The 57,671-nt window shown below is 34.7% G+C and carries 51 protein-coding genes and 2 pseudogenes (2 of these 53 only partly in view); 35 read left to right on the top strand and 18 right to left on the bottom strand.

The window, feature by feature from the left end:
* From EGX96_RS10440 to EGX96_RS10295, 30 genes are all read left to right on the top strand, one after another.
* Window positions 1-655, top strand: partial view of an iron chelate uptake ABC transporter family permease subunit gene (locus EGX96_RS10440; protein WP_000588576.1) — the 3' portion only. Its footprint begins 320 nt before the window's first position; only the last 655 of its 975 coding nucleotides appear in the window; its start codon lies beyond the left edge, outside the window; the stop codon is at window positions 653-655.
* A complete protein-coding gene (locus EGX96_RS10435; RefSeq protein WP_000614752.1) occupies window positions 652-1,413 on the top strand; it encodes an iron ABC transporter ATP-binding protein in 762 nt (253 codons plus the stop codon). The genes EGX96_RS10440 and EGX96_RS10435 overlap by 4 nt, the downstream gene beginning before the upstream one ends.
* 61 nt (window positions 1,414-1,474) lie before the next feature.
* A complete protein-coding gene (locus EGX96_RS10430; protein ID WP_000162772.1) occupies window positions 1,475-2,503 on the top strand; it encodes a siderophore ABC transporter substrate-binding protein in 1,029 nt (342 codons plus the stop codon).
* 137 nt (window positions 2,504-2,640) lie between these two features.
* Window positions 2,641-3,483: a DNA-processing protein DprA gene (gene dprA / locus EGX96_RS10425; RefSeq protein WP_001015250.1), complete on the top strand. Its 843-nt coding sequence runs from the start codon at window positions 2,641-2,643 to the stop codon at window positions 3,481-3,483.
* A 94-nt stretch (window positions 3,484-3,577) separates the two neighbouring features.
* A complete protein-coding gene (gene topA / locus EGX96_RS10420) occupies window positions 3,578-5,698 on the top strand; it encodes a type I DNA topoisomerase (protein WP_000246604.1) in 2,121 nt (706 codons plus the stop codon).
* Between the two features lie 136 nt (window positions 5,699-5,834).
* The gene (locus tag EGX96_RS10415; RefSeq protein WP_000120355.1) at window positions 5,835-6,536 is read left to right on the top strand and encodes an ABC transporter ATP-binding protein; all 702 of its coding nucleotides are present in this window, start codon (window positions 5,835-5,837) and stop codon (window positions 6,534-6,536) included.
* An 11-nt stretch (window positions 6,537-6,547) separates the two neighbouring features.
* Window positions 6,548-9,178 (top strand): ABC transporter permease, encoded by a 2,631-nt coding sequence (locus tag EGX96_RS10410; protein ID WP_000520616.1) that lies wholly within the window; start codon window positions 6,548-6,550, stop codon window positions 9,176-9,178.
* 105 nt (window positions 9,179-9,283) lie between these two features.
* The gene (locus EGX96_RS10405; RefSeq protein WP_001209260.1) at window positions 9,284-10,162 is read left to right on the top strand and encodes a CPBP family intramembrane glutamic endopeptidase; all 879 of its coding nucleotides are present in this window, start codon (window positions 9,284-9,286) and stop codon (window positions 10,160-10,162) included.
* Between the two features lie 106 nt (window positions 10,163-10,268).
* On the top strand, window positions 10,269-10,859 hold the full coding sequence (locus tag EGX96_RS10400; protein ID WP_001135934.1) for a restriction endonuclease subunit S: 591 nt from the start codon (window positions 10,269-10,271) through the stop codon (window positions 10,857-10,859).
* 33 nt (window positions 10,860-10,892) lie between these two features.
* Window positions 10,893-12,164, top strand: a complete 1,272-nt coding sequence (locus EGX96_RS10395) for a DUF2130 domain-containing protein (protein WP_001002583.1) — start codon at window positions 10,893-10,895, stop codon at window positions 12,162-12,164.
* Window positions 12,165-12,176: 12 nt separating this feature from the next.
* Window positions 12,177-12,608, top strand: a complete 432-nt coding sequence (locus EGX96_RS10390) for a GNAT family N-acetyltransferase (protein ID WP_000702703.1) — start codon at window positions 12,177-12,179, stop codon at window positions 12,606-12,608.
* Window positions 12,609-12,699: 91 nt separating this feature from the next.
* Complete coding sequence (truB, locus tag EGX96_RS10385; RefSeq protein ID WP_001873502.1) at window positions 12,700-13,584, top strand: tRNA pseudouridine(55) synthase TruB; 885 nt, start codon at window positions 12,700-12,702, stop codon at window positions 13,582-13,584.
* A gap of 12 nt (window positions 13,585-13,596) precedes the next feature.
* Complete coding sequence (locus EGX96_RS10380) at window positions 13,597-14,529, top strand: bifunctional riboflavin kinase/FAD synthetase (protein ID WP_000690921.1); 933 nt, start codon at window positions 13,597-13,599, stop codon at window positions 14,527-14,529.
* Window positions 14,530-14,571: 42 nt separating this feature from the next.
* Window positions 14,572-14,985, top strand: coding sequence for a Spx/MgsR family RNA polymerase-binding regulatory protein (locus EGX96_RS10375; protein ID WP_000631264.1), 414 nt, complete (start codon window positions 14,572-14,574; stop codon window positions 14,983-14,985).
* Window positions 14,978-15,259 carry a UPF0223 family protein gene (locus EGX96_RS10370; RefSeq protein WP_000625903.1) on the top strand — a complete coding sequence of 94 codons (282 nt, stop codon included), beginning with the start codon at window positions 14,978-14,980 and terminating at the stop codon, window positions 15,257-15,259. The genes EGX96_RS10375 and EGX96_RS10370 overlap by 8 nt, the downstream gene beginning before the upstream one ends.
* Complete coding sequence (locus tag EGX96_RS10365) at window positions 15,249-16,013, top strand: inositol monophosphatase family protein (RefSeq protein WP_000338948.1); 765 nt, start codon at window positions 15,249-15,251, stop codon at window positions 16,011-16,013. The genes EGX96_RS10370 and EGX96_RS10365 overlap by 11 nt, the downstream gene beginning before the upstream one ends.
* 67 nt (window positions 16,014-16,080) lie before the next feature.
* The gene (locus EGX96_RS10360; protein ID WP_000775401.1) at window positions 16,081-17,391 is read left to right on the top strand and encodes an RsmF rRNA methyltransferase first C-terminal domain-containing protein; all 1,311 of its coding nucleotides are present in this window, start codon (window positions 16,081-16,083) and stop codon (window positions 17,389-17,391) included.
* Between the two features lie 178 nt (window positions 17,392-17,569).
* Window positions 17,570-18,436 (top strand): phosphate ABC transporter substrate-binding protein PstS family protein, encoded by an 867-nt coding sequence (locus tag EGX96_RS10355; RefSeq protein WP_001873504.1) that lies wholly within the window; start codon window positions 17,570-17,572, stop codon window positions 18,434-18,436.
* Between the two features lie 45 nt (window positions 18,437-18,481).
* Window positions 18,482-19,399 (top strand): phosphate ABC transporter permease subunit PstC, encoded by a 918-nt coding sequence (pstC, locus tag EGX96_RS10350; protein ID WP_000795716.1) that lies wholly within the window; start codon window positions 18,482-18,484, stop codon window positions 19,397-19,399.
* Entirely contained in the window at window positions 19,389-20,276 is an 888-nt protein-coding gene (gene pstA / locus EGX96_RS10345; protein WP_000992189.1) for a phosphate ABC transporter permease PstA, read from the top strand. The genes pstC and pstA overlap by 11 nt, the downstream gene beginning before the upstream one ends.
* Window positions 20,277-20,287: 11 nt before the next feature.
* On the top strand, window positions 20,288-21,091 hold the full coding sequence (gene pstB / locus EGX96_RS10340; RefSeq protein WP_000852851.1) for a phosphate ABC transporter ATP-binding protein PstB: 804 nt from the start codon (window positions 20,288-20,290) through the stop codon (window positions 21,089-21,091).
* Between the two features lie 11 nt (window positions 21,092-21,102).
* Window positions 21,103-21,861: a phosphate ABC transporter ATP-binding protein PstB gene (gene pstB / locus EGX96_RS10335; RefSeq protein ID WP_000193363.1), complete on the top strand. Its 759-nt coding sequence runs from the start codon at window positions 21,103-21,105 to the stop codon at window positions 21,859-21,861.
* 33 nt (window positions 21,862-21,894) lie between these two features.
* Window positions 21,895-22,548: a phosphate signaling complex protein PhoU gene (phoU, locus tag EGX96_RS10330; protein WP_000946330.1), complete on the top strand. Its 654-nt coding sequence runs from the start codon at window positions 21,895-21,897 to the stop codon at window positions 22,546-22,548.
* A 145-nt stretch (window positions 22,549-22,693) separates the two neighbouring features.
* Window positions 22,694-25,243: a M1 family metallopeptidase gene (locus EGX96_RS10325; RefSeq protein WP_000859380.1), complete on the top strand. Its 2,550-nt coding sequence runs from the start codon at window positions 22,694-22,696 to the stop codon at window positions 25,241-25,243.
* Window positions 25,244-25,404: 161 nt separating this feature from the next.
* Window positions 25,405-26,085: a response regulator transcription factor gene (locus EGX96_RS10320; protein ID WP_000590620.1), complete on the top strand. Its 681-nt coding sequence runs from the start codon at window positions 25,405-25,407 to the stop codon at window positions 26,083-26,085.
* The gene (locus EGX96_RS10315) at window positions 26,069-27,382 is read left to right on the top strand and encodes a sensor histidine kinase (RefSeq protein WP_000042580.1); all 1,314 of its coding nucleotides are present in this window, start codon (window positions 26,069-26,071) and stop codon (window positions 27,380-27,382) included. Before EGX96_RS10320 ends, EGX96_RS10315 begins: the two co-directional genes overlap by 17 nt.
* Before the next feature lie 88 nt (window positions 27,383-27,470).
* Entirely contained in the window at window positions 27,471-27,803 is a 333-nt protein-coding gene (locus tag EGX96_RS10310; RefSeq protein ID WP_000402075.1) for a putative DNA-binding protein, read from the top strand.
* A 17-nt stretch (window positions 27,804-27,820) separates the two neighbouring features.
* On the top strand, window positions 27,821-29,386 hold the full coding sequence (ffh, locus tag EGX96_RS10305; protein WP_000863589.1) for a signal recognition particle protein: 1,566 nt from the start codon (window positions 27,821-27,823) through the stop codon (window positions 29,384-29,386).
* 66 nt (window positions 29,387-29,452) lie between these two features.
* Window positions 29,453-30,139 (top strand): SatD family protein, encoded by a 687-nt coding sequence (locus EGX96_RS10300; RefSeq protein ID WP_000280308.1) that lies wholly within the window; start codon window positions 29,453-29,455, stop codon window positions 30,137-30,139.
* The gene (locus tag EGX96_RS10295) at window positions 30,129-30,902 is read left to right on the top strand and encodes a DUF3307 domain-containing protein (protein ID WP_000622398.1); all 774 of its coding nucleotides are present in this window, start codon (window positions 30,129-30,131) and stop codon (window positions 30,900-30,902) included. The genes EGX96_RS10300 and EGX96_RS10295 overlap by 11 nt, the downstream gene beginning before the upstream one ends.
* A gap of 32 nt (window positions 30,903-30,934) precedes the next feature.
* Here EGX96_RS10295 and EGX96_RS10290 read toward each other — a convergent pair.
* A pseudogene (locus tag EGX96_RS10290) lies at window positions 30,935-32,598 on the bottom strand (peptide ABC transporter substrate-binding protein).
* A 452-nt stretch (window positions 32,599-33,050) separates the two neighbouring features.
* On the opposite strand from EGX96_RS10290, the gene xerS reads away from it, so the two are divergent.
* Window positions 33,051-34,121 carry a tyrosine recombinase XerS gene (gene xerS, locus EGX96_RS10285; protein WP_000817932.1) on the top strand — a complete coding sequence of 357 codons (1,071 nt, stop codon included), beginning with the start codon at window positions 33,051-33,053 and terminating at the stop codon, window positions 34,119-34,121.
* 42 nt (window positions 34,122-34,163) lie between these two features.
* Here the strand turns inward: xerS and EGX96_RS10280 are convergent, their stop codons facing one another.
* From EGX96_RS10280 to EGX96_RS10260, 5 genes are all read right to left on the bottom strand, one after another.
* Entirely contained in the window at window positions 34,164-35,102 is a 939-nt protein-coding gene (locus tag EGX96_RS10280) for a sensor histidine kinase (RefSeq protein WP_000620981.1), read from the bottom strand.
* Complete coding sequence (locus EGX96_RS10275; protein WP_000076874.1) at window positions 35,099-35,767, bottom strand: response regulator transcription factor; 669 nt, start codon at window positions 35,765-35,767, stop codon at window positions 35,099-35,101. The genes EGX96_RS10280 and EGX96_RS10275 overlap by 4 nt, the downstream gene beginning before the upstream one ends.
* A 109-nt stretch (window positions 35,768-35,876) precedes the next feature.
* Window positions 35,877-37,832 (bottom strand): FtsX-like permease family protein, encoded by a 1,956-nt coding sequence (locus EGX96_RS10270; RefSeq protein ID WP_000499553.1) that lies wholly within the window; start codon window positions 37,830-37,832, stop codon window positions 35,877-35,879.
* A gap of 1 nt (window position 37,833) precedes the next feature.
* On the bottom strand, window positions 37,834-38,586 hold the full coding sequence (locus EGX96_RS10265; protein ID WP_000923535.1) for an ABC transporter ATP-binding protein: 753 nt from the start codon (window positions 38,584-38,586) through the stop codon (window positions 37,834-37,836).
* A 25-nt stretch (window positions 38,587-38,611) separates the two neighbouring features.
* Complete coding sequence (locus EGX96_RS10260; RefSeq protein WP_001253127.1) at window positions 38,612-39,574, bottom strand: S41 family peptidase; 963 nt, start codon at window positions 39,572-39,574, stop codon at window positions 38,612-38,614.
* 165 nt (window positions 39,575-39,739) lie between these two features.
* Between EGX96_RS10260 and EGX96_RS10255 the strand changes: the two genes are divergently transcribed.
* On the top strand, window positions 39,740-40,228 hold the full coding sequence (locus EGX96_RS10255; RefSeq protein ID WP_001140791.1) for a PASTA domain-containing protein: 489 nt from the start codon (window positions 39,740-39,742) through the stop codon (window positions 40,226-40,228).
* Between the two features lie 31 nt (window positions 40,229-40,259).
* Here the strand turns inward: EGX96_RS10255 and EGX96_RS10250 are convergent, their stop codons facing one another.
* The 4 genes from EGX96_RS10250 to EGX96_RS10235 form a co-directional block, all read right to left on the bottom strand.
* Window positions 40,260-41,108 (bottom strand): MetQ/NlpA family ABC transporter substrate-binding protein, encoded by an 849-nt coding sequence (locus tag EGX96_RS10250; RefSeq protein WP_000694283.1) that lies wholly within the window; start codon window positions 41,106-41,108, stop codon window positions 40,260-40,262.
* A 132-nt stretch (window positions 41,109-41,240) separates the two neighbouring features.
* A complete protein-coding gene (locus EGX96_RS10245; RefSeq protein WP_123957845.1) occupies window positions 41,241-41,984 on the bottom strand; it encodes a GNAT family N-acetyltransferase in 744 nt (247 codons plus the stop codon).
* A gap of 77 nt (window positions 41,985-42,061) precedes the next feature.
* Complete coding sequence (gene trmFO, locus EGX96_RS10240; protein ID WP_000083750.1) at window positions 42,062-43,396, bottom strand: methylenetetrahydrofolate--tRNA-(uracil(54)-C(5))-methyltransferase (FADH(2)-oxidizing) TrmFO; 1,335 nt, start codon at window positions 43,394-43,396, stop codon at window positions 42,062-42,064.
* Window positions 43,397-43,509: 113 nt separating this feature from the next.
* Entirely contained in the window at window positions 43,510-44,208 is a 699-nt protein-coding gene (locus tag EGX96_RS10235) for a GntR family transcriptional regulator (protein WP_000936162.1), read from the bottom strand.
* 212 nt (window positions 44,209-44,420) lie between these two features.
* Between EGX96_RS10235 and guaA the strand changes: the two genes are divergently transcribed.
* Window positions 44,421-45,983 (top strand): glutamine-hydrolyzing GMP synthase, encoded by a 1,563-nt coding sequence (gene guaA / locus EGX96_RS10230; RefSeq protein WP_000129872.1) that lies wholly within the window; start codon window positions 44,421-44,423, stop codon window positions 45,981-45,983.
* Between the two features lie 65 nt (window positions 45,984-46,048).
* On the opposite strand, the pseudogene EGX96_RS10225 reads toward guaA, so the two are convergent.
* Window positions 46,049-46,850 (bottom strand): annotated as a pseudogene (locus EGX96_RS10225) (IS5 family transposase).
* Window positions 46,851-47,109: 259 nt separating this feature from the next.
* On the opposite strand from EGX96_RS10225, the gene EGX96_RS10220 reads away from it, so the two are divergent.
* Complete coding sequence (locus EGX96_RS10220) at window positions 47,110-48,237, top strand: cation:proton antiporter (protein ID WP_000547446.1); 1,128 nt, start codon at window positions 47,110-47,112, stop codon at window positions 48,235-48,237.
* A 62-nt stretch (window positions 48,238-48,299) separates the two neighbouring features.
* Here the strand turns inward: EGX96_RS10220 and EGX96_RS10215 are convergent, their stop codons facing one another.
* The 4 genes from EGX96_RS10215 to gyrA form a co-directional block, all read right to left on the bottom strand.
* Window positions 48,300-49,262, bottom strand: coding sequence for a DUF1002 domain-containing protein (locus tag EGX96_RS10215; RefSeq protein ID WP_000023418.1), 963 nt, complete (start codon window positions 49,260-49,262; stop codon window positions 48,300-48,302).
* A gap of 152 nt (window positions 49,263-49,414) precedes the next feature.
* On the bottom strand, window positions 49,415-49,828 hold the full coding sequence (gene gloA2 / locus EGX96_RS10210; RefSeq protein WP_000767937.1) for an SMU1112c/YaeR family gloxylase I-like metalloprotein: 414 nt from the start codon (window positions 49,826-49,828) through the stop codon (window positions 49,415-49,417).
* Window positions 49,829-49,843: 15 nt separating this feature from the next.
* Window positions 49,844-50,587: a class A sortase gene (locus EGX96_RS10205; protein ID WP_001244681.1), complete on the bottom strand. Its 744-nt coding sequence runs from the start codon at window positions 50,585-50,587 to the stop codon at window positions 49,844-49,846.
* Between the two features lie 6 nt (window positions 50,588-50,593).
* Complete coding sequence (gene gyrA / locus EGX96_RS10200; protein WP_001152975.1) at window positions 50,594-53,053, bottom strand: DNA gyrase subunit A; 2,460 nt, start codon at window positions 53,051-53,053, stop codon at window positions 50,594-50,596.
* Window positions 53,054-53,291: 238 nt separating this feature from the next.
* On the opposite strand from gyrA, the gene EGX96_RS10195 reads away from it, so the two are divergent.
* Window positions 53,292-54,281 carry an L-lactate dehydrogenase gene (locus EGX96_RS10195; protein WP_000127487.1) on the top strand — a complete coding sequence of 330 codons (990 nt, stop codon included), beginning with the start codon at window positions 53,292-53,294 and terminating at the stop codon, window positions 54,279-54,281.
* A 120-nt stretch (window positions 54,282-54,401) separates the two neighbouring features.
* On the opposite strand, the gene nox is transcribed toward EGX96_RS10195, so the two are convergent.
* The 3 genes from nox to EGX96_RS10180 all read right to left on the bottom strand — a co-directional run.
* Entirely contained in the window at window positions 54,402-55,772 is a 1,371-nt protein-coding gene (nox, locus tag EGX96_RS10190) for a H2O-forming NADH oxidase (protein ID WP_000036813.1), read from the bottom strand.
* A gap of 204 nt (window positions 55,773-55,976) precedes the next feature.
* Window positions 55,977-56,933, bottom strand: coding sequence for an ABC transporter permease (locus tag EGX96_RS10185; RefSeq protein WP_123957844.1), 957 nt, complete (start codon window positions 56,931-56,933; stop codon window positions 55,977-55,979).
* A gap of 1 nt (window position 56,934) precedes the next feature.
* Window positions 56,935-57,671, bottom strand: partial view of an ABC transporter permease gene (locus EGX96_RS10180; protein WP_000036988.1) — the 3' portion only. The gene runs 325 nt beyond the window's last position; 737 of the gene's 1,062 nt are visible here — the last part of the coding sequence; the start codon falls outside the window, past its right edge; the stop codon is at window positions 56,935-56,937.

Raw genomic sequence — 57,671 nt, 5'->3', positions numbered from 1 at the left:
TTTTAGTAGCTTCCTCCTTTCATTATTATTAATGGTTGGATTTGCTTACTTATTATTTACGATACTTTTTCGAAATAAAAAACAGTCTTTGTATTTTGTTCTATTAGCTGGACTCATATTTAATACATTATTTTCTTCTATCTCATCCTTTATTCAAGCCATTATGGACCCCAACGATTTTATGATTTTACAAAATCAGCTCTTTGCTAGTTTCAATGCTATTAACACCAAGATCCTTTGGATTTCTTTCATTATCATTGTCGTTAGCTTTGTCATTAATTGGCCTTTTATAAAGGAATTGGATGTCTTACTATTGGGTAAAGAAAATGCGATATCACTCGGCATCTCATATCAAAAGCTTACTACTAGATTTTTTTTATGGTTAGCATTGATGGTAGCTATAGCAACAGCATTAGTTGGGCCGATTACTTTTTTAGGCTTACTTGTAGCACATATTACCTATCACAGTTTTCATACCTTTAGACATCAAATATTAGTTCCTATAGCCATTGTTATCTGTATCTTTACACTTGTCTTAGGGCAGCATCTCGTTCAAAATCTATTACACCTCACTGTTCAACTAAGTGTTCTCCTCAACCTTATCGGGGGAAGTTATTTTATATTCACCTTAATCAAAGGAAGGAAAAACTTATGATTCAAATAAACAATTTACATAAGTTCTATGGCCAAAAGGAAATATTAAAAGACATTAATATTTCGATTCCTAAAGGAAAAGTAACAGCTATTTTAGGTCCAAATGGATCTGGAAAGAGTACATTGCTGAGTTGTATCAGTCGACTTGAACCTTATGATAATGGTGAAATTTTCCTTGATAAAGTACCATTAGCCCACTACAGTTCAAATGACTTAGCCAAAACATTAGCCATATTAAGACAATCTAATCACTTAACACTCAAGATAAAGGTGAGAGACTTGATAGGATTCGGTAGATTTCCTTATAGTAAAGGACGGTTAAGTCAAAAAGATAAAGCTGTCATAGAATCAGTTATATCTTATATGGATTTAAACGATATAGCTGACGAGTTCATTAATAACCTCAGCGGAGGTCAAATTCAAAGAGCTTTTATCGCAATGACAATGGCACAAGATACTCAATATATTTGCTTAGATGAGCCACTCAACAATTTAGATATGAAATATGCTGTTCAAATGATGGATCTTATCAAACGATATGCGTATGAGTTTAATAAAACTATAGTGATTATTATTCACGACATCAATTTTGCAACTCACTACGCTGACAATGTTGTCGCTTTAAAAGAAGGACAAGTGGTGACTTGTGGGACTGTCGAAGATGTTATGCAAGAAAAAATCCTTTCTCATTTATTTGATATGCCTATCCGTATCGAAACTGTTGATGGTAAACCAATTATCCTTTTTTGTACAACGTAAATAAAGAGATTTATGTAGGATAACATTTTTAGTTTTTATCTATTTTAGGAGATTTTATTTAATGACAAAAAAACTTATTATTGCTATATTAGCACTATGCACTATCTTAACCACTTCTCAAGCTGTTTTAGCTAAAGAAAAATCACAAACTGTTACCATAAAAAACAACTATTCGGTCTATATTAAAAAGGAAAAAAGAGACAAGCCGGATAATAAAAAGCAAATCAGCGAGACACTTAAAGTTCCTTTAAAACCCAAAAAAGTAGTTGTTTTTGATATGGGAGCTTTGGATACTATCACAGCTTTAGGAGCTGAAAAATCTGTTATTGGTATCCCGAAGGCTAAAAATGCTCTAAGTTTATTGCCCAATAACGTCAAATCTGTTTATAAAGCTAAGAGATACCAAGACGTAGGAAGTCTCTTCGAACCAAACTTTGAAGCTATTGCTCGTATGCAACCTGATGTGGTTTTCCTAGGAGCACGTATGGCTTCTGTTGATAATATTGAAAAATTAAAGGAGGCTGCACCTAAAGCAGCATTAGTATATGCTGGAGTCGACTCAAAAAAAGTATTTGACAAAGGAGTTGCTGAGCGTGTCACAATGTTAGGGAAAATCTTCGACCAAAATAAAAAGGCAAAAACCTTTAATAAAGATATCGCACAAGCTGTTCTTAAATTGCAGAAAACTATTGAGAAAAAAGGTAAACCTACAGCTCTATTTGTAATGGCAAACAGCGGTGAACTTTTAACTCAATCACCTTCTGGTCGTTTTGGTTGGATTTTCTCTGTAGGTGGATTTAAAGCAGTCAATGAAAATGAAAAACTAAGTTCACATGGTACTCCCGTATCTTATGAATACATCACTGAAAAAAATCCTAACTATCTCTTTGTTTTAGATCGTGGAGCGACTATTGGACAAGGAGCTTCATCAAAAGAACTTTTTAATAACGATGTTATTAAAGCAACTGATGCTGTCAAAAACAAACGTGTTCATGAGGTAGATGGAAAAGATTGGTATATCAATTCAGGCGGAAGCCGAGTAACACTCCGTATGATTAAAGATGTACAGAACTTTGTTGATAATCGTTAATTTTTTGTCAAAGGCTAGGAAAAATCCTAGTCTTATTTTTTTGAAAAAATAGCTATTATCAATGCTTCAGAGTATAGATTGATCTTATCACTTTATTTTGTCTATTATTTTCGAATATAGTCAATGGAGGTAACCTTATGAATCATTTTGAACTATTTAAGCTTAAAAAAGCTGGATTAACAAATCTTAATATCAACAATATTATCAACTATCTCAAAAAGAATAGTTTAACTTCTCTATCTGTTCGCAATATGGCCGTAGTATCAAAATGTAAAAATCCTACTTTCTTTATAGAAAATTATAAACAGCTAGACCTTAAAAAACTTCGACAAGAATTCAAAAAATTTCCAGTTCTATCGATTTTGGATTCTAACTATCCTTTAGAGTTAAAAGAAATATATAATCCACCAGTTCTACTTTTTTATCAGGGTAATATTGAACTTCTATCTAAACCTAAATTAGCTGTAGTGGGGGCAAGACAGGCATCTCAGATAGGTTGTCAGTCTGTTAAAAAGATTATCAAGGAGACTAACAATCAATTTGTTATCGTAAGTGGTTTAGCGCGTGGCATTGATACAGCAGCACATGTTAGTGCTTTAAAAAATGGCGGCAGTAGTATAGCTGTTATCGGGAGTGGTTTAGATGTTTATTATCCAACGGAGAATAAGAAACTTCAAGAATATATGTCATATAATCATCTCGTATTATCAGAATATTTTACCGGAGAACAACCCTTGAAATTTCATTTCCCCGAACGTAACCGTATTATTGCAGGGCTGTGTCAAGGTATTGTGGTTGCCGAAGCTAAGATGAGATCTGGAAGTTTAATTACCTGTGAAAGAGCATTAGAAGAGGGACGAGAAGTTTTTGCCATTCCCGGAAATATTATCGATGGCAAATCAGATGGATGCCACCATCTTATCCAAGAAGGAGCTAAATGCATTATTTCAGGAAAAGATATCCTTTCTGAATATCAGTAGTGTTTTGCTTTCTACTATAGGAGAAGTTTTCTATTGACAGTTTAAGAAAAGTGAGTTATTATGCTATAAGTTTACGATATAGAAAGTGATACCTATGGCAACTACGACAAAAACGTCGACCAAAAAAACAAGTAAAAAAAAATCAGCTACTGCTAAAAAAAATCTAGTTATTGTGGAGTCTCCTGCAAAAGCAAAGACTATCGAAAAATACTTAGGACGTAACTATAAAGTTGTAGCCTCAGTAGGTCATATCCGTGATTTAAAAAAGTCAAGTATGTCCATTGATTTTGAGAATAATTACGAACCACAATATATTAATATTCGTGGTAAAGGACCTCTCATTAATGATTTAAAAAAAGAAGCTAAAAAGGCTAAAAAAGTTTACCTCGCGAGTGACCCGGACCGTGAAGGAGAAGCTATTTCCTGGCATTTAGCGCATATTTTAGATTTAGACAAAGAAGACAGAAACCGTGTTGTTTTCAATGAAATCACAAAAGATGCTGTTAAAAATGCTTTTGTGGAACCTCGTCAGATTAACATAGATCTCGTTGATGCTCAGCAAGCACGACGTGTTTTAGATCGCATTGTTGGTTATTCTATCTCACCTATTTTATGGAAAAAAGTAAAAAAAGGGCTATCAGCTGGACGTGTACAATCAGTTGCTCTTAAACTAATCATTGATCGTGAAAATGAGATTAAGGCTTTCCAACCGGAGGAGTATTGGACTATTGACGGTTCCTTTAAAAAAGGAACACGTAAATTCAATGCCACTTTCTACGGTTTAGACGGAAAGAAATTCAAATTATCGAATAATGAAGACGTCAAAACAGTTCTAAAACGTATTAAAACTGATGAATTCTTAGTTGAAAAAGTTGAAAAAAAAGAGCGTCGTCGTAATGCACCATTACCGTATACAACTTCTTCATTGCAACAAGATGCAGCTAATAAAATCAATTTTCGAACTCGTAAAACCATGATGATTGCGCAACAGCTGTACGAAGGACTTAGCTTAGGCACAGCAGGTCATCAAGGTCTGATTACCTATATGCGTACTGATTCTACACGTATTAGTCCGTTAGCACAAAATGAAGCAACAGAATTTATTACTAACCGTTTTGGTGCAAATTATTCTAAACATGGGAATAAAGTTAAAAATGCTTCTGGAGCACAAGACGCTCACGAAGCTATTCGCCCATCTAGTGTTAATCATACACCCGAAAGTATTGCTAAGTATTTAGACAAAGATCAACTAAAACTTTACACTCTTATCTGGAACCGTTTTATTGCAAGCCAAATGACAGCAGCAGTCTTTGACACAATGAAAGTTAATTTAACGCAAAATGGTGTTACTTTTATTGCTAATGGTAGCCAAGTCAAGTTTGATGGTTACATGGCTGTTTATAACGATACTGACAAAAATAAAATGTTACCAGATATGGAGGAAGGAGAAAGTGTTAAAAAGGTTAATACGAATCCTGAACAACACTTCACTCAACCTCCTGCAAGGTTTTCAGAAGCAAGTCTCATTAAAACACTTGAAGAAAACGGTGTAGGTCGTCCTTCAACTTATGCCCCAACGCTTGAGACTATTCAAAAACGTTATTATGTTAAGCTTGCAGCTAAACGCTTCGAACCAACTGAACTTGGTGAAATTGTTAATAGCCTTATTGTAGAATTTTTCCCAGATATTGTTGATGTTACCTTCACTGCCGAAATGGAAGGGAAACTAGACGAAGTTGAGATTGGTAAAGAGCAGTGGCAAAAGATTATCGATGAATTTTATAAACCATTTGAAAAAGAACTTGCAAAAGCAGAAACTGAAATGGAGAAAATTCAAATAAAGGATGAACCTGCTGGATTTGATTGCGAGCTATGTGGATCACCAATGGTAATAAAACTAGGACGTTATGGAAAGTTTTATGCGTGTAGCAATTTCCCTGAATGTCATAACACAAAAGCTATCACTAAGGAAATAGGTGTTATTTGTCCTATCTGTCAAAAAGGACAAGTTATTGAGCGAAAAACAAAACGCAATCGTATCTTTTATGGCTGTGACCGCTACCCAGAATGTGAGTTTACATCTTGGGACAAACCTATTGGACGAACTTGCCCCAAATCAAATGATTTCTTAGTGGAGAAAAAAGTACGCGGTGGTGGTAAACAAGTTGTTTGCTCAAATGAAAAATGCGACTACCAAGAAGAGAAAATTAAATAAAGTGGAATCTGAGTGTTTAGCTCAGATTTTTAAAAAAATTATTATTTTACATAACTTAATTTATGTATTTATTTTTATGGGAGAATTAATAAAAAAGTGCTATAATATAGGTGTATTCATAGTGTGAGGTGCCGTTATGTCCTATATTGAAATGAAGCATTCCTATAAGCGTTATCAAACAGGTGAAACCGAAATTGTTGCTAACAATGATATTAGTTTCAGTATTGAAAGAGGTGAGTTGGTGGTTATTCTTGGTGCATCCGGCGCTGGCAAATCTACTGTTCTCAATATACTAGGAGGGATGGATAGTAATAGTGAAGGTGAAGTTTTAATTGATGGTAAGAATATTGCTAATTATACCATCAGGGAATTGACTCGTTACCGTAGATATGATGTCGGGTTTGTTTTTCAATTCTATAACTTAGTCCCTAATCTAACAGCACTAGAGAATGTAGAATTGGCTTCAGAAATTGTTCCAAAGGCATTAGATGCCCAACAGGCATTAGAAAACGTAGGTTTGGGACACCGTATCAATCATTTTCCAGCACAGCTTTCCGGTGGCGAACAGCAACGCGTTGCAATAGCACGAGCTATTGCCAAAAAACCTAAACTGTTACTTTGTGATGAACCTACTGGTGCTTTAGATTACCAAACTGGAAAACAAGTACTAGCCATCCTGCAAAAGATGGCGCAATCAAAAGAAACAACTGTGATCATTGTTACTCATAATACTGCCTTAGCGCCAATTGCAAATCGCGTGATCCATATGCATGATTCAAAAATCAGTGATATTGTAATAAACGAGAATCCAAGTGATATTCAGAACATAGAATATTAGAGGTTATACAGATGGGAAAGACATTTTGGAAAGATATCTATCGATCAATTACGACTTCAAAAGGTAGATTTTCATCAATCCTCTTACTTATGATGTTAGGCTCATTTGCTTTTATAGGACTGAAGGTCTCAGCACCTAATATGCAAAGAACAGCACAAAATTACCTTGCTCATCATCATGTTATGGATATTACCGTTTTCAATTCTTGGGGACTTGACAAACATGATCAAACTGTTTTAGAAAGCTTAAAAGGATCACAAGTTGAATTTTCTTACTTTGTAGATACAACCCCTCAACAGAATAGTAAATCTTATCGATTGTATTCCAATACCAAAACGATATCAACCTTTGATCTTGTTAAGGGACGTCTCCCTTTAAATAAATCAGAAATTGCTCTCTCATTTCAGGAACGAAAAAAATATGCAATAGGTGATAAAATTAATTTTAAACAAGATAAAAACAAACTGTTTTCAAATACAGGTCCTCTAACTATTGTAGGTTTTGTTAATTCTACCGAGATTTGGTCTAAGACAAACCTTGGTAGTTCTCAAACAGGGGACGGCGACTTAGATAGTTATGGCGTATTAGATAAGACAGCATTTCACTCTCCAGTATATACAATGGCAAGGGTAACTTTTAAAGATCTTAGGTTGATTAACCCTTTCTCAATAAGTTACAAAGAAAAAGTAGCGAAATACCAAGAAAAGGTATCGCGAAAATTAAATATTCACAATAAAATAAGATATACCAAAACAAAAAAAGAGAGCCTACGTAAAATCGATGAGGAGGAAAAAAGCCTACTAAAAGCTCAAAAACAAATCAATCGGTTAGATAATGATAGCCTAGCGATGCCACTATCTCAAAGACAAGCTATTCAAATGAAAATTAAACAAGACCGACTATCTCTTTTGAAACGAACAAAAGAGCTTCTAAAATTGAGACATAACACCCAAATAATGGAATCGCCTCAAATTATTGTCTACAACCGTACTACCTTTCCTGGAGGACAAGGATATAACACTTTTGACTCCAGTACAAATAGCACTTCTAAAATCAGTAATCTTTTCCCCATTATTTTATATTTAGTCGCAGCATTAGTAACCTTAACAACAATGACTAGGTTCGTCGAGGAAGAAAGAACCAACGCAGGCATATTAAAAGCACTAGGCTATAGTGACCGCCAAGTTATCTTTAAATTTATTATTTATGGTTTTATAGCAGGAACATTAGGGACTACTTTGGGTATCATTGGAGGGCATTATCTTTTACCTCGTATTATTTCTGATATCATTTCCAAAGACCTGACTATTCCAAACACACAGTATCATCTTTTCTTAAATTACAGTTTACTAGCCTTTGTTTTTTCATTATTAAGCATTGTTCTTCCAGTTTTTGTTATCACTCGACGTGAGTTGAAAGAAAAAGCAGCATTTTTATTATTACCAAAACCACCAGCTAAAGGATCTAAAATAGCTTTAGAGTATATCAATTGGATTTGGAAAAAACTGTCCTTCACACAAAAAGTAACTGCTAGAAATATTTTTCGTTACAAACAAAGGATGATTATGACCATATTTGGAGTTGCTGGATCAGTAGCGCTCTTATTTTCAGGTCTAGGAATACAATCCTCCTTAAAGCAAACCGTCAATGAACATTTCGGTCGTATTATGCCCTATGATATATTGCTAACATATAACACAAATGCTTCTCCCCCAAAAATACTTGAACTACTTTCAAAAGATTCAAAAATAGACAAATACCAACCAATACACCTTGAAAATCTTGACGAATCCATTCCTGGACAAATTAATAAACAGTCAATTTCCCTATTCATAACAGACAAAAAACAATTACTACCTTTTATTTATTTACAAGAAGCAACAACTAATAAGTCATTGCACTTGAATAATAAAGGGATTATTATTTCTAAAAAATTAGCTCAATTTTATCATGTTAATACCGGTGATTTTATCCATTTATCTCATTCACAAACACTTCCTTCTAGAAAATTAAAAATAACAGGAGTTGTCAATGCGAATGTTGGTCACTATATTTTTATGACAAAACAATACTATCGAACTATTTTTAAGAAAGAAGCTAAAGATAACGCTTTTTTGGTTAAGTTAACCAAACATAAAATCGCAAATAACTTAGCAGAAAAACTTTTAGAAATTAATGGAGTTGAGTCTCTTACGCAAAATGCTCTTCAGCTGGCTAGTGTAGAAGCCGTTGTGCGTTCTTTAGATGGCTCTATGACTATTTTAGTTGTCGTATCTTTATTGTTAGCCATTGTAATTCTCTATAATCTCACTAATATTAATTTAGCAGAACGTAAGCGGGAGCTATCAACTATAAAGGTATTAGGTTTTTATAATGAAGAAGTAACTTTATACATTTACCGCGAAACCATTATTTTATCAACCATCGGTGTGATTCTAGGCACCATTAGCGGTACTTATTTACACCGTCAAATGATGTTGCTAATTGGTTCAGATCAAATACTTTTTGGTGAAAAAGTATCACCAACTACATTTATAATACCAATAAGCGTAGTAGTCATCATTCTAATAAGTCTAGGTTTTATAGTTAACCATCAATTAAAAAAACTCAATATGTTAGATGCCTTGAAATCAGTAGATTAGTTTATAATAAAGATTATCTTTTCTAATCTTTTCGATAACGATTGACAGCAAGTAATCTTAATTGTATAATATAACAGTATAAAGTTAGATAAAAGTGAGATATTTATGAGAGAGTCTATTTTTGAGGAAACTGCAAAAGGTAAAGTATCAAGGCATGTCCTTTTAACTATATTATTGGCTTTGATATTACTATTTACAGCAGATTTCCTTACCTATATTATTATTGAATTGATTATCTCGCTTGATTTTTGGAAACTAGAGTGGGATAGCGATATCGTCCAGTTAATCATTTTACTAGCAACTTCAATTAGTACGGTAATGTTATTTATGTGGGTGAAATTTAAAGAGAAGCGTCCAATTAGTTCTCTAGGGCTATTTAAAGAAGGAGCCCTAACAGAATTATCTAGAGGATGGTTAGTCGGGAGCGTTCTCTTTGGAGCCTGCTTAATATTAACAATAATTTCAGGCTCTGGAGTTATCGAAACTGTTCGTTTTACAGCTGATAAATTGATTTGGTTTCTTATTTTTGCTGTTGGATGGCAGGTACAAAGCGCATCTGTTGAAATATTGTGTCGTGGATGGTTACTTCCGGTGAGTGCCACAAAGTATAGTAAGATAGTTTCTGTCAGTATCAGTTCAATCTTTTTCGGTCTTCTGCATAGCGCTAATAATCATGTAAGCCTTATCTCAATTTTCAATCTGTGTCTCTTTGGACTATTTCTATCGCTCTATGTTATTTTAAAAGGTAACATCTGGGGGGCGTGTGGTATTCATGGCGCCTGGAACTGTGTACAAGGGAGTGTCTTTGGAATCGAAGTTAGTGGAGAGCCAATGTTGTCTAACTCCCTAGTCCATGTTAAAACCTATGGTGCTGACTGGATTAGCGGTGGAAAATTTGGTGTGGAAGGAAGCATGATTACCAGTATTGTTCTTATCGTAGCATGTTATTGGCTTTATCAAAAATCGAATTTTCCTTACGACTAATAGATTTAATCTAAATAAGCTTCTCTTACTGAAAGCTTATTTTTTATTTTAGTATTAAAAAACTATGTTTTGTGATATAATATTTTAAAGACGAAAGGAGTCTATTGTGCCACAAAATCCAACAAGTAACCCAGAGAAAAAAACTTATTTATTATCTGAATTGGTAGACTGCTTTAAAGGTAAAGCTGTGCCTTCAAAAGCAGAAGCAGGTGATATCCGTATTATTAATTTGAGTGATATGTCTCCTTTAGGAATTGACTACCATAACTTAAGAACATTCCAAGATGAACAACGATCGCTTTTAAAATATCTACTTCAGGAAGGCGATGTTTTAATCGCTTCAAAAGGAACTGTCAAGAAAGTTGCTATTTTTGAAGAGCAAGATTACCCTGTCGTTGCCTCTGCTAATATTACAATACTAAGGCCTACACAACACATTAGAGGGTACTACTTAAAGCTTTTTTTTGATTCAGAAGAAGGTCAACAGGCACTTGAGAATGCTAACAAAGGAAAAGCTGTGATGAATATTAGCACAAAGGAACTGTTAAATATTGCAATACCAAGTATCCCGCTTTTTAGACAGGATTATCTTATCCAACGTTATAAACAGGGGCTCAACGATTACAAACGTAAGATAGCACGTGCAGAGCAGGAGTGGGAACGTATCCAAAATGACATCAGACAACAACTTAGCTAGAACCAAATACAAAACATCATAGGAAGAGTTATCATGAACGAAATCAAATGCCCTCATTGTGGAACAGCTTTTGCCATCAACGAGTCTGAATACCATCAATTACTAGAACAAATTCGCGGAGATGCTTTTGACAAAGAAGTAAGTGAACGGTTGGAAAAAGAACGTCTAATATTAGGGGAGCAAGCAAAAAATCAATTACAGGAAGTTGTTGTAGAAAAAGACAAGGAGATAGCTAAACTTCAGTACAAAGTCAAACAATTTCTTATAGAAAAAGACAATCTTCTCAAAGACAATGAGTACCAACTCGCTGAGCAATTAAATCAAAAAGACATGATGCTTCGCGACCTTGAAAACCAAATCGATAGACTACGTTTAGAGCATGAAAATAGCTTGCAAGAGGCGCTAACAAAAGTCGAACGAGAAAGAGATGCAATACAAAATCAGTTGCACATTCAAGAAAAAGAAAAAGATTTAGCTTTAGCTTCAGTAAAAAGTGATTATGAAGTACAACTAAAGGCAGCCAATGAACAAGTAGAATTCTATAAAAACTTCAAAGCTCAACAGTCTACTAAAGCAGTAGGAGAAAGTTTAGAACATTATGCTGAAACAGAATTTAATAAAGTGCGACATTTGGCCTTTCCTAATGCTTATTTTGAGAAGGACAATACATTATCAAGTCGTGGCTCAAAGGGGGACTTTATCTATCGAGAAAAGGATGAAAATGACCTTGAGTTTTTAAGTATCATGTTTGAAATGAAAAATGAGTCTGATGATACTATCAAGAAGCATAAAAATGAAGATTTTTTCAAAGAATTAGATAAAGATCGTCGTGAAAAATCTTGCGAATACGCAGTTTTAGTAACTATGCTTGAAGCAGACAATGACTATTATAATACTGGAATTGTTGATGTTAGTCACAAATACCCTAAAATGTACGTTATACGTCCACAATTTTTTATCCAATTAATTGGTATTCTAAGAAATGCAGCACTCAATACCTTAAAATATAAACAAGAGCTTGCTTTGATGAAAGAACAAAATATTGACATCACACATTTTGAAGAAGATTTAGATATTTTCAAAAATGCATTTGCTAAAAATTATAATTCTGCAAGCAAAAATTTCCAGAAAGCAATCGATGAAATAGATAAATCTATTAAACGTATGGAAGCTGTTAAGGCTGCTTTAACAACGTCTGAAAATCAACTACGTCTTGCAAATAATAAATTAGACGATGTTTCTGTCAAGAAATTAACAAGAAAAAATCCAACAATGAAAGCAAAATTCGATGCTCTAAAAGACTAAGAGGTTATGATTATGAAGATTAGAACTGCTACACTAGACGATAGTGAAAAATTAGTCCCTTTGTATCAAGAATTAGGATACGCAATATCATTATCAGAGATTCAATCTATTTTAAAGGTTATTCTTACTCATTCAGATTATGGCTTTTTGATAGCTGAGGATAATGGCAAACTCCTCGCCTTCGTTGGATATCATAAACTTTACTTTTTTGAAAAAAGTGGGACTTACTATCGTATTTTAGCACTAGTAGTTAATGAAAAGCACCGTCGTAAAGGCATCGCTAGTCAACTTATTAATCACGTTAAACAGCTAGCTAAAACAGATGGAAGTGAAGTACTGGCTTTAAATAGCAGTTTAAAAGAATATCGTCAGGAAGCTTATCATTTTTATGAAAACCTAGGGTTCAAGAAGGTTAGTACAGGCTTTTCATACTATTTAGATTAGGTATAAATCCTTATAGCACTATACCAAAAGAGCGTAAGTTTTTACGCTCCTTTCTTTGTGTTACCGCTTATTTACTGATATAATATAAAACATGATTACAGGAATAATTAATTTAAAGAAAGAAGCTGGAATGACATCACACGATGCTGTATTCAAGCTTCGAAAGATATTACATACAAAAAAAATAGGACACGGCGGAACTCTTGATCCAGATGTTGTTGGGGTTTTACCAATTGCGGTTGGAAAAGCCACTCGTGTTATTGAATATATGACAGAAAGTGGCAAAATTTATGAAGGAGAAATCACTTTAGGATATGCCACAAGTACAGAAGATTCTAGTGGAGAGGTCATTTCAAGAACTCCACTAACTCAATCCGATCTTAGCGAGGATGTTGTGGATCATGCGATGAAAAGTTTTACCGGTCCAATTACACAAGTTCCTCCTATGTATTCAGCAGTTAAAGTAAATGGTAAAAAACTCTATGAATATGCTCGTTCAGGAGAAGAAGTAGAGCGACCTAAACGACAAATAACAATTTCTGAATTTAGACGCACAAGCCCATTGTACTTCGAAAAAGGCATCTGCCGTTTTAGTTTCTATGTCTCATGCAGTAAAGGTACCTATGTTAGGACGTTAGCTGTTGATCTAGGAATAAAACTAGGATATGCTAGCCATATGTCTTTCCTAAAAAGAACCTCATCTGCAGGATTATCTATTACACAATCATTAACGCTTGAAGAAATTAATGAAAAATATAAGCAAGAAGATTTTTCATTTTTACTTCCAATTGAATATGGTGTTTTAGATCTCCCAAAAGTTAACCTAACTGAGGAAGATAAAGTTGAAATCTCATACGGACGTCGTATCTTATTAGAAAATGAAGCAGATACCTTAGCAGCTTTTTATGAAAATAGAGTTATCGCTATACTAGAAAAACGTGGCAATGAATTTAAACCACACAAAGTATTGTTATAAAGAAAGTCAATCATGAAAATCCATTACATTAATGATTATAAAGATATTCAAGCTAAAGAAGATTGCGTCTTAGTTTTGGGCTATTTTGATGGCTTACATCTGGGACATAAAGCCCTCTTTGATAAAGCTAAAAAAATCGCGACCGAAAAAAATTTGAAAATTGTCGTCTTAACGTTTAATGAGACACCTCGTCTAACCTTCGCTCGCTTCCAACCTGAATTATTGCTACATCTTACCTCTCCAGAAAAACGTTCTGAAAAATTTCAAGAGTATGGCGTCGATGAGTTATATTTAATGAATTTTACCAGTCATTTTTCAAAAGTATCTTCTGACCTTTTTATTAAGAAATATATTTATGGTCTCAGAGCAAAAGCTGCTGTTGTCGGTTTTGATTATAAGTTCGGTCATAATCGTACCAGTGGTGATTATCTAGCGCGTAATTTCAAGGGACCAGTCTATATTATTGATGAAATTTCTGAAGGTGGTGAAAAAATCTCTTCTACACGTATTCGTCAATTGATTACAGAGGGTAATGTTGAGAAAGCTAACCAACTTTTGGGTTATGAGTTTTCAACCTGTGGCATGGTAGTACATGGAGATGCTAGAGGACGAACTATAGGGTTCCCAACTGCTAATCTAGCTCCTATTAATCGCACTTACTTACCTGCAGACGGTGTTTATATTTCCAATGTTCTGATTAATGGAAAATATTATAGAGCAATGACGAGCATTGGAAAAAATATCACTTTTGGTGGTACAGAACTTCGTTTAGAAGCTAATATCTTTGATTTTGATGGCGACATTTATGGAGAAACTATTGAAATTTTCTGGTTAAAAAGAATCAGAGAAATGGTAAAGTTTAATGGTATTGACGATCTTGTAAAACAACTTAAAAAAGATAAAGAAATTGCTTTAAATTGGAAAAAAGATAGTCAAACTCTTTAATTTTTTGTATAATAGTCTCTAGTAAATACAAGAGGCGGTTATATGATTACCTTATTTTTATCACCCAGCTGTACTAGTTGTCGAAAAGCGCGTGCTTGGCTAAGTAAGCATGAGGTTGCTTTTGAAGAGCATAACATTATTACAAGTCCACTCAATAAAGAAGAACTATTACAAATTCTATCGTTTACAGAAAATGGTACAGAAGACATTATTTCCACACGTTCAAAAGTCTTTCAAAAACTTGCTATTGATGTAGACGAATTATCAACGTCTTCATTAATGGAATTAATTTCAGAAAATCCAAGTCTTTTACGACGCCCAATTATTTTAGACAAAAAACGTATGCAGATTGGTTTTAATGAGGATGAAATTCGTGCCTTCTTACCGCGTGACTATCGTAAACAAGAACTGAAACAGGCCACTATTCGTGCTGAAATTGAGGGAAAACATGATTAGTAGTAATTATAGTTATCCTCTTGATCCTTCATGGAATACGGAAGATATTACTAAGGTACTTCGCTTTTTAAATCAAGTTGAACACGCCTATGAAAATAGTATTAAAGTTGATGATTTGCTAGATAGCTATAAAGAATTTAAAAAAGTTGTTAAATCCAAGGCGCAGGAAAAACAAATTGACCGTGAATTCCAGAGAACTAGCGGTTATTCCACTTATCAAGCTGTTAAAGCAGCACAACAACAAGCGAAAGGATTTATTTCACTTGGACGCTAAATTTGATTTCGCTAAACAATTAGTGTATAAAGCTGGTCAATTCATTAAATCTGAGATGCAAAATACTTTTGATGTTGAGGAAAAGTCTCGATTTGATGATTTAGTGACAAGTCTTGATAAAAAAACACAAAAATTATTAATTCAAGAAATTATTCAACATTACCCAGATGATAATATACTTGCCGAAGAAGATGATGTGCGCTCACCCATTGCACAAGGTAATGTTTGGGTTTTAGACCCTATTGATGGAACTGTTAATTTTATTGTTCAAAAAGATAACTTTGCTGTTATGTTAGCTTATTACGAAGAAGGCGTTGGACAATTTGGTATCATCTACGACGTTATGGCTGATATTCTTTACAGCGGGGGAGGACATTTTGATGTCTATGCTAACGATAAAAAAATTGTTCCTTTTCAAGAGTGTCCTTTAGAACGTTGCTTACTTGGAGTAAATTCTGCTATGTATGCAGAAAATGATTGCGGTATTGCCCATTTAGCTTCTGAAACCTTAGGTGTTCGTATCTATGGTGGTGCTGGAATTAGCATGGCAAAAGTCATGCAGGGCAAATTATTAGCTTATTTTTCGTATATTCAACCTTGGGATTATGCTGCAGCAAAAATCATGGGGGAGACATTAGGATTTACCTTATTAACGCTTGACGGGGAAGAACCCAACTATTCAACAAGACAAAAAGTAATGTTCCTACCAAAGTCGAAATTAAATCTTATCCAATCCTACCTTACCAAAAAATAAACTTAAAACCTTCTAATTAAATAGAAGGTTTTTTTGCACGCCCGTGATTATGTAGTATAATAGAAACATGAAATTACCGAATGAATTTATTGAAAAATATCAGACTATACTTAAAGATGAAGCAGAAGCTTTTTTTGACAGTTTTGAACAAAAACCCATATCGGCATATCGCACCAATCCTCTCAAAGAAAAGCAACTTGATTTTCCAAATGCCATCCCAAGTACCCCTTGGGGGCATTATGGGAAAATATCAGGAAAATCAATAGAACACACAACTGGCCTTGTTTATTCTCAAGAACCTGCTGCTCAGATAGTGGCTCAGATTGCTGAACCACAAGAAGGAATGAAAGTGCTAGATTTAGCAGCTGCACCTGGTGGAAAAACAACACACCTTCTATCATATTTAAACAATACTGGTCTATTAGTTAGTAATGAAATTTCAAATAAACGTAGTAAAATTTTAGTCGAAAATGTCGAACGTTTTGGTGCTAGAAATGTTATCGTGACTAATGAAAGCTCCCAACGACTAGCCAAATGTTTTAATTCTTTTTTTGATCTTATTGTTTTTGACGGTCCGTGTTCTGGTGAGGGAATGTTCCGCAAAGATCCTCAAGCAATACAATATTGGCACAAAGATTACCCCACTGAATGTGCACAGTTACAAAGAGATATTTTAAAAGAAGCAATCAAAATGCTAGCTCATGGTGGTATACTTGTATACTCTACTTGTACATGGTCACCAGAAGAGAACGAAGAAGTGGTTAATTGGCTCCTTCAAGAGTATGATTACTTAGAACTTGTTGATATTCCTAAACTAAATGGGATGGTTGAAGGGATTAATGTACCACAAGTTGCAAGGATGTACCCTCATCATTTTCAAGGTGAAGGACAATTCGTTGCAAAACTGAGAGATACTAGATCTAAGGAAGCACAGAAAATTAAGCCAAAAGCACAGAAAATAAATAAAATGCAGTTACAATTGTGGCAACAATTTGCACAAGACCATTTAAAGATAGACTTGAACGGTGTTTTAGATGTTTTCGGCGACCAACTCTATCTTCTACCTAATGGTCTCCCCGATTTGTCTAAATTAAAAATAGCACGCAATGGTCTCCATCTAGGCACTTTCAAGAAGAATCGTTTTGAGCCATCGTTTGCTTTAGGAATGGCACTTAGCGAACATGACCTAGTACAGTCTATTGAAATTGATATAGAACAGTTTGAGGTGTACGTATCTGGAAATGTAGTCAAACTAGACAAGACTGTTCCAAACGGTTGGTATCAAATTCTTGTAAAAGGCAATGGATTAGGTTTTGCAAAAGTGACAAATAATACTCTTAAAAATTATTACCCTAAAGGACTACGATTTCAGACATAACTGTTATTGAATACTTTTAATAAAAAAGGAAAAAGAAATACTTTTCAAACCCTAGAAACTTATGGTACTATGGGACAGTGATGTGTGTTTTTACTATTTGTAAATCATTAAACACTCAATGATTTTAGTAATATATATCAACTACTAAATATCAAAATTTATTCAAAAGAATAGGAAAATGAAAATGAAAAAAAACATTTTTTTGTTAACCTTGCTAGCCACCGTCTTATTGACGCTGTCTGGTTGTGCTAATTGGATTGATAAAGGTCAATCAATCACCAGCGTTGGTTCAACCGCCTTACAGCCACTTGTAGAAGCTGCAGCAGATGAGTTTGGTAAGACAAACCTCGGTAAGACTATCAATGTCCAAGGAGGAGGCTCAGGAACAGGCTTATCACAAGTACAGTCTGGAGCTGTTCAAATTGGTAATAGCGACTTATTTGCAGAAGAAAAAGATGGTATTGATGCTAAGAAATTGAAAGACCATCAAGTCGCAGTAGCTGGATTAGCTGTTATTGTTAATAAAAAAGTTAATGTTAAAAATCTAACCACCCACCAACTTCGTGATATTTTTGCAGGAAAAATCAAGAATTGGAAAGAAGTGGGAGGACAAGATTTAGATATTTCCATCATCAATCGAGCAGCAAGTTCTGGATCCCGTGCAACCTTCGATAATACTATTATGGGAAATGTTGCTCCTATTCAAAGCCAAGAACAAGATTCAAATGGTATGGTGAAATCAATTGTTTCTCAAACACCTGGTGCGATTTCATACCTCGCTTTTGCATACGTTGATAAATCTGTCGGAACATTAAAACTAAATGGTTTTGCGCCAACAGCTAAAAATGTTACTACCGACAACTGGAAACTTTGGTCATATGAACATATGTATACAAAAGGTAATGAAACAGGTCTAACAAAAGAATTCTTAGACTACATGAAAAGTGATAAAGTTCAAAGTAGTATCGTACAACATATGGGATATATCTCTATTAACGACATGAAAGTTGTTAAAGATGCTGAAGGTAAAGTAACCCCAAAATAAAACTTAATCACATCTAGATAAAGCATCTTGATCCTAGGAGGAATTATGAAAAATCAAGAATTAGCTAAAAAATTAACATCTCCTTCAAAAAACTCTCGATTAGAAAAATTTGGTAAAGGAATAACTTTTCTTTCGCTTGCCCTAATCGTCTTCATTGTTGCGATGATTTTGATTTTTGTTGCTCAAAAAGGACTATCTACATTTTTTGTTGATGGCGTTAAATTAACAGACTTCTTATTTAATACAAAATGGGAACCAAGTGCTAAGTCATTTGGTGCTTTTCCAATGATAGCTGGATCATTTATTGTTACTATTCTATCAGCTATCATTGCTACACCATTTGCTATCGGTGCTGCCGTATTTATGACTGAAATCTCACCTAAATATGGTTCTAAAATTTTACAACCTGCAGTTGAATTACTAGTTGGGATTCCTTCTGTTGTTTACGGTTTTATTGGTTTACAGATTATTGTTCCCTTCGTTCGCTCTATTTTTGGGGGAACAGGTTTTGGCATTTTATCTGGGGTCTGTGTCCTCTTCGTCATGATTCTACCAACTGTTACTTTCATGACAGTAGATAGCCTTAGAGCTGTGCCACGTCACTATAAAGAAGCAAGTTTAGCCATGGGGGCAACTCGTTGGCAAACAATTTGGCGTGTTATATTAAACGCTGCACGTCCAGGAATTTTCACTGCAATTGTTTTTGGTATGGCACGTGCATTTGGTGAAGCTCTAGCAATTCAGATGGTTGTCGGAAACTCTGCAATTTTACCAACGTCATTGACAACACCAGCAGCAACATTAACGTCTGTTCTAACAATGGGTATTGGTAATACTGTAATGGGAACTGTACAAAACAATGTCCTCTGGTCGCTAGCCTTAGTACTTTTAATTATGAGTTTAGCATTTAATACAGTTATTAAGTTAATTACAAGGGAAGGAAAGAAAAACTATGAACGCTAAAAAGGCTGACAAATTAGCAACTACAATACTCTATAGTATTGCAGCTATCATCGTTACAATCCTCGCCTCTCTTTTAATTTTTATTCTTGTTCGCGGATTGCCACACGTATCTTGGTCATTTTTAACTGGGAAATCATCATCATATGAAGCAGGAGGCGGTATTGGAATACAATTATACAATTCCTTTTTCCTACTTATTGTTACTCTGATTATTTCTATTCCTCTATCTTTAGGAGCTGGAATATACCTCTCAGAATATGCTAAAAAAGGACGTTTAACAAACTTTGTTAGAACATGTATCGAAATTTTGTCATCTCTTCCTTCTGTTGTAGTTGGTCTGTTTGGTTACCTAATCTTCGTTGTTCAATTTCAATATGGCTTCTCAATTATCTCAGGTGCCTTAGCACTTACTGTTTTTAACTTACCCCAAATGACACGTAGTGTTGAAGATAGCCTTCAAAATGTACACCACACACAGCGTGAAGCAGGATTGGCCCTAGGTATTTCTCGTTGGGAAACGGTCATTTACGTCGTTGTCCCTGAAGCTCTGCCAAGTATTGTAACTGGTGTTGTGCTAGCTTCAGGACGTATTTTCGGTGAGGCAGCAGCACTTATTTATACAGCTGGTCAATCTGCTCCAGCACTTGATTGGTCAAATTGGAACGTCCTTAGTGTTACAAGTCCAATCTCAATTTTCCGTCAAGCAGAAACTTTAGCTGTTCATATTTGGAAAGTTAATAGCGAAGGGACAATCCCTGATGCAACACAAGTATCTGCCGGTAGCGCCGCAGTCTTATTGGTTGTTATTCTTATTTTCAACCTTTCAGCTCGCTCGATCGGTAAGAAACTTCATTCGAAATTAACCTCGTCTAATTAAAAGGAGTAGTAATGGCAGAATATAATTGGGACGAACGCCATATCATTACCTTCCCTGAAGAAAATTCAGCTCTCACCACAAAAGATTTACACGTTTACTACGGTGAGAAAGAAGCTATCAAGGGAATTGATATGCAATTTGAAAAAAATAAAATTACAGCCTTAATCGGCCCATCTGGATGTGGAAAATCAACATATCTTCGTAGCTTAAATCGTATGAATGATACGATTGATATTGCACGCGTGACTGGACAAATCATGTATGAAGGAATTGATGTTAACGCTCAAGATATCAATGTTTACGAGATGCGAAAACATATCGGAATGGTTTTCCAACGTCCAAACCCGTTTGCAAAATCAATTTATAAAAACATTACCTTTGCATATGAGCGTGCTGGTGTAAAAGATAAAAAATTCTTAGATGAAGTTGTCGAAACCTCACTAAAACAAGCTGCTCTATGGGATCAAGTAAAAGATGACCTTCATAAATCAGCATTCACTTTATCTGGCGGTCAACAGCAGCGATTATGTATTGCACGTGCTATCGCAGTTAAACCAGAAATTCTCTTAATGGATGAACCTGCTTCAGCACTCGATCCGATTGCAACTATGCAACTAGAAGAGACAATGTTTGAACTCAAGAAAAATTACACTATAATTATCGTAACACATAATATGCAACAAGCAGCACGTGCTAGTGATTATACTGCATTTTTCTATCTTGGAGACTTAATCGAATACGATAAAACGAATAACATTTTCCAAAATGCTAAATGTCAATCTACTAGCGATTATGTTTCTGGTCGATTTGGATAGTGAGGTAAAAGATGACACAACCTATTTTACAAGTCAGTGATTTGTCTGTTTACTATAATAAGAAAAAAGCTTTAAAAGAAGTCTCAATGGACTTCTATCCTAATGAAATTACAGCCTTAATTGGTCCGTCTGGTTCTGGAAAGTCAACACTCTTACGAGCTATTAACCGTATGGGAGACTTAAATCCTGAAGTCACTCTAACAGGAGCAGTGATGTATAACGGACATAATGTTTATAGCCCGCGCACTGATACCGTAGAACTTCGTAAAGAAATTGGGATGGTTTTTCAGCAGCCTAATCCATTTCCTATGTCAGTATTTGAAAATGTTGTTTATGGTCTTAGACTCAAAGGAATAAAAGACAAAGCTACGTTAGATGAAGCCGTAGAGACTTCATTGAAGGGCGCGTCTATCTGGGACGAGGTCAAAGATAGATTACACGACTCTGCTCTTGGTTTATCTGGTGGTCAACAACAACGTGTTTGTATTGCCAGAACCCTTGCTACCAAGCCTAAAATTATCCTTCTAGATGAGCCAACCTCTGCACTTGACCCAATTTCTGCTGGTAAAATTGAAGAGACTTTACATGGTCTAAAAGATCAATATACCATGTTACTTGTTACACGTTCTATGCAGCAAGCCTCACGTATTTCTGATCGTACAGGTTTCTTCTTAGACGGTAACTTAATTGAATATGGCAATACAAAAGAAATGTTTATGAATCCTAAACATAAAGAAACTGAAGATTACATTACAGGTAAATTCGGTTAATACCATATAATAAGATCAGAAAGAGAATACAATATGTTAAGATCAAAATTTGATGAAGAATTAGATAAACTGCATAACCAATTCTATGCAATGGGAATTGAAGCTATCGGACAAATCAAAAAAACAGTTCGTGCTTTTGTCAGTCATGATCGAGAGTTAGCTAAAGAAGTGATAGAAGATGATGTAACGCTTAACAACTTTGAAACGAAGTTAGAGAAAAAATCATTGGAAATTATTGCACTCCAGCAGCCTGTATCACAAGACTTACGCACCGTTATTACCGTTTTAAAAGCTACTAGTGATGTTGAGCGTATGGGAGACCATGCAGCAGCAGTTGCAAAAGCAACCATCCGTATGAAGGGCGAGGAAAGAATCCCAGCAGTAGAATTAGAAATCAATAATATGGGAAAAGCAGTTAAAAACATGCTTGAAGAAGCCTTAACAGCTTATATCAATGGTGATGATGAAAAAGCTTACGAAGTAGCAGCAATGGATGAAATAGTTGATGATTACTTCCGTGATATCCAAAAAATGGTAGTTGAAACAATTCAAAAGCATCCTGACGTAGCATTTGCCGCCAAAGAATACTTCCAAGTATTGATGCACTTGGAGCGAATTGGAGATTATGGCAAAAATATCTGTGAATGGATTGTTTATTTAAAAACTGGAAAAATTATCGAGTTATGATATAATTATTGCTTGTAGAGTGGTAATTGTAAGTATAGTTCGTGCGATAGAAAAGCTGTAACTATCTTGTTACAGCTTTTCTATCTTTTCTAGCCCATACAGGACTAGTAATGTTTCAAATGTTTCTGAATTAGTTAGGAGTTATATGAAAACTGTAGAACATTTTGTTACCAAATTTGTCCCTGAAAACTATAACCTTTTCTTGGATATTAATCGTCAAACTAAAACCTTTTCAGGTAACGTTGCTGTGTCTGGCGAAGCCTTAGATAACAATATCTCTTTTCACCAAAAAGGGTTAACCATTAAATCTGTCTTATTAGATAATCAACCATTAGATTTCCAACTAGATGAAGACAATGAAGCTATGCATATTCAATTGCATGAAACTGGTAGCATGGTATTAGTCTTTGAATTCAGCGGTCACATTACCGATAATATGACAGGTATGTATCCATCTTACTATACAGTTAATGGCATCAAAAAAGAGGTTATCTCCACACAATTTGAAAGTCATTTTGCTCGTGAAGTATTCCCAAGTATTGACGAACCAGAAGCAAAAGCAACCTTTGATTTGAGCCTAAAATTCGATCAAAAAGAAGGAGAGATTGCTCTTTCAAATATGCCGGAAATCAATGCTGAACAACGTCAAGAAACAGGTTTATGGACATTTGACACCACACCTAAAATGTCCTCATATTTATTAGCTTTTGCCTTGGGGGAATTGCATGGTAAAACAACACATACCAAAAACGGCACTCTTGTTGGCTCATATGCCACAAAAGCCCATCAGTTAAATGAATTAGATTTTTCTTTAGATATCGTTGTGCGTGTTATTGAGTTTTATGAGGACTACTTTGGTGTACGTTATCCTATTCCTCAGTCACTCCACGTTGCTCTACCTGATTTTTCTGCTGGAGCTATGGAAAATTGGGGATTAGTAACATATCGTGAAGTCTATCTTTTAGTAGATGAGAACTCTAGTGTTTCCAGCCGTCAGCAAGTAGCATTAGTTGTAGCACATGAAATAGCTCACCAGTGGTTTGGTAACCTCGTTACTATGAAATGGTGGGATGATTTATGGTTAAATGAATCATTTGCTAATATGATGGAATATGTATCAATTGATTATATTGAACCAAAACTTAATATATTTGAAGACTTTCAAACAGGTGGTCTACCATTAGCTCTTAAGCGTGATGCCACAGATGGCGTCCAATCTGTTCACGTTGAGGTCAATCATCCTGATGAAATTAACACACTTTTTGATCCAGCTATCGTTTATGCAAAAGGTAGCCGCCTCATGCACATGTTACGTCGCTGGTTAGGCGATACAGATTTTGCCGCAGGACTAAAAATTTATTTTGAAAAACATCAATATCAAAATACTATTGGTCGTGACCTTTGGAATGCACTTTCTCAAACCTCAGGAAAAGATGTTGCAGCTTTCATGGATTCTTGGTTAGAGCAACCAGGATACCCTGTGATGGCAGCCAAAATAGAAGAAGATGAGCTCATTTTAACTCAAAAACAATTCTTTATTGGTGAACACGAAGATAAGTCTCGCTTGTGGCAAATTCCTCTTAATAGTAATTGGGAAGGAATCCCAGAGATATTAACCGAGGAAACGGTAGTAATCCCCAATTTTAGTCAGTTAGCTGAAAAGAACAAAGAAAATGGTGCACTGCGTTTCAATACTGAAAATACTGCACATTACATTACTAACTATCAAGGTCAACTCATAGAGCATATCATTTCTGATCTTCCTCTTATGGATAACATTTCTAAACTACAAATTGTACAAGAACGTCATTTACTTGCTGAAAGTGGTATGATTTCATATAGTAGTTTAATACCTTTAGTCTCTCTTTTGAGCCAAGAGACATCATATCTTGTTAACTCTGCTATTAAGAGTGTTATTGATGGTTTATCCTTATTCGTCCAGGAAGATAGCCAAGATGAATTCGACTTTAAAGAATTTGTTAATAAATTATCAGCATTTAATTTTAATAGACTTGGCTTTGAAAAAAGAGAAGGAGAAGGAGATGATAGCGAAATGGTCCGTCATCTATCCCTAAGCCTTGCTCTCTACTCAGATAATGAACATGCTATTGAAGAAGCTCACCATATTTTTAAAGCCCACGAAAATAATATCGCTGCTATACCAGCTGCAATTCGCCTGTTAGTTCTTACCAATGAAATGAAGCATTTCGAATCCAAAGAACTTAGCCACTTGTTATTAGAGACTTATAGTACTACTACCGATGGGAATTTCAAACGACAACTAGCGAGTGCTTTATCTCATACTACAGATAGCAAGACACTCAAGAAATTATTGTCAGATTGGAAAAATAAAGATATTGTGAAACCACAAGACTTAGCTATGAGTTGGTATGCTACTTTCCTTAAAAATTCTTTTACACAAGAAAGTGTCTGGGAGTGGGCCCAAGAAAACTGGGAATGGATCAAAGCAACTCTAGGTGGTGATATGAGTTTTGATAAATTTGTGATTTATCCCTCAAGTAGTTTCAAAACAGAAGAACGCCTTGAACAATATAAAAACTTTTTCGAGCCTCAATTAAGCGATATGGCGATTAGCCGTAATATTTCAATGGGAATTAAAGAAATTTCTGCTCGTGTCCTTTTAATCACGAAGCAAAAAGAAGAAGTTATCAATACTATCAAAAAATATATCTAATAAACTCAAATAGAGATTGATGGATTATTCAATCTCTATTTCTTTGTCTGTGTCATGAAATTAGTTGACATAAAACATACTTTATTTAGGATTTATTAAGCAAAGTTTGGTATTCTAATATTAATAGTTCAGATAAAATATGTACATCGAAAGGATATACTATGATAAAAATTTTATTAATTGAAGATGACTTGAGTCTTTCCAATTCCGTTTTTGATTTCCTTGATGACTTTGCCGATGTCATGCAAATTTTTGATGGAGAAGAGGGTCTTTACGAAGCCGAAAGTGGAGTCTATGATCTGATTCTTCTAGATCTCATGTTACCTGAAAAAAACGGCTTCCAAGTGTTGAAAGAGCTACGTGAAAAAGGTATTACAACCCCTGTATTAATAATGACCGCTAAAGAAAGCATTGATGATAAGGGACAAGGTTTCGACTTAGGTGCTGATGATTATCTAACAAAACCTTTTTACCTAGAAGAACTAAAAATGCGAATTCAGGCTCTTTTAAAGCGTTCTGGAAAATTTAATGATAACAGCCTAATTTATGGTGATATTCGCGTAGACATGTCTACTAACTCAACCTTTGTTAATCAAACAGAAGTTGAGCTCTTAGGTAAAGAGTTTGATCTTTTAGTCTATTTCCTTCAAAATCAAAATGTTATCTTACCGAAATCTCAAATCTTTGATCGTATTTGGGGATTTGATAGTGATACAACGATTTCAGTTGTAGAAGTCTATGTCTCTAAGGTTCGGAAAAAATTAAAAGGAACACTTTTTTCAGAAAACCTTCAAACTTTGCGTAGTGTAGGATATATTTTAAAGCATGTCGAAACCGATTAAGATAAGTAAATTCAAAAAAAATGTCTCAGATAGTCATTTTATCCATTTTTTCACAGTTTTTAGTGGTATTTTTCTGGTTATGACTGTTATCATCCTCCAAGTCATGCGCTATGGTGTTTATTCTTCTGTTGATAGTAGTTTAAAGTATATCAGTACCCATCCTAAAAATTACATCAATATGGTTATGTCACGTACTGCTGCCTACCTAGATAACTCCAATATCGCAAGTGTCAAGTTAAAACCCGGCGGTCAGACAGTAGCTAATACTGATATTATTCTTTTTACATCAGAAGAAGAAGTCATTAACTATTTTGACGCATTTTCAAACTATCAGTTTTTAAAACCTAATAAAAAAAATCTAGGTGGCATTAGTGAATTAACTTTAACCAACATCTTTGGTCAAGATGAGACATATCATGCTGTCACCGTAAAAGTTAATAACCCTGCTTATCCTAATGTGACTTACATGACAGCTATTGTTAATATTGATCAATTAGTAAATGCTAAAGAACGCTATGAAAAAATTATTATATTTGTCATGACTACTTTTTGGATTATTTCAATTGGAGCAAGTATCTACTTAGCTAAATGGGCACAAAAACCGATTATAGAAAACTACGAAAGACAGAAGGCTTTTGTCGAAAATGCTAGCCACGAGCTGCGTACTCCCCTAGCTGTCTTACAAAATCGCCTAGAAACGCTATTCAGAAAACCGAATGCCACCATTTTAGAAAATAGTGAAAATATCGCTTCAAGTCTAGATGAAGTACGAAATATGCGTATTTTAACCACTAATCTTTTAAACTTAGCAAGACGTGATGATGGAATCAAACCAGAATTAGCTGTTATTAAGCCTACACTTTTTGATAGTATCTTTGAGAATTATGATCTAATCACCCAAGAGAATGGTAAAAATTTTACTGGACATAATATGATCCAAGATAGTTTCAAAACAGATAAGACACTGCTAAAACAACTCATGACTATTTTATTTGATAATGCTATAAAATATACTGACAATGATGGTAGCATTGACTTTACCATATCTGAAACTGATAAGTATCTCTTTTTAGAAATCGCTGATAATGGACCAGGAATTTCAGAGGAGGATAAAGTCAGAATTTTTGATCGTTTTTACCGTGTTGACAAAGCAAGAACACGACAACAAGGAGGGTTTGGCCTCGGCCTTTCTTTAGCTCAACAAATCGTTAACTCACTGCGAGGTAATATTACAGTAATTGATAATAAACCTAGAGGCAGTATTTTTAAGATAAAACTACCAAAAGTAAAAGGTTAGGCCATGTTAGTCCTAACCTTTTAAATTTTAAAGTGGTCTTGCATACTTGATATAGCAAGCTGATAGGAAATTTGGTATAATAAAAGCTATGGAAATTGAAAAAACAAATCGTATGAATGCCCTTTTTGAGTTTTATGCGGCATTATTAACAGATAAACAAATGAATTATATCGAGTTATACTACGCCGATGACTACAGCCTTGCTGAAATAGCTGAAGAATCCGGTGTTAGCCGACAAGCTGTCTATGATAATATCAAACGAACTGAAAAAATTCTTGAGGCGTACGAAATGAAACTACATATGTATTCAGATTATATTGTCCGTAGTCAGATTTTTGATGACATTCTAGAAAAATATACCGATGATGCCTTTTTACAAGAAAAAATTTCCATTCTAAGTAGCATTGATAATAGAGATTAAATGAGGAGAAATAATTTATGGCTTTCGAAAGTTTAACAGAGCGCCTGCAAGGAGTTTTTAAAAATATTCGTGGTAAGAAAAAGTTATCTGAAAAAGATGTGCAAGAAGTCACCAAGGAGATTCGTCTAGCTCTTTTAGAAGCTGACGTTGCTCTTCCAGTTGTTAAAACCTTTATTAAACATGTTCGTGAACGTGCTGTTGGACATGAAATCATTGATACACTAGATCCTACGCAACAAATTGTTAAGATTGTCAATGAAGAGCTAACAGATTTATTAGGGGCTGAGACCTCTGAAATTGAAAAATCCCCTAAAATTCCAACCATCATTATGATGGTTGGTCTACAAGGTGCTGGTAAAACAACTTTTGCCGGTAAGTTAGCAAACAAACTAATCAAAGAAGACAATGCTCGTCCTATGATGATAGCAGCTGATATTTATCGACCAGCTGCTATTGATCAGTTAAAAACCCTTGGTAGCCAGATTAATGTTCCTGTCTTTGATATGGGAACTAACCATTCAGCAGTTGAGATTGTCACTAAAGGTTTAGAACAGGCTCGTGAAAATCGTAATGACTATGTTCTTATTGATACAGCCGGACGCCTACAAATTGATGCAACCCTTATGCAGGAATTGCATGATGTCAAAGCCATAGCTCAACCTAATGAAATACTCCTTGTCGTTGACAGCATGATTGGACAGGAAGCTGCAAATGTCGCTGAAGAATTTAACCGTCAGCTCAGCATTAGTGGTGTTGTTCTGACAAAGATTGACGGTGATACACGCGGTGGTGCTGCCCTTTCAGTACGCGAAATTACTGGAAAACCAATTAAATTTACAGGGACAGGGGAAAAAATCACTGATATTGAAACTTTCCATCCCGATCGTATGGCAAGCCGTATATTGGGGATGGGAGACCTGCTAACACTTATTGAGCGCGCTAGTCAAGAATACGACGAAAAACGTTCAATGGAATTAGCGGAGAAAATGCGTGAAAACACCTTTGACTTCAACGATTTTATTGATCAATTAGATCAAGTTCAAAATATGGGGCCAATGGAAGATCTCCTTAAAATGCTTCCAGGAATGGCTAACAATCCAGCAATGAAAAACTTCAAAGTGGATGAAAACGAAATTGCTCGCAAAAGAGCCATTGTGTCATCAATGACTCCAGAAGAGAGAGAAAATCCAGATCTCCTCAATCCAAGTCGTAGACGTCGTATTGCTGCTGGATCAGGTAATACTTTCGTTGATGTTAATAAATTCATTAAAGATTTTAACCAGGCAAAACAAATGATGCAAGGCGTGATGTCCGGTGATATGAATAAAATGATGAAAAAAATGGGAATTGATCCTAATAACCTCCCTAAAGATATGCCTGGAATGGACGGAATGGATATGTCTAATTTAGAAGGTATGATGGGGCAAAATGGCATGCCTGACTTATCTAGTTTAGGTGGCGATATGGACTTCAGCCAAATGTTTGGTGGTGGCTTAAAAGGAAAAGTAGGAGCCTTTGCAGCTAAACAATCAATGAAACGTATGGCTAATAAAATGAAGAAAGCTAAGAAGAAACGCAAATAAAAATGTCTATTTAAATAGACATTTTTATTTTTGTCTGCTATAATAGACAAAAAGGTGGTGATATTTATGTATTTAGCATTAATCGGTGATATCATTAATTCAAAACAGATACTTGAACGTGAAACTTTCCAACAGTCTTTTCAGCAACTAATGACCGAACTATCTGATGTATATGGTGAAGAGCTGATTTCTCCATTCACTATTACAGCTGGTGATGAATTTCAAGCTTTATTGAAACCATCAAAAAAGGTATTTCAAATTATTGACCATATTCAACTAGCTCTAAAACCTGTTAATGTAAGGTTCGGCCTCGGTACAGGAAACATTATAACATCCATCAATTCAAATGAAAGTATCGGTGCTGATGGTCCTGCCTACTGGCATGCTCGCTCAGCTATTAATCATATACATGATAAAAATGATTATGGAACAGTTCAAGTAGCTATTTGCCTTGATGATGAAGACCAAAACCTTGAATTAACACTAAATAGTCTCATTTCAGCTGGTGATTTTATCAAGTCAAAATGGACTACAAACCATTTTCAAATGCTTGAGCACTTAATACTTCAAGATAATTATCAAGAACAATTTCAACATCAAAAGTTAGCCCAACTGGAAAATATTGAACCTAGTGCGCTGACTAAACGCCTTAAAGCAAGCGGTCTGAAGATTTACTTAAGAACGAGAACACAGGCAGCCGATCTATTAGTTAAAAGTTGCACTCAAACTAAAGGGGGAAGCTATGATTTCTGATTTTTTAAGGGATAATCCAATCCTAACTTTATTATTTTGTGCACATTTTTTAGCTGACTTTCAGTGGCAAAGTCAATCCTTAGCAGATAGTAAATCACATAGTTGGAGGGGACTCTGGAGACATCTCTTGATTGTTTTCCTCCCCCTAGCAGCTTTAATGATATTGATACCAGAAACTACTTTGTTAAATTTAAGCATATGGGGAAGTCATATTGTTATTGATAGTATAAAGAAATTGAGTTACCCTTGGGTAGAGGAAGGGCATTTCCAAAAAGCAGCTTTTATTATAGACCAACTAGCCCACTATACTTGCATTATCGTTTTTTACCATGCGCTTCCTACATATTTACCGCCTAATCATTGGCTTTTGCCTATCAAGCACTTTATTGTCATAGCTCTGGTTTTTATCATTATCACCAAACCCATTAATATTGTGTTTAAAATTTTCTTTAATAAATTTCAAGCTAAAGAATTATCATCATTATTAACACAAGAAAAAACAAAAATAATGAAAGAAAAATCTGAAGATCATGAAGAAACAATTGAAGGAGCAGGAGCTATGATTGGTAATTTAGAGCGTCTAATTATGGCTATATTACTAATCTCAGGACAGTATGCTGCTATAGGTCTTGTTTTTACTGCAAAATCCATTGCACGTTACGATAAAATTTCTAAAAGTCAGGTTTTTGCCGAATATTATTTAATTGGATCATTGTTCTCAATTATAAGTGTTTTGATAACTCATTGGTTACTTTTGGTATAGAAAAGCGCTAGAAATATCCTAACGCTTTTCTTTTATTCTGTCTTATAAGCATAAGTAAAATCAACATTCAAACCAGTTGAATTTCTTACCAACCCCTTTAATTTAGAATTTTGGAGTCCTTTTTTCCCTAGGTAATAAACTGGGTTATAATATGATTGATCAAATAAAGCTTTTTCAGCAGTTTTGTAATCATTAGCGGCATCTCCTGGTTTCAAGGCGTCAGTAGTAATTGCCTTTTGATAGGCATTGTCATACTCTTTAGAAGAAAATTTACCATAATTATACGCAGAATTAGTCGTGAATAACCCATAGAAAGTTGATCCTTCTGGATAATCTCCTCCCCATGAGAAGAGCACGACATCAAAATTTTCATTTTTTGCATCTTCAAGGCGTTGCTTGAAAGTAACAAATTTTTCTTCAACAGTTAGACCAGGCAAAGCACTCTCCCATGTAGATTTCACATAGTCAACAGCATTTTTAGCTGCTGGAGAGTCCGAATCAGCTGTGATTGTTAACTTGAGAGATGACTGACCAACCTCAGCAAGACCTTCTTTAAAAAGTTTTTGAGCTTTACTTGTATTATACGTATAACCTGGGGCAGTATACTTGGAAAGATCCTCACCATTAGGTAATTTGGCTAATTTTTTAGGGACCAGAGATTCAGCAGGAGTTGAACCTGTATCAACTGCCGCTTTAACAACACCTTTACGATCAGTCGCTAAATTCAAAGCTTGCCTAATTTTCTGATTTGTCAATGCTTTAACCGAACCAGTTTGGTTATAAATAATAAAGATGTAGTACGTGCATCAGACGCATCTACTACATCTTTATTATTTTTATTAGCTTGATAAATAGCAGAAGTTCCTGATATTTCAGCAAAATCAATCTGACCTTGCTTGTACATTTGAACTGCAGTATCTGGTTTTTTGATAGTTTGAACTATGACACTATTTGTTTTAACATGTTTAGAATCCCAATAATATTTATTTTTGACTAATTTAAATTTACCATTTGAACCATTCCAATCCTTAACAAGGTAAGGACCTGAGTAAATTTGATTTTTTGATGTTGTACCATAATCTTTACCAACTTTTTCAACATACGATTGTTTTTGAGGCATAAAATTAGAGAAGGCTAAATAATATTTAAATTGAGGGCATGGACTTGTCAATTTAAAGGTCACTTGATTGCCTTTAGCTGTTACACCAAGTTTATTTAAATCTTTAATATCTCCAGAATTAATCTTATCAGCATTTAAAAGGTGCGATTCTGTCGCCAAGTAAGCATATTCAGATGCAGTTTTAGGATCAACTATTCTCCGCCATGTGTAAACAAAATCTTCAGCGCTTAGTTTGCTTCCATCTGACCATTTTAAATTATCACGAAGTGTAGCAGTATAAGTAAGACCATCAGAAGAAACGGATACTTTTTTAGCTAAATCGGGTTTTGGTTTGCCCTCTTTATCAATTCTAAGTAAATTGCTGCCTGAATTACCTATAGCTAAGTTTGAATAAGCATCTGTATTCTTTGAAATGTCCAATGTACTGATTTCAGTAGGAATATACCAATTAATAACTTTATTATCTCCAGAGTTCTTTGACTCATTACCACAGGCAACCAGGGTAACTGTGGTGGCTGTTAGAGTCGCCAAAGATATACCCAAAAACTTAAGTTTTTTTCTATTAAAACTAGACATAATACCAGTCCTCCTAAACCTTCTATAAAGATATAGGACATATTATATCATAAAATTTCAAGAAAGAAAGAAATATTTCAAATCTTCTGATTTTTATAAGACATAGTAGATCTAATATTGAGAAAACTAGTATATTTTAAAGTAGAATTTAACTTTGGTTATTAACTTGCAAATATAATTAAAAATAATTGAGTACACTTTATTACCTTTTCAGATACCGATAAAATCAATGAAATTATGAATCAGTTTTCTCAAAATACTCTGTCTTTACTATAACAAACATGTTAAACGATAATAAGTAATACTGATCATCATAAAGAATGGATATTTGATATACTTACCGAATGAATTCCTGTTTTTAACTTTTAAACTTTCCGAAAAACTATAATTTTCTTGAAAGTTATGATAGAGTATGATATACTTCTATTTATAGATATAATGGAGATTTTATTATGAAACGTGAATTACTACTCGAAAAAATCGATGAACTAAAAGAAATTATGCCTTGGTATGTTCTAGAATATTATCAATCAAAGCTTTCTGTTCCTTATAGTTTCACAACACTCTACGAATATTTAAAAGAATATAGACGTTTTCTTGAATGGTTATTGGATTCTGGTGTTGCTAATTGTCATCACATTGCAGAAATTGAGCTTTCAGTTTTAGAAAACCTTACTAAAAAAGATATGGAAGCTTTTATACTATATTTACGAGAACGCCCTTTATTAAATGCTAACACAAGGCAAAATGGGGTGTCTCAAACCACCATTAACAGAACTCTATCTGCCTTATCTAGTCTTTTCAAATACCTTACTGAAGAGGTTGAGAATGCTGACGGGGAGCCTTACTTTTATCGCAATGTCATGAAAAAAGTCTCAACCAAAAAGAAAAAGGAAACTTTAGCTTCTCGGGCAGAAAATATTAAACAAAAGTTATTTTTGGGCAATGAAACGATAGAATTCTTAGAGTATATAGATTGTGAATATCAAAACAAACTTTCCAAACGTGCTTTAGCTTTTTTCAACAAAAATAAAGAGAGAGATTTAGCTATTATTGGTTTGCTACTAGCTTCAGGAGTGCGTCTATCTGAGGCAGTAAACTTAGATTTAAAGGATATTAACCTTAATGTAATGGTTATTGATGTCACACGAAAAGGGGGGAAAAGGGACTCTGTCAATGTCGCTAGCTTTGCGAAGCCCTACCTTGCTAATTATTTAGACATCCGTAAAAATAGATACAAAGCAGAAAATCAGGACATTGCTCTATTTTTATCAGAATACCGTGGGGTGCCAAATCGTATTGATGCTTCAAGTGTAGAGAAAATGGTTGCTAAGTATTCCCAGGATTTTAAGGTTCGTGTAACACCTCATAAACTAAGGCATACTCTTGCTACTAGGCTATATGATGCTACAAAATCTCAAGTATTAGTTAGCCACCAACTAGGTCATGCTTCCACTCAAGTTACTGACCTATATACCCATATTGTTAACGATGAACAAAAGAACGCTTTAGATAAACTATAGTAACATAAATAAAGTTATGTAAATATTTTATTTTACATAACTTTATTTATGTATAGAAACAGCAGTCCCATAATTAATTTTGCTATCCACCGAAATGGACAAATTCAGACTAGATAAGACTTCTTTTGTCATATATAACCCCATGCCTGTTGCCTTTTGGTGCTCATGACCGTTGTAACCCGTAAAGCCATCTTCAAAAAGTCTAGGGATATCTTCTTCGAGTATGCCGATACCGTAGTCTTGTATTCTAATACTCTCTTCTCCTATGCTTATTATTATCTTTGACTCAGGATTAGAATATTTTATGGCATTATCTAGCACCTGTGAAAGAGCAAAAGTTAACCACTTTTTGTCTGTTTTCCAGATATTATCGCCTTCAATTATGATAGATAAGCTTTTGGATAGACAAATAACCTTATACGATTTTATAATTTCTACTACTACTTCTCTAAGGCTAACAGCTTCAAAACGAAAATCGTCACGATATTGTCTAAATTTCAAAAATGCTAACAACGTTTCAAGATAATGTTGCAATTTCAATAATTGTTGTTCAACTTCCTTAGGATCGAGATGATTTGTCTGGGCCATTAATGAAATAGCTGCCAATGGAACTTTCATTTGGTGCGACCACATCTTTATCATAAGTGCAACATGATTGGTTTGTTCAATTGTTTCAGAAACTTTTTGCGCTTCTCTAGCTTCTAATTGTGTAATAATATTAAAATAAGCGTAATCACTCGGTTGAAGTTCGAAAGAGGGGTCCTGACTACTATTAAAATATTTGAGATGTAACATTTTTTTCCTGTAACGACTGTATTGCCAAATACTAATTCCTAGTAAAACAATAACATTTAAACCTAAGGAATTAAACAAATAGGGCATTGGTAAATGATATAGATAGAAACTAATAAAAAATAGGACAAACATCATGATATATAAAATATACCAAATCAAGTGTTCTCTTAAAAACTGGCGTATCATTGTAGTAAATACCCAACTCCTCTCACTGTATGAATGTAATCAAAACCTATTGGGACAATTTTTTTACGTAAGCGTGTCATATTAACATTAAGTGTATTTTGATCAATAAAACTATCATTTTCCCAAAGTTTCTCTAATAGAGACTCTTTTGAGACTACTTGTTTAGGATGCATGAGCAAGATAGATAGGATTTTATTTTCTGTTGGCGATAAAATAACCTCTTTATCTTGGCTAGACAATAACCCTTCTCTTGTCAACGTAAATCCCCCAAAAGTTAATTCCTGTTGGATAAATTGTTGACTTCTCCTTAAAATAGCAGTTAGCTTAGCATCTAATACAGCTAGAGAGAATGGTTTTGAAATAAAGTCATCACCCCCCATATTTAATGCCATAACCATATCCATTTCATCATTACTAGATGAAATGAAAATAATAGGAATTGTTAAAAACTTACGCAATTCTGCAGTCCAGTAAAAACCATTAAAATAGGGTAACGTAATATCCATTAGTATCAAATCGGGTTGAAATGCGATAATTTCTTGTTTCACATCACGAAAATTGCTGACACTAGAGACATGATAGCTAGCTGATAAATGATCTTTTAAAAGTGACACAATCGTCATATCATCTTCTACAATATAAATTTTTCCTTGCTCTTGTGACATATCCCCTCCTAAAATAGTACGAAATCTCTTTCTTTCATTTAGTATAACAAATTTTTTAGTCTATCGGTTTCTATTAATGCAAAAGGATTGGTAAAATAACCAATCCTTTTTAGCGTTCAATAATATGATAATAAGTTCGACTAGTTATACGGTAAATGATAAAGTAAATTATAGAAATCGCAAGTACTGTCAAACCACTTACTACATATACGATTGTTGAGTTAAGCACCCCAAATACCAAAAGCATCTGTTTTAGCATTGGAATAGCAACTCCAAAGTGAATAACTGCTACCACTAAAGGTTGGAAGAAGAAAATCATAATTTGAGAATTAATAGTCCGTTTAACTAATTTTTTGCTCATACCTACTTCTTGTAAGATACGATAAGATCTCTTATCTTCATGACCTTCTGAGTATTGCTTATAGTAAACAATTAGAGCTATACCTAGCAAAAAGCTTATACCTAACAGAAATCCAGTAAATAATAACCCACCAAACATTTGATAACCTTCTTTTAGAAAACTCTGTTTAGTGCTAATATTTCCAACATACTTACCATCTACCTCTATTATGTCGTTTTTAGAAATTGAATTTATCTCTTGACTATTCAAATCCAAATATGCCTTAAAGGTTTTTGGAAAAGTATTGATGTTCTTAGTATAAGGTAAATATGCTTTTCTAATATTGTCAATTTGTTTGTTGTTTGCAAATATAATCAAACCCGGGTTGTAAGTATTTGTAGTCTCTGGGACATAAGCCTCTTTTAAATTTTTTACAACATCAAATTTATTTCCCAATAGATTTATTTTTTTCAAACGGCTATCACCTTTTTGAACAAAGTAAGCCACTTGGTTATCTTTTAATTTTGGTAATTGGTGACCTAAACGACGGAAATCATTCTGAGTAATTAGGTACATAAAACCCGTTTTTGTGATATCAACATGTTTGACGTTTTTAGATGTGATATTAAGTTCACTTGATTGACTAACTGGCATCGAAATCATTGTCTGATTATAAGTGATAGCTTCCTTAGATGACTTACCTAGTTTCTTCAAAATCTTTTCTTCAAATATATTTTTCGCGTCACCTTTTGAATTATCTATTGATAAACTTACTGATTTTGGAAATAGTCCGGTAACAACATTTTGTGTATTTGAATAAAGTGAGACTGTTGTAGCAATAGTAACTAGAGCCATAACAGCTAATAAAGTGATACTTGCTAACCCTACTGCATTTTGCTTCATTCGAAAAATCATTTGCGAAGTTGATACAAAATGCTCAGATTTATAATAATAATGCTTGTTTTGACGCAACCTTTTTAAGTACCATGTCATAAAACTAATATAAAAAAGATAAGTACCAGCAATAACTAAAAGTACTGCAAAGAAGAAACGATAGATAACAGCTAATGCAGGTGCTTTACCTGAAGTAAGAGCCATTGTATAAGCGATGGCGATAGCTACTAACGCTAAAATTGCAAGTATAAGATTACCTTTTGGTTCTTTTTCTCCCTGTTGTTTCTTTCTAAAAAGACTTAATGGGGATGATAAATGAACATGTCGAATAACTGGAACTTCTAAAGTCAGAAAAATACCTGTAAATATAACGATACAAATAATAAATGGCCATAAACTTAAACTAAGATTTAGTGCATGATAGTTAATAATGTTGACAAAAATTAAATAAATAAATTTAGCAAAAAAAGCACTAAACAGACTTCCTATAGAAATAAGAAATATATAAATAATAAACAGCTCTAGACTAGCTACACGCGCAACTTGACGTTTATTCATCCCCAAAATGTTATACAGTCCAAATTCACTACTACGCTGTTTCATCAAGATATTGTAGCTATAATGTTCCATGACTACCGCAAAGATTGACAAAACAATCACTCCAAGAAAAAGAACCGTTGCCGCTGTCCCCATATCTCTTCCAACAGCACTCATTAAGATTAGTAGCGTAGAACAAGTCAATGAATAAAGTAATAAACTGGCTAAGAGGAATGGTATGTACTGGTCTATAGAATGTTTTAAATTATGCCAGGCTATTTTGAGATAAAACATATTATTCACCCCCTAATATGGCAGACATTGTTAAAGAAATATCTTTATTGAATTCGCTATTATTCTTATTACCACGATAAAGTTGGTGAAAAATACGTCCATCTTTGATAAATAAAACGCGTTTGGCATGACTAGCAGCATTTGCTGAATGGGTTACCATCAAAATAGTTTGTCCATCCAAGTTAATAGTTTCAAATAAATTCAGCAAGTCTTCTGAATTACGGTAATCTAACGCTGCTGTTGGTTCATCTGCTAATAAAATTTGAGGGTTGGTTATCAAACTACGAGCAATCGCTACACGTTGCTTTTGCCCACCAGAGAGCTCGAAAGGTCTCTTATCTAATAAGTCATCAATTCTCAGATGAGAAGATAATTCTGACAAACGATGATCCATTTCTTTGTAACGTTTACGATCAAGAACTAAAGGAAGATAGATATTATCTCTTACAGAGAGAGTATCCAAAAGGTTGAAGTCCTGAAAGACGAAACCAAGATTTTTCAAACGAAAACTCGCTAATTTTGCCTCTTTAATTTTCGTAATATCTTCCCCATTTAAAATCACTTGTCCATTTGTCGGTTTTTCTAAAGTAGCTAAAATATTTAGCAGAGTTGTTTTTCCCGAACCAGACTCTCCCATAATAGCAATGAATTCCCCTTGTTCAACTTTAAAATCGACGTCTTGTAGAGCCCTTGTCTCTTCTTTTGAAAAACGTGTACGAAAAACTTTTTCTAAGTGATTGATTTCTAATAACATATAATTCTCCTTTATTTATTATACCCTAATTTTGATTGATTCTACTCTTTAACCAAGACTGTGACTCTTGTAAAGGAAGGCTGGTTACTTGATCTGGTAAGATAGGGGTGTTCTCGTATTTATATCCTTGTCGATCACTAACTATTCCTGTAGTTAAAGCTAATCTAGCACCGTCGTAAAGCATGAAAGTTTCATTAACAGTCGTATATCCTGCTGTAGCTTGACCAAAGCTTTTAACATTAGGTAATCCTTTAAATGATAAAAAAGTCATTTCTGCCGAACTAGCAGTTTTATGATTAGTTATAATAGCGATTGGAACATGCTTAGTATTGATTGTTTTCCTAGATATTTTTAATGCTTCTAGCGGTATATTTTTCATCGTGATTGTTTTCTTATTTCCATACTTATCAGTATAATGAAATAGGGTATCATTTGGTAAAATAGAGGCTACCCCCCCAATCATAGGGATCATATTGCCGCCAGTATTATTCGATAAGTCTAAAATGAGTCCCTTATAACTTTTTTCCATCAATATATTTTGTAATTTACCACTATAATGGCTAATAGATCGTTTATCTAACTTACTTATAGAAGGAATAGTAATTAAGAGAATGTCTTCGTTTAATCTTCGATATTCTGGATATCGACTATCTAGGGTATCTCTTCGTACAGTCTCTTTGGATAATATTTGACTATGTTTACCGCCTCCATACCGTACTGCTTCCTGTACAATGTTGCGACTCTCTTGGTAAGATTTTGACGTTTTCAACTTTTTTTCTGATCGTTGTCTTATAATTTGCCATTGACGACCTTGCGAATACAAACCACGCTGTTCAACACGATCTAAAATAACACGTCCATAACGTTCGCTACTAGGAGGTAATAGATAAATATTTAATGCTGAACCATAATAATGAACTACCACTCCTAAAATTCCTAAAACTATAAGCATTGGAACTACAAAAAGTAAAACTATTTTTCGCCGCATCTCTTGCTCCCCCTTTCTCTTTAAGTCTATTATATGGCAAAATGGTTTACTATAACCTTACATCTTAAGACCTATTTCTTACAAATTTGAAAGTTTTAAAAGCTTTATAAACTATAATTTTGATATAATATCTTACATAACAAATGGAAAGTACGGTGAAAACATATGGCCAAGACAAGTAAAAAATTGACAAAATCTTTAGGGCCTATTGGTAAATTAATTTCAATAATCCCTGACACAACTGAACTTATTGGAAAAGCAATTGATAATTCTCGTCCAATTATTGAAAAAGAACTTGACCGTCGTCATGAAAAAAAACAGACTTATACTCAGCTTGATAATGTAGTACACCTTGATATCAATGATGCGCAAGTTTACTTAGAGCAACGCCATTTTAATGTATCAAGGATTGTTGCTGAACCAAATTCAAAGTGGGCAACCCTACATCCTAATCAAGTTGTGAATATGTCGCCTAAAGCTGGTAGGGTCAGAATCGGTTCATTAGTGAAGTTGTACTATATTACAGAGGATATCCTTGAAGAAAGTAAGACACTACTTTTATCTAAATCCGAAAAAAGTAAAGCACGACAACAACGGTTAACAGAAGTATTGAGTACCCCTAGTCAATTACTCAAAAAAAATCGAAATAAATAAGCATGATCGAATTGACCATGCTTATTTATTTTTACCAAACAGGTTGATCTAAACCTTGAGATGTTTTTTCGATAACTTTTTTAACCGCATCTGTATGGTAAGCTTTCACAACTTCTTTAATGGCTTTAGCTTTTGATTTGTCTTGCCAACCTTTTTGAGCAACTAAAAGGTTGTACCATTGTTTTGCATTTTTACTTTTTGGTTCAATAAAAATAGCTGATTTAGGATTTATTCCTGCTTCTGTCACAAAATCATTATTAATAACTGCTGCATCTGTGGAATCCAAAGAACGTGCGGTCTGTGCTGCATCTACTTCTTTTAAATCTAAAGATTTAGGATTGGAAACAACATCTGACATTGTTGCTAATGCATCACCTGATACTTTCAATTTTAGCAAGCCTGCTGATTGTAACAAGTAGAGAGAGCGACTTTCGTTAACTGCATCGTTTGGGATAGTAATAGTTGCTTTATTTGGAATTTCAGAAACTGTTTGGTATTTACCTTTACCGTTCTTAGTACCAGAGTATAATCTAAAGGAAGTAAAGTATGTCTCAGCAACGGAAACAAGATTGGTCTTATTTGCTTTATTCCAATTGTTTAAGTAATTATAATGCTGGAAAGCATTAATATCAATCTCATCACTTTCTAAAGCTTTATTAGGTTGTGTATAATCTGTGAATTCCGTAAATTTTAGCTTAACGCCTTTTTTCTTAACTAATTCTTCGATTTTATCCCAACGAGCTTTTTCAGTTTTACTCTTTACCATTGTTCCAACTCTAACGACTTTGGCGTCTTCATTTTTAGACTGACCACAGGCTCCTAAAATAAGTGCTGAAATTACTACTGTTGTCGTTAACCCTAATAGCTTTTTGATTTTCATAATTTATTTCTCCTTTGATATGGTTGTATGATTAATCAACTGATACTAGTGTAACAAAAAGCTAATGGATTAAAAAATACTTATTATCAATCAAGAGATATAGCTTTTAACTATATCATTTCTTTTATAATTTTACTTTCGAGGGCTCCGTAAAGCGGTCCAATAATAGGCGACTTCCTCATAACCTTGGTGCTCATACATTTTTCTGTTTTCTTCTTCTGAAATTAAGATAACTTTCTTAAACCCCCTACTTGCATCAAATTGTAGGCGCGTACCAATTCCTTGTCCTCTGTAGGACTCTTGGACATAAAAATCATCTATTTCCACGTATTCACCATAGTCCCAAGCTGTTACATCTCCAATAATTTGATTATCTTTAATAGCTAGGTAAACTTTAGCATTATTATTTAAAAGATTAACACGATTATCATTATACATTTGCTTAGCGTAAATTTCTCCGTAAACTATACTTTGTTTATATTTGAACTTTAGGTATTTTTCTAGGTAATTTTCATTAAGTTTAGTAAATGTGATGTCATCAAATTCTTTTCCAAAAAGTTTAAGATGATTTAATGAATTTGTAAATATGATATGTTTCTCTGATTCAAAGCCTTGTTGTGATAAAGTTCTCTGTAATTCACTGCTCAATTCAGCATTTTCCTCAAAAAATACAAAAGCAAAATCAGACTGATAATCTTTTTGTTCATCTGCTAAATAGATCATATCCTGTAAAAACTCACTTACTGTAGGCATTATTTTGTAGCTAATATAGTTTGAAAAATAACGCTCTGAAATGATTATATTCTTAAAATGTTTATACCGATTAGTTTCCAAATAAGCTTTTTCGGATGACTCAAGTAATTCTTTATAGTGCATATTTACTCCATTCATACATTTTTAAAAATCAATATAGAAAATTTGACCTTGCTTGTTGGCAAAGTCAAATGAATATATCAATAGTTGAGAAATTTTTCTAAATCTTTCAAAGCTCGTGTAGCAATAGCTTCATAACGCTCTTTCTTATCACGAATTCGTGGACCTTCTAATTCTTTGATGATACCAAAGTTAACATTCATTGGTTGGAAATGTTTGCTGTCTGTATGTGTAATATAATGTGGCAGTGCACCAATAGCAGTAGTTTGTGGGAAAACTACTTCACTCTCCCCATTGAAGCGACGGACAGCATTGATTCCCGCTACAAGACCACTTGCTGCCGATTCTACATAACCTTCAACACCGGTCATTTGTCCAGCAAAGAAAAGATTTGGGTTCTTACGTGTAGCAAAGGTTTGGTTTAAAAGATTTGGTGAATCCATATAAGAATTGCGATGCATAACACCATACCGGACAAATTCAGCATTTTCAAGACCAGGAATCATTTGAAATACACGTTTTTGTTCTCCCCACTTAAGATGAGTTTGGAAACCAACTATGTTATAAAGAGAGCCTGCAGCATTATCTTGACGTAATTGAACAACAGCATATGGTGTTTTAAATTCACCATCTCGCGGTCCTTTGTAGTCCTCAGGATACTCCAAACCAACTGGTTTCATTGGACCATAAAGCATCGTTTTAATACCACGCTTAGCCATCACTTCGATAGGCATACAACCTTCGAAGTATTTTTCTTTCTCAAAAGAATTTAGTGGTGCTTCCTCAGCTGTAGTTAAAGCTTCATGAAAAGCCATAAATTCTTCTTTGGTCATTGGACAATTTAGATAAGCTGCTTCACCTTTGTCATACCTAGACTTAAGGTAAACTTTATTTATGTCAATCGTATTTTTATCGACAATTGGAGCGGCGGCATCGTAAAAATAAAAACCATCACCACCATTAAGTTCATGGATTTTAGCTGCCAGACTATCACTTGTTAATGGTCCTGTAGCGATAACTGTAATAGCATCTCCAGGGATATCTGTGATTTCATCACGAATTACTTCGATTAATGGATGTTTATGGATTTCCTCAGTAACAGCTTCAGAATAACCTTCTCTATCAACGGCCATGGCTCCACCTGCTGGAACTCGATGTGCCTCCCCATTTCTCATAATGATAGAATCCAAACGACGCATTTCTTCTTTTAAAAGACCAACTGCATTTGTTAGAGAATCACCGCGGAATGAATTGGAACATACTAATTCTGCAAAATTATCTGTTTTATGTTGAGGGGTTGATTTAACCCCACGCATTTCATAAAGCTTAACTGGTATTCCACGTTTAGCAATTTGATAAGCTGCTTCAGAACCAGCCAAACCAGCGCCGATAACATTAATGTAAGATTGAGACATGAACTAATACCTCTTGAAAGTAGTCAACTACTTCCTCAAATCTTTCTATATAATTTATTTTTCCATTATAACATACATAGCTACTTCTTCAAAAAACGTTATTCATTAAACTACTAGTTATTCTCTAAATAAAACTCAAAACGATCTCCAACATATTGCCCATGAACATATTCAAAAGGCTTACCATCAGTAAAGTATGAAACTTGTGTCAATGCCAAAATAGCATGGCCTGCGTTAACTTCTAAATGCGAAGCAACACGTTCACTAGCATTTCTAGCATATATAGTTTGTTGGCTTTTCCCAATTTCGTAGCCATTCTCTGTTAAGGTTTTAAAGAAATGTTCTGTAACCTCTGATTGTTCAAAACCTTTAATTAAATTCTCTGGTATAGAGGCTACCTCATAAACCAACGGTACCTTATCAGCATAACGTACCCTTTCCATACGAACCACATAATCTGACTGTGATAAATTTAATTTTTGAATTTCGGTTTCATTTGCTAGTTTTCTTTGAAATGAGATTAGTTTACTGGATGGCTTACGCCCTTGAGAATTGACAATTTCTGTAAAACTAGTTGTTCCCCGCATTTTTTCTTGAACACGATGACTAGCAACATAGGTGCCACTACCAACTCGTCTCTCCAAAATACCTTCTTCAACTAACAATGTAATTGATTGGCGAAGTGTCATACGACTTACACTATAATCATCCGCTAAATCTCTTTCGCTAGGTAACCGCTGCCCAATCTTCCAAGTCCCTTTATCGATTTCCTTTTTAATAGCGTCGTGAATTTTAATATATGCTGGTAACAATATTCTCTCCTCCTAGAATCTACACTTCATTTTACCATACTTCTATATATTTCTAACTCTAAAATCGTGAAATAATTCAGAAAAATCATAAGCAATATTTCTTGATAAGAAAGCGTTTAATCAATTATTTTAATGATGTTAATTTATATAAAATATGCTAAAATGGTATAGGTACAGCTGTTTTTAAAATTAGCTACAAAGAAAGGGAAACAATGACTGATATTTCTATATTGAATGATATCCAAAAAATTATCGTTCTAGATTACGGTAGTCAATATAACCAGCTTATCGCACGTCGTATCCGTGAATTTGGTGTATTTTCTGAGTTAAAATCACATAAAATTACGGCTGATGAAATTCGCGATATTAATCCTATTGGTATCGTACTTTCAGGTGGTCCAAATTCCGTATACGCTGATGGCGCTTTTGGAATCGATGAAGAAATTTTTGAATTAGGAATTCCAATCTTAGGAATTTGTTATGGCATGCAACTGATTACCCATAAACTCGGTGGTAAGGTTCTTCCTGCGGGAGAAGCTGGTCATCGTGAGTATGGTCAATCAGCACTTCGCCTACGCTCAGAATCAGCACTCTTTGCTGGCACTCCTCAAGAACAACTTGTTTTGATGAGCCATGGTGATGCTGTCACTGAAATTCCTGAGGGTTTCCATCTCGTTGGTGACTCTGTTGACTGTCCATTTGCTGCAATGGAAAATACTGAAAAACAATTTTATGGTATCCAATTCCACCCCGAAGTTCGTCACTCAGTATATGGCAATGATATCCTTAAAAATTTTGCTGTTAATATCTGTGGCGCACGTGGTGATTGGTCAATGGATAACTTCATTGATATGGAAATTGCAAAAATACGTGAAACTGTAGGCGATCGTAAAGTACTTCTTGGACTATCTGGCGGTGTTGATTCATCTGTTGTCGGAGTACTCCTACAACGTGCTATCGGTGATCAATTAACATGTATTTTTGTAGATCATGGTTTATTACGTAAAAATGAAGGTGACCAAGTTATGGATATGCTTGGTGGTAAATTTGGACTTAATATTATCCGTGTTGATGCTTCAAAACGCTTCCTAGATCTTCTTTCTGGTGTTGAAGATCCCGAGAGAAAACGAAAAATCATCGGAAATGAGTTCGTGTACGTTTTTGATGATGAGGCAAGTAAACTTAAAGGCGTTGATTTCCTTGCTCAAGGTACCCTCTACACAGATATTATTGAATCTGGGACAGAAACAGCCCAAACAATCAAGTCACACCATAATGTTGGTGGATTGCCAGAAGATATGCAATTTGAATTGATTGAGCCACTTAACACATTATTCAAAGATGAGGTTCGCGCTCTTGGTACTGCACTTGGAATGCCTGATGAAGTTGTATGGCGTCAACCATTCCCTGGGCCTGGTCTTGCTATTCGCGTTATGGGTGAAATTACCGAAGAAAAACTTGAAACAGTCCGCGAATCAGATGCTATTCTTCGTGAAGAAATCGCTAAAGCTGGTCTAGATCGTGACGTATGGCAGTATTTCACAGTTAATACTGGCGTACGTTCTGTCGGTGTTATGGGAGATGGTCGTACTTATGACTATACAATTGCTATCCGTGCAATTACTTCAATTGATGGCATGACAGCTGACTTTGCGCAACTTCCTTGGGATGTACTTAAGAAAATTTCGACACGTATTGTTAACGAAGTTGATCACGTTAACCGTATTGTTTATGATATTACAAGTAAACCACCTGCAACTGTTGAGTGGGAATAAAAACTTAGCTACTTTAAGTAGCTAAGTTTTTTTACTCTTATTTCTTGAATAGACTTCCTGCGAAACTAAAATCCTAGTTCACGGTTGATCATTCCAGCAATCAAATTCATTCGTAATCCAAACCGTTTGCGTCGATTTCGATAGGTTGTTGAAAATATTTTAAACGTTTTTACTTTGGCAAAAATATTCTCAACCTTGATTCTCTCTTTGGATAGCGTATGGTTATAGGTTTTATCTTCAAGAGTTAGTGGCTTAAGTTTGCTTGATTTCCTCGGAGTTTGCGCTTGTGAATACATCTTCATGATCCCTTGATAACCACTGTCTGCCAAGATTTTAGCAGCTTGTCCGATGTTTCTGCGACTCATTTTGAACAACTTCATATCGTGGCAATAGTTCACTGCAATATCCAAAGAAACAATTCTCCCTTGGCTTGTGACAATCGCCTGAGCCTTCATAGCATGACATTTCTTTTACCAGAATAATTCGCTAGTTGATTTTTTAGGACGATTGATTTTACCTCTGTTGCATCCACAATCACCGTATCCTCAGCACTAAGATGAGTTTTGAAATCGTAAAACCACTTTGAATAAGAGTTGATTCAACCCATTGACTTCGACGGATTAAGTTGCTTTCGTGAATGCCAAAATCAGCCGCAATTTGTTCATAAGTGCGGTATTCTCGCATGTATTGAAGAGTAGCCATGAGGAGATCTTCTAAGCTTAACTTAGGGGTTCGGCCACCTTTTGCGTGTTTACGTTGATAAGCTGTTTTTAACACAGCTAACATCTCTTCAAAAGTAGTGCGCTGAACACCAACAAGGCGCTTAAATCGTACATCAGTTAATTGTTTGCTTGCTTCATAATTCATAGAACTATTGTACCATATTTTGTTTCGCAGGAAGTCTAATAAGAGATACTTACACTTAAAATATCATTTTTATGTAGTTCGATAGTTACAAGTTCATTATTCTTAAATTGAATATTTTTCAGTATATTTTTCCATTTTCTTGATAATAATATGAAAAAGACAGAAAAGAAATATTCCTAGATTTTAGGCTTAAAAAATGGTATTCTAAATATTCAGTACAATATGATTGATATCATTTTATTAATATTAGGAGGAAAAAATGCATATTATCATTCAAATTACAATCATTTTGTTGGCAAGCGTTCTTGCAACTCTTATTTCAAAAAGAATTGGAATACCGGCTGTTGTTGGACAACTACTTGTAGGTATCATCATCGGACCTGCAATGCTAGGACTTGTTCATCAAAATCAGGTATTACATGTCTTGTCAGAAATTGGTGTTATCTTACTCATGTTTTTAGCGGGTCTTGAAGCTAATTTTGATCTTTTAAAGAAGTATCTTAAGCCCAGTCTACTGGTCGCAATTACTGGTGTTATTGTTCCTATGGCTCTCTTCTACTTCTTGACACGCTTGTTTGGGTTCCAAATCAATACTGCTATCTTTTACGGGCTCGTATTTGCTGCAACTAGTATTTCTATCACAGTTGAAGTTTTACAAGAATACAATCGTGTAAAAACAGATACTGGTGCTATTATTTTAGGTGCTGCTGTTGCTGATGATGTCTTAGCTGTTTTGCTTCTGAGTGTCTTTATTGCAACAAATGGAAGCTCTTCTAATATCGGATTACAAATTATCATTCAATTGTTATTCTTTGTTTTCTTATTTATTTGTATGAAATACCTTGTACCTGCTCTTTTCAAATTAATCGAAAAGGTTCATTTCTTTGAGAAATATACTATTCTTGCTATCCTTATCTGTTTTTCTCTATCAATTTTAGCCGATAAAGTTGGAATGAGTTCTATCATTGGTTCGTTTTTTGCAGGATTAGCTATTGGACAAACTTCTTTTGTTGATAAGGTAGAACATAAAATTTCACTTCTTAGTTACACCTTCTTTATCCCAATTTTCTTCGCTTCAATTGCACTACCTCTTAAATTCGATGGAATGATGTCTCACCTTCACACGATATTAATCTTTACTGCTTTGGCTGTTTTATCAAAATTAATTCCAGGGTACTTTGTCGGTCGAGGCTTTAATTTTTCAAAATTAGAATCTTTAACAATTGGTGGTGGAATGGTCAGTCGTGGCGAGATGGCTCTCATTATAGTTCAAGTTGGATTAGCTGCTAAAATTATTTCAAGCACTACTTATTCCGAGCTTGTTATTGTTGTTATACTATCAACTATTATTGCGCCATTTATTCTTAAATATTCATTTAAAGATTAGTAAAAAAACACAAACATTTATTTAGGGTAAAAAAAGTCTAGCTTATAAGCTAGACTTTTTTATTAACTACCAAACTGCTGGAAAAAATTAACAATTTGTTGCCAAATATTAGCTAAAAATCCCTTACCTGATTCAACAGCTTTATTAGCATTAAAATTGACATTGATATTTTTAAATTTAGATCCTGCTTTCGAAACAATGTTGTCTTTCAAATTATTCAAGGTGTTCGTGAAATCACTATTTTTGATGACATTACTTTGTGAAAGATTAACTGCAAAATTAACAATTAAATTTATTTGATTTTCCGTTACAGCGTTATCAAGATGATAATTTTTCAATGTTTCCTCAACAATTTTTCGAATATCATCTTTTGAAAGATCAGATCCTCCTTTAGCTACGGCTGACTTAATATCCGTTAAAGCTACATTAAGCTTGTCGGCGTCATAACCTTCCTTACCCTTATTCTCAGCATTAATACCAGATAAAGTACTTAACTCTTCTTGTGCTAGTTGTTTATTTTCTGATGATACACTTGCTCCATTTTTCTCTAATGAATAATAGATACCTGCAAGAGCACTCTCCCCAGTTACTTTTATTGGAGCAGCCACTGATATCGTTGCATGCTCAATACCTAATGTAACTGCAGCATTGCGATACATATCTTCTGTAACTTTAGTAATATTCTCAGGTGTAACAATGTTTACTGCTAAGGTATCGTTAGACCCTAATTTTTTTATTTTAACAGATGAATATAATTGGATGCTTGCATCATCAGCTATATTCATTATTTTAGCATATGAGCTAGTATTTAGCGTTTTAACTTTCGTGTCTCTAGATTCATCATAATTCAGAAGTTGTAATGTCTGTGCACGCTGTTCTTGATTTAGCGAATAACCTAAGACATAATCAGGTTGAACATAAGTTTCATCAATAACTTTCTGAACATCTGATGCAGCATATGCTGGACTCGCTAGGGTAAATAAAATAAAAGCAAGGCCTGCAAACAATAGCTTTTTAATACTCATTTTAGTATCCTCATTTCAAAATAATTCCTTTTCAATTCTTTTCATACCTTACATTATACCATGATTAACTTACTTATTTCTTTAAAAAACTTCTTGAATATAAAATTATTCAGTAAATTAAACAAAGTTGCGTATCCACGCAACTTTGTTTATTATTCATGTAATTCTAAAGGTAAACCATCTGGATCAAAGAAAAAGGTCATCTTTTTGCCAGTATAGTCATCGTAACGAATAGGCTCTACAAAAATTCCTAAATTCTCCAGTTCTACCTTGTACGCTTCCACATCTGGAACGTAAAAGGCAAGGTGTCGTAAACCACATGCTTCACGTGGCCAATTCGGCCTACCTATTCTCTGAGGAGGAGTTTCATATTCTGGATCATCAAGACGATTTCCAAATATTTCAAGCTCAATATCACCGCACCGTAAATCTAATTTATAATCATGACGCTCCGGACGATGGTTTTCACGAATAATTTCAAATCCTAGCTTATTAACATAGAAGTCTTTTGACTTTTCATAGTCAGAAACAATTATCGCAATATGATGAACAGCCTTTAATTTCATAATTCTAACTACCTTCTAGAGATTAATTTGATTATATTTTTTCGAAAATGCTTTTAATATCGACTCATCTGCTGTTGAAAATTCACCTGTTTTTTCTAATTCAGCATGCACAATAATACGTTCTGTGGCTTCTGGATCCGTACAGGTCACTAAAGTGAGTTGGCTCTTGCCAGGTGTATCATCAATAACCTCAACATGTTCTGGTGTTACCTTTGAAATTTCAGTAATAGTGTAAGTGTATACTTTGCTTTTATCAGTGAGGTAAACTTTCATACCTTTCTTAGCATGTTCTAAAGGTGAAAAGAGCATCTTAGAAGAACCTGTCAAACCAAAGACATGGTGACTAGCTAAGGCATAGTTATTTGGGCCTCCCATAATCTGGTTTTCTTTCATCGTTCCTGCACCATAACTCAACTCTGTATTGCCCAGTCCTTTGAAAATTGGGAGATTGATTTCGACATCTGGTATAGCAATCCCTCCTATTACAGGCAAATTATGTGATTTCGTTTGAGCAGATAAAATCGATTCTGTACTAATAGATTTGACTGATGAAAAGTCATAACTTGTTTTAGATTTCTTATTTTTTTCAATTGTTTTTTTACTAACTCGTGAAATTTGATAATGATTTGATTGATGAGCTATGAAAGCATTGCGAATTGGTTTATTGAACACCAAAGCCAACCCAACAATAATTAGCAATACAACCAATAACCATCTAACAAAGTTAAAGAAACCATGTGATTTTTTTTTATTACGCATAACTTCCTATTCTTTTGTATCCTCTATATTAGACTTATCTTCAATTTCTTGTTCCACTAGCGCAACAGTGACGATTTTAGCTTCTTGATCAAGTCTCATCACTTTAACACCCATGGTAGAACGACCAGTTTGAGAAATATTAGCAACATTGGTTCGAATAATAACACCTGTATCTGTAATGACCATGATGTCCTCATTTCCATTAATCGTCACTAAGCGTGCTAATGGCCCATTTTTAGCAGTAATATTAGCGGTTTTTATTCCTTTACCACCACGGCCTTTTGTAGGATATTCCGAAGCTTCTGTTCTCTTGCCATAACCTTTTTCAGTGATGATTAGTACTTCTTGTCCATTAACGATACGAGAAGCTCCCACAACTTTATCACCTTCACGAAGATTAACGCCTCGTACCCCAGTCGCTGTGCGTCCCATATTACGTACAGCGTTCACTTTGAAGCGAACAGAGTAGCCTGTACGTGTCCCGATAATAACATCTTCATTTTCGTCAATCAAGAGGACGTTAATCAACTCGTCATTCTCTTTCAAATTAATAGCACGAAGTCCATTTTGACGAATGTTACTAAATTCAGAAACACTTGTACGTTTCACTATACCTTGCTGAGTTGTGAAAAAGAAATATTTATTAGCGACATCTTCTTTTCTAGCGTTAATAATTGTTTGAATTGTCTCACCTTCGTCAAGTTTTAAAAGGTTAACGATAGGGAGGCCTTTAGCTGTACGTCCATATTCTGGAATTTCATATGCTTTCAAACGATACACACGCCCTAAATTTGTAAAGAAAAGCACAGTATCGTGAGTACTTGTTGAAACCAATTCACGAACAAAATCATCGTTATTAACTCCAGTCCCTTGAATACCGCGTCCTCCACGTTTTTGTGCTCTAAACTCATCTTGAGCGAGACGCTTGATATATCCCTTGTTTGAGAGAGTAATAAGAACATCTTCTTCCTCAATAAGGTCTTCATCTTCAAGTGATAAAACTTCACCAATCATTAATTCTGTACGACGGGCATCAGCATACTTACGCTTAACCTCATCCATCTCTTCTTTTATAATGGTAACAACACGTTCAGGCTTAGCTAAGATATCTGCTAAATCAGCAATTAAAGCTAGTAAGTCATTGTATTCTGATTGGATTTTATCGCGTTCTAATCCAGTTAAACGACGAAGACGCATATCTAAAATAGCTTGACTCTGACGCTCCGATAATTCAAAACGTGACATCAACTCTGCTTGAGCAATGGTGTCTGTCTCACTATTACGAATAATTGTGATAACTTCATCCAAGTGATCAAGCGCCACAAGTAAACCTTCTAAGATATGAGCACGGGCTCCTGCTTTAGCTTTGTCAAACTGAGTACGACGAACAATAACTTCCTTTTGGTGTTCAATATAGTTATCAATGATTTGTCGTAATGACAAAATTTTTGGAACACCTTTTTCAATAGCAAGCATATTGAAGCTAAAATTTGTCTGCAAGCTAGTTAATTTGAAAAGATTATTTAAAATCACATTTGCTGAAGCAGCACGACGAACTTCAATAACAAAACGAACGCCTTCACGACTTGATTCATCACGAACAGCAGTAATACCTTCAATGCGCTTTTCTTGTGCTAAACGTACAATATGCTCGTGTACTTTTGTTTTATTAACGCCATATGGAAACTCTGTGACAACAATACGCTCTTTCCCATTTGAAGTTGTTTCAATTTCAGTCCGTGAACGTAAGACAATTGATCCCTTCCCAGTTTCATAGGCACGGTGAATACCTGAACGTCCCATCACCAAGGCACCAGTAGGAAAATCTGGACCAGGAATAACTTCCATTAACTCCCGTGTAGTAACATCAGGGTTATCCATAACCAATTTGACAGCATCTATAGACTCACCTAGATTATGTGGTGGAATATTTGTTGCCATACCTACAGCAATACCAGTTGCACCATTGACTAATAAATTAGGGAAACGCGCTGGTAAAACAAGAGGTTCACGTTCACTGCCATCATAGTTATCTTGAAAATCAACTGTATTTTTATTGATATCACGAAGCATCTCAAGAGCAATTTTACTCATACGTGCTTCTGTATAACGCTGTGCGGCAGCACCATCCCCATCCATTGAACCAAAGTTTCCATGACCATCAACGAGCATATGACGATATGACCACCATTGTGCCATACGCACCATTGCTTCGTAAATAGATGAATCACCATGTGGATGGTATTTACCCATAACATCACCAGTAATACGTGCTGATTTCTTATGAGGTTTATCAGGTGTCACACCTAGTTCATTCATACCATATAAAATACGACGATGAACAGGTTTTAAACCATCTCTAACATCTGGAAGTGCACGAGCAACAATGACACTCATGGCGTAATCGATAAAACTCGTTTTCATTTCACTAGTTAGATTAACATCTACTAAATTTTTATCTTGCATTAAAAAATGCCCCTTTTCTTCACTGTAAGTCTCTTACATTGTACCATAATTTAGGTAAAATTGCGATGATAAATCGGTATCAAAAATATCAAGACACTCAGCGTTTTCAATAGTTTTCTATGATATTTCAATTTGTTTGCAAATTTTTTCACATTTTATTAGTGACTTCTTTCATTGAAAATGATAGAATATAGGTGTATGGGAAACTTCCCAAAAATATTTAAGGAGATGTTTAGAAATGACTGCAACTAAACAACATAAAAAAGTTATTCTCGTTGGTGATGGTGCCGTAGGTTCTTCTTACGCTTTTGCACTTGTTAACCAAGGTATTGCGCAAGAGTTAGGTATCATTGAAATCCCAGCTTTATTTGATAAAGCTGTTGGTGATGCTGAAGATCTTTCACATGCCCTTGCATTTACATCACCTAAAAAAATCTACGCAGCTACTTATGCAGACTGCGCAGATGCTGACCTTGTTGTCATTACTGCTGGCGCACCTCAAAAACCAGGTGAAACTCGACTTGACCTTGTTGGTAAAAACTTAGCAATTAACAAATCAATCGTAACTCAAGTTGTTGAATCAGGTTTCAACGGTATCTTCTTAGTAGCGGCTAACCCTGTAGATGTACTTACATATTCAACTTGGAAATTCTCAGGTTTCCCTAAGGAACGCGTTATTGGTTCAGGTACTTCACTTGACTCTGCACGTTTCCGTCAAGCTTTAGCAGATAAAATTGGTGTTGATGCTCGTTCAGTTCACGCATACATCATGGGTGAACACGGTGACTCAGAATTTGCCGTTTGGTCACATGCTAACGTTGCTGGTGTCCAACTTGAACAATGGTTACAAGAAAATCGCGATATTGATGAACAAGGACTTGTTGATTTGTTTATTTCAGTTCGTGACGCTGCATACTCAATCATCAACAAAAAAGGTGCTACATATTACGGTATTGCTGTCGCACTTGCTCGTATTACTAAAGCTATCCTTGATGATGAAAATGCAGTTCTTCCATTATCTGTATATCAAGAAGGCCAATACGGTGATGTTAAAGATGTCTTTATCGGTCAGCCTGCAATCGTAGGTGCACATGGTATCGTTCGTCCAGTTAATATCCCATTAAATGATGCTGAACTTCAAAAAATGCAAGCCTCAGCTGAACAATTAAAAGATATTATTGACGAAGCTTGGAAAAACCCAGAATTCCAAGAAGCATCAAAAAACTAACATAGTTGAAAAAAAGCTAGGATAGGAATATCTTAGCTTTTTCTTTGCCGTTACATTTTTGACCTTGTTAAAGGATGAAATAAAAGGCTAAGCATTTCGCTTAACCTTTTTAATTTTAAATTAATCTTTAGCGCCTAATGCAGCCATTGTAATATAGTTATATGGCTTATTAAAATGTGGTAAGAAGAAGATATCGGTCAAAGCAAGCTTTTCAATAGTAACTTTTTCTTGAATAGCAAGTGAGAACATATGAATTCCCATAGATACATCTTCGTGTGAGACCATTTGGCAACCAAGGATAACTCGGCTATCTTTATCATAGACAATCTTAATAGCTACTTCATGATTATTGTGTTTGATAAATTCTGGTTTTTGAAGGTCATTAAAGCCTGTTTCAACTGCATTGTACCCAGCTTGTTTTGCTTTTTCTAAAGTCAAACCAGTTGACACCATGTTAAGGCCATAGATTGAGATACCATTTGACCCTTGGACACCAGCACCTTCAAGCTCTGTACCACATGCATTGTGAGCTGCTACAATACCAGTACGAACGGCGTTTGAAGCAAGAGCAATATAATTGATATCATCACGAGAATTATCCCAAATTGTCGCACAATCACCTATAGCATAAACATCTTTCACGCTTGTTTCTTGCTTCTTATCAACTACCCAAGCGCCATTACGGAATGTATCTAATTTACCTGCACCGAGTTCTGTATTTGGACGGAATCCAACAGCTAAGATCACCATATCAACATCAAATGTTTCTTTATCAGTAACAAGACGTTCTACTTTACCATCACCTTCAACTGCTTGAACAGCTTGTCCGAAAGCAAGACGAATACCATGGTCTTCAAGGTTTTTACTCATCATATCAGTAAAGTCACGATCATAGTAACCACCCATACAAGTATCAGCAACATCAACAAGTGTTACTTCTTTTCCAATACGTTGGAAAGCTTCTGCTAATTCTACACCAATATACCCAGCCCCAACAACAGCAACACGATTGATACCAGGTTTAGCTAACTTTTCAATAACTTCTTCTGAATTTTGATAAAGTTTCACAAATTGAAGGTTTTCAAGAGTAGCTTTAAATTCACGAGATCCTTCTTGAATTTCAACACCTTTAATTGGTGGAATGATAGGTTGTGAACCAGTTGCTAAAATAAGTTTTTCATAACTTTCAACATGTTCTTTTCCATCTACTAAAGCTGTAACTTCTTTTTTATCGTAGTCAATATTAAGTACTGGAGAGTTCATGTAAACCTTAGCTCCCATACTTTCCAACTGCTCTTTATCAGAGTAGAACAATCCTTCTGGACCATCAATCTGTTCACCAATCCAAAGAGCCATACCACATCCTAAGAAAGAGATATTGGAATTTTGATCAAATGTTACAATTTCATTGGCTTCACCATAATTACTAAGCATTGTTTTAATTGCTGCTGTACCAGCGTGGTTTGTCCCTACGACAACGATTTTACTCATATTAAGAGTTCTCCTTTATAAATAATTAATAACAAAACACATTATAACATTATTCACAAACTCTTACTAGAATAATGACTCAATTTTCTATTTTTTTATATTTTATTGTTATTGTATTATAATTTATGTGAAATTTTCACAAAGTATTTTTTCACAAATTCACAAACAATAAAAAGAAACTAGCTTATACTAGTTTCTTTTTATTTATTTCGTTTTAATATAATTAATACCATCCGCCTTAGGAGCTACTGCTTGTCCAAAGAAAACTGCTAATACAATGATAGTGAGGACATATGGAGCAATTTGTAGATAAACTGTTGGAATATTGCTCAAAAGTGGTAAATGGCTACCGATAACTGCTAAACTTTGCGATAAACCAAAGAATAGACTAGCAAGCATTGCACCAATTGGATTCCACTTACCAAAAATCATCGCCGCTAAGGAGATAAAGCCCGGTCCTAATATAGTTGTCGCTGCAAAGTTAACAGAAATAGATTGAGCATATACAGCTCCTCCTATTCCACCAAGGAAACCTGAAATCAAGACACCAGAGTAACGCATAAGATAAACATTAATACCTAAGGTGTCTGCTGCTTGAGGATGTTCTCCAACTGAGCGTAATCTTAATCCAAAGCGAGTTTTATATAGAATAAACCAAGCAAGGAATGAGAAAAGAATAGCAATATAACCGACTAAGCTTGTTCCTTTAAAGAAGATATCACCAACAAAAGGAATATCTGATAGTATAGGGAAATTAAATTTTCCAAATGATTCTTGAATATTATCAGTTTGACCTTTATTATAAAGAACCTTAATCAAGAAAACAGCTAATGAAGGTGCCATTAAATTAAGAACGGTTCCGCTGATAATATGATCTGCACGAAAATTAACTGTCGCAACTGCATGGATAACAGAAAAAATTAAACCAACTAAACCACCAACTAGTACAGAAATCCATGGAGTCGCATCACCAAAAACAGAAGCAAACTCTAAATTAAATACAACGCCTGAGAAAGCTCCAATTACCATAATTCCTTCTAAACCAACGTTGACGATACCACCACGTTCAGAGAAGGTTCCCCCAATACTTGTAAAGATAAGAGGTGTTGCGTAAATTAGCATTGATGAAAATAGCAATGCAAAAATCGTTGTTAAACTCAATTTACTTACCACCTTTCATTTGTTTTTTAGGTTTAATAACATACTCAATAATGTAATGGACACCTACGAAGAAGATGATTGAAGCTGTTACAACTTTAATTAACTCAGGTGGAATACCTGCAATGTTCATACCAGGCGCACCAACACTTAGAACACCAAATAGAAATGCTGCAAATAAAATACCTATTGGACTATTCGCTGCGAGTAGACTTACTGCCATACCGTCAAAGCCAATAGCTAACGAGGATGGCTGTACAAATACATTCTCAAATGTACCTAGTCCTTCAACAACACCACCAAGTCCTGCAAAAGCTCCAGAAATAATCATTGATAGAATAATTGTACGCTTTGCAGACATACCAGCGTACTCACTAGCATTTGGATTTAAACCAACTGAACGAATTTCAAATCCAAGCGTTGTTTTATTTAATAGGAACCAAACTAACACAACTGCAATAATAGCAATGAAGATACCAATATTGATACGTGAATTATTCGTTAAACTAGATAACCAATCTGTCTGGTATGATGCATTGGCAGAAACATATACACTCGAGTCACTTGTACGCATAATGCTTTTTGGGAAAACACGTTGTACAATAGCATTTCCTGAATAAAGAACAATATAGTTCATCATAATAGTTACAATAACTTCACTTGTTCCAAGGTATGCTCTGAGAATACCTGGAATAGCTCCAGTGATTCCCCCAGCAACGATACCAATAATAATAGTACAAA

It is taken from the genome of Streptococcus sp. FDAARGOS_520, from assembly GCF_003812685.1.
Lineage (GTDB): Bacteria > Bacillota > Bacilli > Lactobacillales > Streptococcaceae > Streptococcus > Streptococcus agalactiae.
This window is presented reverse-complemented; position numbering and strand designations above follow the sequence as displayed.

Coding starts and splice junctions, on each gene's coding strand:
- EGX96_RS10430 (WP_000162772.1), top strand. CDS start 1,475: ATGACAAAAAAACTTATTATTGCTATATTAGCACTATGCACTATCTTA.
- nox (WP_000036813.1), bottom strand. CDS start 55,772: ATGAGTAAAATCGTTGTCGTAGGGACAAACCACGCTGGTACAGCAGCA.
- EGX96_RS10220 (WP_000547446.1), top strand. CDS start 47,110: ATGCATATTATCATTCAAATTACAATCATTTTGTTGGCAAGCGTTCTT.
- EGX96_RS10375 (WP_000631264.1), top strand. CDS start 14,572: ATGATTACCTTATTTTTATCACCCAGCTGTACTAGTTGTCGAAAAGCG.
- EGX96_RS10415 (WP_000120355.1), top strand. CDS start 5,835: ATGTCCTATATTGAAATGAAGCATTCCTATAAGCGTTATCAAACAGGT.
- EGX96_RS10355 (WP_001873504.1), top strand. CDS start 17,570: ATGAAAATGAAAAAAAACATTTTTTTGTTAACCTTGCTAGCCACCGTC.
- phoU (WP_000946330.1), top strand. CDS start 21,895: ATGTTAAGATCAAAATTTGATGAAGAATTAGATAAACTGCATAACCAA.
- ffh (WP_000863589.1), top strand. CDS start 27,821: ATGGCTTTCGAAAGTTTAACAGAGCGCCTGCAAGGAGTTTTTAAAAAT.
- EGX96_RS10370 (WP_000625903.1), top strand. CDS start 14,978: ATGATTAGTAGTAATTATAGTTATCCTCTTGATCCTTCATGGAATACG.
- topA (WP_000246604.1), top strand. CDS start 3,578: ATGGCAACTACGACAAAAACGTCGACCAAAAAAACAAGTAAAAAAAAA.
- dprA (WP_001015250.1), top strand. CDS start 2,641: ATGAATCATTTTGAACTATTTAAGCTTAAAAAAGCTGGATTAACAAAT.
- EGX96_RS10405 (WP_001209260.1), top strand. CDS start 9,284: ATGAGAGAGTCTATTTTTGAGGAAACTGCAAAAGGTAAAGTATCAAGG.
- EGX96_RS10195 (WP_000127487.1), top strand. CDS start 53,292: ATGACTGCAACTAAACAACATAAAAAAGTTATTCTCGTTGGTGATGGT.
- EGX96_RS10250 (WP_000694283.1), bottom strand. CDS start 41,108: ATGAAAATCAAAAAGCTATTAGGGTTAACGACAACAGTAGTAATTTCA.
- EGX96_RS10270 (WP_000499553.1), bottom strand. CDS start 37,832: ATGTTTTATCTCAAAATAGCCTGGCATAATTTAAAACATTCTATAGAC.
- EGX96_RS10395 (WP_001002583.1), top strand. CDS start 10,893: ATGAACGAAATCAAATGCCCTCATTGTGGAACAGCTTTTGCCATCAAC.
- EGX96_RS10265 (WP_000923535.1), bottom strand. CDS start 38,586: ATGTTATTAGAAATCAATCACTTAGAAAAAGTTTTTCGTACACGTTTT.
- EGX96_RS10245 (WP_123957845.1), bottom strand. CDS start 41,984: ATGCACTATAAAGAATTACTTGAGTCATCCGAAAAAGCTTATTTGGAA.
- pstB (WP_000852851.1), top strand. CDS start 20,288: ATGGCAGAATATAATTGGGACGAACGCCATATCATTACCTTCCCTGAA.
- pstB (WP_000193363.1), top strand. CDS start 21,103: ATGACACAACCTATTTTACAAGTCAGTGATTTGTCTGTTTACTATAAT.
- EGX96_RS10360 (WP_000775401.1), top strand. CDS start 16,081: ATGAAATTACCGAATGAATTTATTGAAAAATATCAGACTATACTTAAA.
- EGX96_RS10410 (WP_000520616.1), top strand. CDS start 6,548: ATGGGAAAGACATTTTGGAAAGATATCTATCGATCAATTACGACTTCA.
- truB (WP_001873502.1), top strand. CDS start 12,700: ATGATTACAGGAATAATTAATTTAAAGAAAGAAGCTGGAATGACATCA.
- EGX96_RS10260 (WP_001253127.1), bottom strand. CDS start 39,574: ATGCGGCGAAAAATAGTTTTACTTTTTGTAGTTCCAATGCTTATAGTT.
- pstC (WP_000795716.1), top strand. CDS start 18,482: ATGAAAAATCAAGAATTAGCTAAAAAATTAACATCTCCTTCAAAAAAC.
- EGX96_RS10275 (WP_000076874.1), bottom strand. CDS start 35,767: ATGTCACAAGAGCAAGGAAAAATTTATATTGTAGAAGATGATATGACG.
- EGX96_RS10325 (WP_000859380.1), top strand. CDS start 22,694: ATGAAAACTGTAGAACATTTTGTTACCAAATTTGTCCCTGAAAACTAT.
- xerS (WP_000817932.1), top strand. CDS start 33,051: ATGAAACGTGAATTACTACTCGAAAAAATCGATGAACTAAAAGAAATT.
- EGX96_RS10315 (WP_000042580.1), top strand. CDS start 26,069: ATGTCGAAACCGATTAAGATAAGTAAATTCAAAAAAAATGTCTCAGAT.
- gloA2 (WP_000767937.1), bottom strand. CDS start 49,828: ATGAAATTAAAGGCTGTTCATCATATTGCGATAATTGTTTCTGACTAT.
- EGX96_RS10435 (WP_000614752.1), top strand. CDS start 652: ATGATTCAAATAAACAATTTACATAAGTTCTATGGCCAAAAGGAAATA.
- guaA (WP_000129872.1), top strand. CDS start 44,421: ATGACTGATATTTCTATATTGAATGATATCCAAAAAATTATCGTTCTA.
- EGX96_RS10205 (WP_001244681.1), bottom strand. CDS start 50,587: ATGCGTAATAAAAAAAAATCACATGGTTTCTTTAACTTTGTTAGATGG.
- EGX96_RS10380 (WP_000690921.1), top strand. CDS start 13,597: ATGAAAATCCATTACATTAATGATTATAAAGATATTCAAGCTAAAGAA.
- EGX96_RS10320 (WP_000590620.1), top strand. CDS start 25,405: ATGATAAAAATTTTATTAATTGAAGATGACTTGAGTCTTTCCAATTCC.
- pstA (WP_000992189.1), top strand. CDS start 19,389: ATGAACGCTAAAAAGGCTGACAAATTAGCAACTACAATACTCTATAGT.
- EGX96_RS10295 (WP_000622398.1), top strand. CDS start 30,129: ATGATTTCTGATTTTTTAAGGGATAATCCAATCCTAACTTTATTATTT.
- EGX96_RS10215 (WP_000023418.1), bottom strand. CDS start 49,262: ATGAGTATTAAAAAGCTATTGTTTGCAGGCCTTGCTTTTATTTTATTT.
- gyrA (WP_001152975.1), bottom strand. CDS start 53,053: ATGCAAGATAAAAATTTAGTAGATGTTAATCTAACTAGTGAAATGAAA.
- EGX96_RS10255 (WP_001140791.1), top strand. CDS start 39,740: ATGGCCAAGACAAGTAAAAAATTGACAAAATCTTTAGGGCCTATTGGT.
- EGX96_RS10390 (WP_000702703.1), top strand. CDS start 12,177: ATGAAGATTAGAACTGCTACACTAGACGATAGTGAAAAATTAGTCCCT.
- trmFO (WP_000083750.1), bottom strand. CDS start 43,396: ATGTCTCAATCTTACATTAATGTTATCGGCGCTGGTTTGGCTGGTTCT.
- EGX96_RS10300 (WP_000280308.1), top strand. CDS start 29,453: ATGTATTTAGCATTAATCGGTGATATCATTAATTCAAAACAGATACTT.
- EGX96_RS10310 (WP_000402075.1), top strand. CDS start 27,471: ATGGAAATTGAAAAAACAAATCGTATGAATGCCCTTTTTGAGTTTTAT.
- EGX96_RS10280 (WP_000620981.1), bottom strand. CDS start 35,102: ATGATACGCCAGTTTTTAAGAGAACACTTGATTTGGTATATTTTATAT.